The organism is Methylobacterium mesophilicum (assembly GCF_036441335.1).
GTDB classification, from domain to species: domain Bacteria; phylum Pseudomonadota; class Alphaproteobacteria; order Rhizobiales; family Beijerinckiaceae; genus Methylobacterium; species Methylobacterium mesophilicum_B.
The window spans coordinates 1-56,192 of record NZ_MLBW01000027.1; the positions used below are offsets into that span (position 1 = coordinate 1).

At 72.3% G+C, this 56,192-nt stretch carries 51 protein-coding genes and 2 pseudogenes (1 of these 53 running past the window's edge); 25 read left to right on the plus strand and 28 right to left on the minus strand.

Annotation, left to right across the window (positions count from 1 at the left end):
• The coding region (locus MMR14E_RS17470) for a DNA translocase FtsK 4TM domain-containing protein (protein ID WP_331315997.1) at positions 1–2,398 on the minus strand (2,398 nt) is incomplete at its 3' end.
• A 168-nt stretch (positions 2,399–2,566) separates the two neighbouring features.
• Between MMR14E_RS17470 and mtnA the strand changes: the two genes are divergently transcribed.
• Positions 2,567–3,670: an S-methyl-5-thioribose-1-phosphate isomerase gene (gene mtnA, locus MMR14E_RS17475; RefSeq protein ID WP_331315998.1), complete on the plus strand. Its 1,104-nt coding sequence runs from the start codon at positions 2,567–2,569 to the stop codon at positions 3,668–3,670.
• A gap of 21 nt (positions 3,671–3,691) precedes the next feature.
• Here mtnA and MMR14E_RS17480 read toward each other — a convergent pair whose 3' ends face one another.
• From MMR14E_RS17480 to pth, 3 genes are all read right to left on the minus strand, one after another.
• The gene (locus MMR14E_RS17480; RefSeq protein ID WP_331316163.1) at positions 3,692–4,681 is read right to left on the minus strand and encodes a MaoC/PaaZ C-terminal domain-containing protein; all 990 of its coding nucleotides are present in this window, start codon (positions 4,679–4,681) and stop codon (positions 3,692–3,694) included.
• A 177-nt stretch (positions 4,682–4,858) separates the two neighbouring features.
• On the minus strand, positions 4,859–5,956 hold the full coding sequence (gene ychF / locus MMR14E_RS17485; RefSeq protein ID WP_331315999.1) for a redox-regulated ATPase YchF: 1,098 nt from the start codon (positions 5,954–5,956) through the stop codon (positions 4,859–4,861).
• A gap of 230 nt (positions 5,957–6,186) precedes the next feature.
• On the minus strand, positions 6,187–6,795 hold the full coding sequence (gene pth, locus MMR14E_RS17490; protein ID WP_091682753.1) for an aminoacyl-tRNA hydrolase: 609 nt from the start codon (positions 6,793–6,795) through the stop codon (positions 6,187–6,189).
• A gap of 296 nt (positions 6,796–7,091) precedes the next feature.
• Between pth and MMR14E_RS17495 the strand changes: the two genes are divergently transcribed.
• On the plus strand, positions 7,092–7,322 hold the full coding sequence (locus MMR14E_RS17495) for a hypothetical protein (RefSeq protein WP_331316000.1): 231 nt from the start codon (positions 7,092–7,094) through the stop codon (positions 7,320–7,322).
• 54 nt (positions 7,323–7,376) lie between these two features.
• Here the strand turns inward: MMR14E_RS17495 and MMR14E_RS17500 are convergent, their stop codons facing one another.
• The 5 genes from MMR14E_RS17500 to MMR14E_RS17520 form a co-directional block, all read right to left on the minus strand.
• A complete protein-coding gene (locus MMR14E_RS17500; protein WP_331316002.1) occupies positions 7,377–7,697 on the minus strand; it encodes a hypothetical protein in 321 nt (106 codons plus the stop codon).
• Positions 7,658–8,332: an alpha/beta fold hydrolase gene (locus MMR14E_RS17505; protein ID WP_331316003.1), complete on the minus strand. Its 675-nt coding sequence runs from the start codon at positions 8,330–8,332 to the stop codon at positions 7,658–7,660. Before MMR14E_RS17505 ends, MMR14E_RS17500 begins: the two co-directional genes overlap by 40 nt.
• Positions 8,333–8,459: 127 nt before the next feature.
• Positions 8,460–8,669, minus strand: a complete 210-nt coding sequence (locus MMR14E_RS17510; RefSeq protein ID WP_331316005.1) for a hypothetical protein — start codon at positions 8,667–8,669, stop codon at positions 8,460–8,462.
• A gap of 230 nt (positions 8,670–8,899) precedes the next feature.
• Entirely contained in the window at positions 8,900–9,190 is a 291-nt protein-coding gene (locus MMR14E_RS17515; protein ID WP_331316007.1) for a hypothetical protein, read from the minus strand.
• A gap of 244 nt (positions 9,191–9,434) precedes the next feature.
• Positions 9,435–9,581, minus strand: a complete 147-nt coding sequence (locus MMR14E_RS17520; protein WP_331316008.1) for a hypothetical protein — start codon at positions 9,579–9,581, stop codon at positions 9,435–9,437.
• Between the two features lie 496 nt (positions 9,582–10,077).
• On the opposite strand from MMR14E_RS17520, the gene MMR14E_RS17525 reads away from it, so the two are divergent.
• Positions 10,078–10,245, plus strand: a complete 168-nt coding sequence (locus MMR14E_RS17525) for a hypothetical protein (RefSeq protein ID WP_331316009.1) — start codon at positions 10,078–10,080, stop codon at positions 10,243–10,245.
• Between the two features lie 603 nt (positions 10,246–10,848).
• The gene (locus tag MMR14E_RS17530) at positions 10,849–11,082 is read left to right on the plus strand and encodes a hypothetical protein (protein ID WP_331316011.1); all 234 of its coding nucleotides are present in this window, start codon (positions 10,849–10,851) and stop codon (positions 11,080–11,082) included.
• 675 nt (positions 11,083–11,757) lie between these two features.
• Here the strand turns inward: MMR14E_RS17530 and MMR14E_RS17535 are convergent.
• Complete coding sequence (locus MMR14E_RS17535) at positions 11,758–13,236, minus strand: PAS domain-containing methyl-accepting chemotaxis protein (RefSeq protein WP_331316013.1); 1,479 nt, start codon at positions 13,234–13,236, stop codon at positions 11,758–11,760.
• Between the two features lie 276 nt (positions 13,237–13,512).
• On the opposite strand from MMR14E_RS17535, the gene MMR14E_RS17540 reads away from it, so the two are divergent.
• Positions 13,513–14,520 carry a helix-turn-helix transcriptional regulator gene (locus tag MMR14E_RS17540; RefSeq protein WP_331316014.1) on the plus strand — a complete coding sequence of 336 codons (1,008 nt, stop codon included), beginning with the start codon at positions 13,513–13,515 and terminating at the stop codon, positions 14,518–14,520.
• A 67-nt stretch (positions 14,521–14,587) separates the two neighbouring features.
• Positions 14,588–15,007, plus strand: a pseudogene (locus MMR14E_RS17545) (outer membrane protein); the annotation flags it as partial.
• A gap of 511 nt (positions 15,008–15,518) precedes the next feature.
• Here the strand turns inward: MMR14E_RS17545 and MMR14E_RS17550 are convergent.
• Positions 15,519–17,630 carry a putative bifunctional diguanylate cyclase/phosphodiesterase gene (locus MMR14E_RS17550; RefSeq protein WP_331316016.1) on the minus strand — a complete coding sequence of 704 codons (2,112 nt, stop codon included), beginning with the start codon at positions 17,628–17,630 and terminating at the stop codon, positions 15,519–15,521.
• A gap of 246 nt (positions 17,631–17,876) precedes the next feature.
• Between MMR14E_RS17550 and MMR14E_RS17555 the strand changes: the two genes are divergently transcribed.
• A complete protein-coding gene (locus MMR14E_RS17555) occupies positions 17,877–18,233 on the plus strand; it encodes a VOC family protein (protein ID WP_331316018.1) in 357 nt (118 codons plus the stop codon).
• A gap of 27 nt (positions 18,234–18,260) precedes the next feature.
• Here MMR14E_RS17555 and MMR14E_RS17560 read toward each other — a convergent pair whose 3' ends face one another.
• Positions 18,261–18,557, minus strand: a complete 297-nt coding sequence (locus MMR14E_RS17560; protein WP_331316020.1) for a hypothetical protein — start codon at positions 18,555–18,557, stop codon at positions 18,261–18,263.
• A gap of 95 nt (positions 18,558–18,652) precedes the next feature.
• On the opposite strand from MMR14E_RS17560, the gene MMR14E_RS17565 reads away from it, so the two are divergent.
• Entirely contained in the window at positions 18,653–19,057 is a 405-nt protein-coding gene (locus tag MMR14E_RS17565; RefSeq protein ID WP_331316022.1) for a hypothetical protein, read from the plus strand.
• 26 nt (positions 19,058–19,083) lie between these two features.
• Here the strand turns inward: MMR14E_RS17565 and MMR14E_RS17570 are convergent, their stop codons facing one another.
• The 8 genes from MMR14E_RS17570 to MMR14E_RS17605 form a co-directional block, all read right to left on the minus strand.
• Complete coding sequence (locus MMR14E_RS17570; protein WP_331316023.1) at positions 19,084–19,776, minus strand: response regulator transcription factor; 693 nt, start codon at positions 19,774–19,776, stop codon at positions 19,084–19,086.
• Positions 19,773–20,294, minus strand: coding sequence for an MxaH protein (locus tag MMR14E_RS17575; protein ID WP_331316025.1), 522 nt, complete (start codon positions 20,292–20,294; stop codon positions 19,773–19,775). The genes MMR14E_RS17570 and MMR14E_RS17575 overlap by 4 nt, the downstream gene beginning before the upstream one ends.
• Positions 20,291–21,025 (minus strand): YncE family protein, encoded by a 735-nt coding sequence (locus MMR14E_RS17580; protein ID WP_331316165.1) that lies wholly within the window; start codon positions 21,023–21,025, stop codon positions 20,291–20,293. Before MMR14E_RS17580 ends, MMR14E_RS17575 begins: the two co-directional genes overlap by 4 nt.
• Positions 21,026–21,045: 20 nt before the next feature.
• The gene (locus tag MMR14E_RS17585; RefSeq protein WP_331316027.1) at positions 21,046–22,077 is read right to left on the minus strand and encodes a MoxR family ATPase; all 1,032 of its coding nucleotides are present in this window, start codon (positions 22,075–22,077) and stop codon (positions 21,046–21,048) included.
• A gap of 102 nt (positions 22,078–22,179) precedes the next feature.
• Positions 22,180–22,470 (minus strand): methanol dehydrogenase [cytochrome c] subunit, encoded by a 291-nt coding sequence (locus MMR14E_RS17590; RefSeq protein ID WP_012321128.1) that lies wholly within the window; start codon positions 22,468–22,470, stop codon positions 22,180–22,182.
• Between the two features lie 86 nt (positions 22,471–22,556).
• A complete protein-coding gene (gene moxG, locus MMR14E_RS17595) occupies positions 22,557–23,144 on the minus strand; it encodes a cytochrome c(L), periplasmic (protein WP_331316029.1) in 588 nt (195 codons plus the stop codon).
• Positions 23,145–23,212: 68 nt separating this feature from the next.
• Positions 23,213–24,121: a methanol oxidation system protein MoxJ gene (gene moxJ, locus MMR14E_RS17600; protein ID WP_331316031.1), complete on the minus strand. Its 909-nt coding sequence runs from the start codon at positions 24,119–24,121 to the stop codon at positions 23,213–23,215.
• Between the two features lie 188 nt (positions 24,122–24,309).
• The gene (locus MMR14E_RS17605) at positions 24,310–26,193 is read right to left on the minus strand and encodes a methanol/ethanol family PQQ-dependent dehydrogenase (protein WP_331316033.1); all 1,884 of its coding nucleotides are present in this window, start codon (positions 26,191–26,193) and stop codon (positions 24,310–24,312) included.
• Between the two features lie 367 nt (positions 26,194–26,560).
• On the opposite strand from MMR14E_RS17605, the gene MMR14E_RS17610 reads away from it, so the two are divergent.
• The 5 genes from MMR14E_RS17610 to MMR14E_RS17630 all read left to right on the plus strand — a co-directional run bounded on the left by MMR14E_RS17610 (position 26,561) and on the right by MMR14E_RS17630 (position 32,815).
• The gene (locus MMR14E_RS17610; RefSeq protein ID WP_419539365.1) at positions 26,561–27,415 is read left to right on the plus strand and encodes a trypsin-like serine peptidase; all 855 of its coding nucleotides are present in this window, start codon (positions 26,561–26,563) and stop codon (positions 27,413–27,415) included.
• Between the two features lie 169 nt (positions 27,416–27,584).
• On the plus strand, positions 27,585–29,006 hold the full coding sequence (locus tag MMR14E_RS17615) for a cytochrome P450 (RefSeq protein WP_331316035.1): 1,422 nt from the start codon (positions 27,585–27,587) through the stop codon (positions 29,004–29,006).
• Position 29,007: 1 nt separating this feature from the next.
• Complete coding sequence (locus MMR14E_RS17620; protein WP_331316036.1) at positions 29,008–31,533, plus strand: putative bifunctional diguanylate cyclase/phosphodiesterase; 2,526 nt, start codon at positions 29,008–29,010, stop codon at positions 31,531–31,533.
• A gap of 87 nt (positions 31,534–31,620) precedes the next feature.
• Complete coding sequence (locus MMR14E_RS17625; RefSeq protein WP_331316037.1) at positions 31,621–32,562, plus strand: NAD(P)-dependent oxidoreductase; 942 nt, start codon at positions 31,621–31,623, stop codon at positions 32,560–32,562.
• A 4-nt stretch (positions 32,563–32,566) separates the two neighbouring features.
• Positions 32,567–32,815, plus strand: coding sequence for a hypothetical protein (locus tag MMR14E_RS17630; protein WP_419539368.1), 249 nt, complete (start codon positions 32,567–32,569; stop codon positions 32,813–32,815).
• Here MMR14E_RS17630 and MMR14E_RS17635 read toward each other — a convergent pair.
• Positions 32,759–32,879, minus strand: a pseudogene (locus MMR14E_RS17635) (succinate--CoA ligase subunit alpha); the annotation flags it as partial. The gene MMR14E_RS17630 and the pseudogene MMR14E_RS17635 sit on opposite strands and share 57 nt — an antisense overlap.
• A 239-nt stretch (positions 32,880–33,118) precedes the next feature.
• Between MMR14E_RS17635 and MMR14E_RS17640 the strand changes: the two are divergent.
• The 5 genes from MMR14E_RS17640 to MMR14E_RS17660 all read left to right on the plus strand — a co-directional run bounded on the left by MMR14E_RS17640 (position 33,119) and on the right by MMR14E_RS17660 (position 39,262).
• On the plus strand, positions 33,119–33,886 hold the full coding sequence (locus MMR14E_RS17640; protein WP_331316039.1) for a GntR family transcriptional regulator: 768 nt from the start codon (positions 33,119–33,121) through the stop codon (positions 33,884–33,886).
• A 91-nt stretch (positions 33,887–33,977) separates the two neighbouring features.
• Positions 33,978–35,183, plus strand: coding sequence for a molybdopterin-dependent oxidoreductase (locus MMR14E_RS17645; RefSeq protein ID WP_331316041.1), 1,206 nt, complete (start codon positions 33,978–33,980; stop codon positions 35,181–35,183).
• A gap of 13 nt (positions 35,184–35,196) precedes the next feature.
• Positions 35,197–35,529 (plus strand): cytochrome c, encoded by a 333-nt coding sequence (locus tag MMR14E_RS17650; RefSeq protein WP_331316043.1) that lies wholly within the window; start codon positions 35,197–35,199, stop codon positions 35,527–35,529.
• 28 nt (positions 35,530–35,557) lie between these two features.
• Positions 35,558–36,661, plus strand: coding sequence for a YeiH family protein (locus tag MMR14E_RS17655; protein WP_331316044.1), 1,104 nt, complete (start codon positions 35,558–35,560; stop codon positions 36,659–36,661).
• Positions 36,662–36,991: 330 nt separating this feature from the next.
• Positions 36,992–39,262 carry a putative bifunctional diguanylate cyclase/phosphodiesterase gene (locus MMR14E_RS17660; RefSeq protein WP_331316045.1) on the plus strand — a complete coding sequence of 757 codons (2,271 nt, stop codon included), beginning with the start codon at positions 36,992–36,994 and terminating at the stop codon, positions 39,260–39,262.
• Here MMR14E_RS17660 and MMR14E_RS17665 read toward each other — a convergent pair.
• Complete coding sequence (locus tag MMR14E_RS17665) at positions 39,251–40,264, minus strand: crotonase/enoyl-CoA hydratase family protein (RefSeq protein ID WP_331316046.1); 1,014 nt, start codon at positions 40,262–40,264, stop codon at positions 39,251–39,253. The two genes, MMR14E_RS17660 and MMR14E_RS17665, sit on opposite strands and share 12 nt — an antisense overlap.
• 292 nt (positions 40,265–40,556) lie before the next feature.
• The gene (locus MMR14E_RS17670) at positions 40,557–41,258 is read right to left on the minus strand and encodes a FadR/GntR family transcriptional regulator (protein ID WP_331316048.1); all 702 of its coding nucleotides are present in this window, start codon (positions 41,256–41,258) and stop codon (positions 40,557–40,559) included.
• Positions 41,259–41,922: 664 nt separating this feature from the next.
• Here MMR14E_RS17670 and MMR14E_RS17675 point away from each other — a divergent pair.
• The gene (locus MMR14E_RS17675; protein WP_331316050.1) at positions 41,923–43,356 is read left to right on the plus strand and encodes a sensor domain-containing diguanylate cyclase; all 1,434 of its coding nucleotides are present in this window, start codon (positions 41,923–41,925) and stop codon (positions 43,354–43,356) included.
• On the opposite strand, the gene MMR14E_RS17680 is transcribed toward MMR14E_RS17675, so the two are convergent.
• From MMR14E_RS17680 to MMR14E_RS17700, 5 genes are all read right to left on the minus strand, one after another.
• A complete protein-coding gene (locus tag MMR14E_RS17680) occupies positions 43,287–44,753 on the minus strand; it encodes an adenylate/guanylate cyclase domain-containing protein (protein WP_331316051.1) in 1,467 nt (488 codons plus the stop codon). The two genes, MMR14E_RS17675 and MMR14E_RS17680, sit on opposite strands and share 70 nt — an antisense overlap.
• Position 44,754: 1 nt before the next feature.
• A complete protein-coding gene (locus MMR14E_RS17685) occupies positions 44,755–46,152 on the minus strand; it encodes a TAXI family TRAP transporter solute-binding subunit (RefSeq protein WP_331316053.1) in 1,398 nt (465 codons plus the stop codon).
• A 13-nt stretch (positions 46,153–46,165) separates the two neighbouring features.
• Positions 46,166–47,101, minus strand: coding sequence for a DMT family transporter (locus MMR14E_RS17690; protein ID WP_331316055.1), 936 nt, complete (start codon positions 47,099–47,101; stop codon positions 46,166–46,168).
• A gap of 30 nt (positions 47,102–47,131) precedes the next feature.
• Positions 47,132–48,400: an arsenic transporter gene (locus MMR14E_RS17695; RefSeq protein WP_331316056.1), complete on the minus strand. Its 1,269-nt coding sequence runs from the start codon at positions 48,398–48,400 to the stop codon at positions 47,132–47,134.
• A 67-nt stretch (positions 48,401–48,467) separates the two neighbouring features.
• Entirely contained in the window at positions 48,468–49,691 is a 1,224-nt protein-coding gene (locus MMR14E_RS17700) for a metallophosphoesterase family protein (RefSeq protein ID WP_331316058.1), read from the minus strand.
• Positions 49,692–50,480: 789 nt separating this feature from the next.
• On the opposite strand from MMR14E_RS17700, the gene MMR14E_RS17705 reads away from it, so the two are divergent.
• The 6 genes from MMR14E_RS17705 to MMR14E_RS17730 form a co-directional block, all read left to right on the plus strand.
• On the plus strand, positions 50,481–51,281 hold the full coding sequence (locus MMR14E_RS17705) for a MetQ/NlpA family ABC transporter substrate-binding protein (RefSeq protein WP_331316059.1): 801 nt from the start codon (positions 50,481–50,483) through the stop codon (positions 51,279–51,281).
• Positions 51,281–51,613: an NIL domain-containing protein gene (locus MMR14E_RS17710; RefSeq protein WP_331316060.1), complete on the plus strand. Its 333-nt coding sequence runs from the start codon at positions 51,281–51,283 to the stop codon at positions 51,611–51,613. Before MMR14E_RS17705 ends, MMR14E_RS17710 begins: the two co-directional genes overlap by 1 nt.
• Before the next feature lie 78 nt (positions 51,614–51,691).
• On the plus strand, positions 51,692–52,345 hold the full coding sequence (locus MMR14E_RS17715) for a methionine ABC transporter permease (RefSeq protein WP_331316061.1): 654 nt from the start codon (positions 51,692–51,694) through the stop codon (positions 52,343–52,345).
• A 369-nt stretch (positions 52,346–52,714) separates the two neighbouring features.
• Positions 52,715–53,776 carry an SfnB family sulfur acquisition oxidoreductase gene (locus MMR14E_RS17720; protein WP_331316168.1) on the plus strand — a complete coding sequence of 354 codons (1,062 nt, stop codon included), beginning with the start codon at positions 52,715–52,717 and terminating at the stop codon, positions 53,774–53,776.
• Positions 53,777–53,786: 10 nt separating this feature from the next.
• Entirely contained in the window at positions 53,787–55,025 is a 1,239-nt protein-coding gene (locus tag MMR14E_RS17725) for an SfnB family sulfur acquisition oxidoreductase (protein ID WP_331316062.1), read from the plus strand.
• A protein-coding gene (locus MMR14E_RS17730; protein WP_331316064.1) for an LLM class flavin-dependent oxidoreductase crosses the window boundary here: on the plus strand, positions 55,025–56,192 show its 5' portion. It continues 206 nt past the right edge of the window; 1,168 of the gene's 1,374 nt are visible here — the first part of the coding sequence; its start codon is at positions 55,025–55,027; its stop codon lies beyond the right edge, outside the window. Before MMR14E_RS17725 ends, MMR14E_RS17730 begins: the two co-directional genes overlap by 1 nt.

The window sequence follows — 56,192 nt, forward strand, 5'->3', positions numbered from 1 at the left end:
TCGCGGCCTCGCGGCCCTCGCCGGGCGGCGCGCGGAGCACCGCCTCGGCGAGGCCGGCCTGGGCCTTCAGCGCCCGGCGCAGCTCCTGCCGGACCTGATCGGGCTCCCAGATCGGCCAGAGCACGAGGCAGCTCGCCACCGCGATCACGCCGCCCAGCACCGTGAAGCCGCCCCGCATGGCGACGATCTCCCAGGAGCTGTGGCCGGGCTCCAGCAACTCGACGAGCAGCACCACGAGGGGCGTCAGGCAGGTGACGAAGAACCCGTACGAGATCTGGCGCGCCGCGAAGCCGACGATGCTGAGCACGAGGATGAGCCCGGCCTCCGCCAGCGGGCTCGTGGCATAGTAGGCGAGCACGGCGCCGACGAGGCCGCCCAGCACCGTGCCGCCGATCCGCTCCAGGGCCCGCTGCCACGTGGCCGCGTAGAAGGGCTGCATGGTGAGCACCACGGTCATCACCAGCCAGTGCGTGAAGGCGCCCGCGTAGGTCAGGGTCGCGGCGAGCGCCGGCGCCGCGACCGCGCTCGCCCGCAGGGCGTGCCGCAGGTTGGGCGAGGCCAGGGTGAAGTTCTGCGCCAGGGGCCCGACGTAGCGGATCCAGCGGTCGAGGCTGCCGCCCTCCGTGATCGTGCCGCCGGGCCGGTAGCCCTCCGGCGTCGACAGCTTGGCGCCGAGCCGCACGCGCCCGGCGATCCGGTCGGCGAGGCGGGCCAGGGTCGGGTCCTCCGACAGGCCCTCGGCCACCCGGGCGATGGAGTGCTCCAGGCGGGCGAGGTCGAGGTTGACGTCGTCGCGGATCGCCCGGGCGATGGTCACCAGCAGGGGGCGCAGGCGCCGCAGGAAGACCTTGGCGAGCGCCCGGCGGCGCGCGTCGGGTCGGCTGTCGATCAGCTCGCCCACGGCGATCAGCGCGGCGAAGATCTGCTCGGCGCTCTCCAGGCGCAGCAGGGCCTGGGCGGTGCGGTCCGAGACGCGCTCGCGGGAGCGGGCGAGGTCGAGGATCATGGTCCGGGCGGTCTCGATGCTCGCCCGCACGCCGCGGCGGTGACCCCGCGCGTGGCCGTCGAAGGCGGCCGTGTCGGGCTCCGGCAGGGCGACGAGCCGCTCGAGGTCGCCGCAGAGCCGGGCGAGATTGTGCCAGACCTCCGCCACCGCCCGGTGGGCCGGGCGGTACGGGTGCAGCCGCCAGATCACCAGGGCCAGGAAGGTCGCCCAGAGGCCGCCGGCCGCGAACATCGCCGCGGTGACGGCGGCCTGCGCGCCGTCGAGCGGCCGGTCGAGGGCGATGCACAGCACCACGACGAGCACGTTGCCGGCCGACTGGGCCTGCACGCTCCAGACCCGCGCGTACGAGCAGGCGAAGATCAGCGCGCAGGCGACGGGGACGACCACCGGCAGGCCGAGGGGCTGGATCAGGCCGAGGCCGGCCCAGAGCAGGCCGCCGAGGACCGAGAAGGCGGTGAGGACGCGCAGGCGCGCGCGCATCGGGCCGCCGTTGTCGCAGAAGCAGGCGAGGTTGGCGGCGAGCGCCATGGTCAGCAGCGGCGACCACTGGATCCAGAGGTTGAGGAGGATGACGACGCCGAACGCGAAGGCGGCGCGCACGCCCTCTACGAGCCGCACGTTCCGGAGATCGAGGCCCGTGGGCAGGCGCCGCAGGTCGCCGCCCGGCCGGCTCAGGCTGCCCCNGCCCTGCGCCAGGGCGCCGACGCCCACGAGGCCGAGGCTCGGCTCGTCGGCATCCTCGCGCTCGTCGCGGCCCGAATCCCGCCCCCGGTCCGGCGCGCGCCGGATCGGGTAGGGGTCGTCGTGCAGGGAATCCTCCTCGACGGCGCCGAACCGGCAGGCGCCGGTCAGGCTGAGGATCGCCACCGCGGCGTAGCCGAAGCCCACGAGATGGGCCGCCGCCGACGAGACCGCGCCGACGATCACCCGCGCCATCGACAGCAGGCCGTCGCCGGCCACGCCGCCGAGGCCCGTGGGCAGCGGCCAGCGGGTCGTCGGCGGGAGCGCGCTCGCCACCGCGCTCGCGGCGCAGAAGCCGATGATCCAGAGGGCGATGCGCAGCCCGCCCTCGGGCAGGTCGCGCTCCCGCATCAGCCGGATGCCCCAGAGCACCGGCGGCAGCACGAAGGCCAGGGAGCCCAGGCCCAGGATCTGCATGGCGAGGTCGGCCACGACGGCGCCCGGCTGGCCGAGGACGTTGTGGGCGGCGTGGTCTGTGGCGTGATTGAGGCTCGGGTCGTCGATCGACCACGTGGCCAGCGCCACGGTCAGGGCGACCGCGCCGGTGAACAGCACGAAGCCGCCGAGCTCCGTCAGGCGCTTGCCCAGGAACGGGCGAACGCTGTCGACGAAAGTCTCGTAGGGCGATGCGGGACGGCGAAGCGAGCGCATGCGGGACCGGACGCGAAACGGGAACTTACCCCCGAGGCTAGGCACGAGCGCCTTAACGACCCGCTAAGGTTGAGGAAGGCTGACCGGCCGCCGGCCGGGCATCCCCAGGCCGTCGCGGCGGCACCCGGGAGGATGCAAAAGCCGCCCCGCTGTGGCACAGGAGCGGCCATGAACATCGACGGCCAGCCCTACCGCACGATCTTCCCGGACCCGGACGGCGTCAGCGTCCAGGTGATCGACCAGACCCGCCTGCCCTTCGCGTTCGAGCTGAAGCGCTTGGCCACGCTGGAGGACGCCGCGGTGGCGATCCGCACGATGATCGTGCGGGGCGCGCCGCTGATCGGCGTCACGGCCGCCTACGGACTGGCGCTCGCCATGCGGGCCGACGCCTCGCACGAGGGGATCGACCGGGCGGTGGCGACCCTCGCGGCGACGCGGCCGACGGCGATCAACCTGCGCTGGGCGCTGGACCGGGTGTCCGCCAACCTGCGCCAGGTCGCGCCGGACGAGCGCTTCGCCCGCGCCTTCGCGGAGGCCGGCCGCATCGCCGAGGAGGACGTGGCGAGCTGCCGCTCGATCGGCGCCCATGGCGGCCAGGTCATCGCTGACCTGCACGCCGCCCGGGGCGGCGACCGGCCGGTCACCGTGCTGACGCACTGCAACGCCGGCTGGCTGGCCACGGTGGACTGGGGCACGGCGCTGGCGCCGATCTACGCCGCCCACGAGCGGGGCGTGCCGGTCCACGTCCTGGTCGACGAGACCCGGCCGCGCGGCCAGGGCGCCGCGCTCACGGCCTTCGAGCTGAACGGCCACGGCGTGCCGCACACGGTCATCGCCGACAATGCCGGCGGCCACCTCATGCAGCACGGCGGCGTCGATCTCTGCATCGTCGGCTCGGACCGGACCACGGCGAGCGGCGATGTCTGCAACAAGATCGGCACCTACCTGAAGGCGCTGGCGGCCCACGACAACGGCGTGCCGTTCTACGCCGCCCTGCCGTTCTCGACCATCGACTGGACGCTCGAGGACGGGGTCAGGGAGATCCCGATCGAGGAGCGCGACGGGCGCGAGGTCACCCACATGACCGGCCGGCTGCCCGACGGCGGCTTCGCCACGATCGAGGTCGTCTCCCCCGGCAGCCCGGTGGCCAATCCCGCCTTCGACGTGACCCCGTCGCGCCTCGTGACCGGGATCATCACCGAGCGCGGCATCTGCGCGGCGAGCCGCGAGGGCCTGTACGGGCTCTACCCGGAGCGCCGCCGGGCGGCGTGAGACCCGCCCGGCCCGGTCGGCTCAGGGCTCCCACTGGTGGAAGACCGCGCTGTCGAAGCTGAAGACCGCCTCGCCGCGCTGGTTGACCCCGGTGTTGCGCGCGAAGGCCAGCCCCCAGCCGGGCCGCGACGCCGAGGCGCGCTTGTCGGTGAGCTTGGCGCTGAAGCGGACCGTGTCGCCCGCGTAGACCGGCTTCAGCCAGCGCAGGTTCTTGAACCCGGGTGAGGGCCCCGCCTCCGGGACCGGCCCGCGGGTGGCCGTGTAGGCGGCGTCCCGGGCGCGGGTCGTGAGCATCCGGTTCATGTAGGCGGCCGCCGTGTGCCAGCCGGAGGCGCAGAGGCCGCCGAAATGGCTGCGCTTGGCCGCGGCGTGGTCGAGGTGGAAGGCCTGCGGGTCGTAGGCCCGCGCGAAGGCCACGATCGCCTCGGCGCTGAACGGGTAAGCGCCCAGCTCCCGCACGGCGCCGATCTCGGCGTCCCGCAGGAACGGCAGGATCTCGGCATCGTCCGGCTCGGTGACCGGTGCCGGCACGCCGATCTCCACGGGCCGCGGGGGCAGGGGATCGGTGCCGCGGCGGGCCAGCATGAAGGTGAAGCGCTGGGTCAGCACGGTCTCGGCCCGCTGGTTGGCGAGGGCGACCTCGGCGGTCAGGAAGCCGAGGCCCGGCTTCGAGGCCGAGTCGCGCAGGCCCGCGACCCGGAAGGTCAGGGTCAGGGCGTCCCCCGGCAGGACCGGCGCGAGCCAGCGCAGCTCGTCGATGCCGGGCGCGCCCAGCGACGAGCCGCCCCGGAACGGCCCCTGCTGGAGCAGCCGCATGCCCAGGGCCGCCGTGTGCCAGCCCGAGCCGATCAGCCGGCCCGCGAAGGTCGTCTCCGCCGCCGCCTCGTCGAGGTGGAAGGGCTGGAAGTCGAACGCCCGCGCGAAGCCCACGATGGCGTCGCGGGTCACCGTCAGCGGCGCCCCGACGATCACGTCGCCGACGGAGAAGTCTTCCAGGGCGGGATCGGGCAGGACGGGATCGGGCATGGCGGGCTCGTCACGGTGATCGGTGGGGTGGGCGATCGGGATCGCCGTCTCTGCGAGCGGAGCGAAGCTATCCAGGCGGCGCAGCGCTCACCGGAGTCGCGCCGCCCTGGGTCGCGTCGCCCTGGGTCGCGTCGCTGCGCGCGCGATGACGGGTGCCGGGCCTCAGTTGGCGAAGCGGAAGTGCAGCACGTCGCCGTCCTGCACCACGTAATCCTTGCCCTCCAGCCGGAGCTTGCCGGCGTCCCGGGCGCCGGCCTCGCCGTTGAGCGCCGTGTAGTCCTTGAACGCGATGGTCTCGGCGCGGATGAAGCCCTTCTCGAAATCCGAGTGGATCACCCCGGCCGCCCCGGGGGCGCGGGTGCCCTTGGTGATCGTCCAGGCGCGGGCCTCCTTGGGACCGACCGTGAAGTAGGTGACGAGGCCGAGGAGGTCGTAGCCGGCGCGGATCACCCGGTTCAGGCCCGGCTCGGCGAGGCCCACCGCCTCCAGGAACTCGGCCTGGTCGGCCTCCGGCATCACGGCGATCTCGCTCTCGATCTTGGCCGAGACCACCACCGCCACGGCGCCCTCCGCCTTGGCGCGGGCGAAGACCGCGTCCGAGTAGGCGTTGCCCTTGTCGGCGTCGCCCTCGTCGACGTTGCAGACGTAGAGGACGGGCTTGGCGGTCATCAGGCCGAGCGACTGGAACAGCCTCTCCTCGTCGGGCTTGCGCTCCACGAGGCGGGCGGGCTTGCCGTCGCGCAGGAGCGGGAGCGCCCGGTTGACGAGGTCGAGGGTCTCCTTGGCCTCCTTGTCGGCGCCCTTGGCCTTCTTCTCCAGCGCCTGGGCGCGGCGCTCCAGGCTGTCGAGGTCGGCGAGCATCAGCTCGGTCTCGATGGTCTCGATGTCGGCGGCCGGATCGACCTTGCCCTCCACGTGGGTGACGTCGCCGTCCGTGAAGCAGCGGACCACGTGGGCGATGGCGTCGACCTCGCGGATATTGGCGAGGAACTGGTTGCCCAGGCCCTCGCCCTTGGAGGCGCCGCGCACGAGGCCGGCGATGTCCACGAAGGTCAGCCGCGTCGGGATGATCTCCTTCGAGGCGGCGATCCGGGCGAGGTCACTCAGCCGCGGATCCGGCACCGCCACCTCGCCGACATTCGGCTCGATGGTGCAGAACGGGTAGTTCGCCGCCTGGGCGGCCGCCGTCTGCGTCAGCGCGTTGAAGAGGGTCGACTTGCCGACGTTCGGCAGGCCGACGATGCCGCATTTGAAGCCCATGGGTCAGTTCCGTCGCAGCGCGTCGTCGGGCGACGCGCGGAATGGGTTGATGAGAATCGGGCCCGCGAACACGACGCCGCGCGCCCTGTCCTCGGTCGAGCGCGCGCGGCACCGACGCGCCGGGCCGCGGCCGCCGGGAGGCAATCGAACCGCCGACAGCCGGGCGCGACGCGCACCGCCTTCATCGGACCCTCTCGCCCGCCCCGATATCCCGTCCCCGTGTGGGCGTGTCAATTTCTGGCGCCCAGCGTCTTCACGTCGTCCCAGCCGCGGCCGGCCATGGCGAGGTGGACCTTGTTCTGGAAGCTCGCGTCCTCGCCGGCGGCGAGCAGGGCGGCGTGGTCGGCCACCGCCCGGCAGAGATCCTCGACCCAGGGCAGCTCGGCCTTGCCGAAATCGTTGAGCACGTAGGCGTGGACCAGCGCCTTGTCGCCGGGATGGCCGATGCCGAGCCGGACCCGGCGGTAGTCGTTGCCGCACTGCGCGGTGATCGAGCGCAGGCCGTTATGGCCGGCATTGCCGCCGCCGAGCTTCACCCGGAGCTTGGCGGGGGCGAGGTCGAGCTCGTCGTGCAGGACGATCACGTCGGCCAGCGGGATCTTGTAGAAGCGCTGCGCCTCCGAGACCGCGCGGCCGGACTCGTTCATGAAGGTCGAGGGCTTCAGCAGGATCGCCCGCTCCGTGCCCAGCACCACCTCGGCGGCCTCGCCCTGGAAGCGGTGGCGGAACGGGCTCGCCCGGTGCTGGCGGGCGATCGCGTCGACGGCGAGGAAGCCGATATTGTGGCGGTTGCCCGCGTAGCGCGCGCCCGGGTTTCCGAGGCCGACGATCAGCCGCATGGTCTGCATCCCTTTCAGGCCGCGGTCTGTGCCACGCTTCGGCGCGGGACGCATCCCCGGCCGTGCCCGGACCCCGTCGCGCGCCGTCGGGCCCGCGCCGCGTCTCCCCGTGCGCCAGCGCACGGCAGCGGTCGAACCCGGGGCAGAGTATCCCCGTTGAGAGGTCACATTCGGCCAAGCAAAGCCGGAGCGATCAAGACCGCCGCCCAGCGCATCGCGACGACGATCTTCCTCACTCGACACGGTTGACCGGATGACTTCCCGCTGAAGTCATACGAGAACATCAGGAGATCATCATGACCGTTCGCATGCTCGCCGCCGCCGCCCTGGTCGCCGCGGTCGCCACGCCCGCCCTCGCGCAGGGCCTGGACTCGAAGCACGCGCCCTACCCGGCCTCGGCCTATTCGGGCTGGGTCGGGAACGCCCCCGTCCTGTACCGGGACGCCGCCGGCCCGGCGCGGCCGGCCGCCTACCGCTACAGCGGCCCGCATGCCGGCGGCCCGGCCAACGCCCTGCCGCGGTTCTGACGGGCGGCCGGTCCCGCGGGACGGCCGCCGGCCCGGTGATCGGGATGCCGTCCGTCAGGACGGCAGGACGGGCTGACCGGCCCGCGCCTCGGTCCCGTCGCTCGAAGCCGAGGCTCCGCCATCCGCAACCGTCGCGGCCCGGATCTCCCCGGGCCGCAGGGTTCCGACCAGAAGGTCGACCTGACTGACGAGGCGCACGAGCGACTGTCCGCGATCCAGCGCCGGCCGCTCGGGCACGGGCCTGTCGGCGCCCAGGGCCGCCAGGGTCGCGGTGATCCAGGCCCGCCACGGCTCCGCCTCCGGGGCGGCCGCCTCCGGGGCGTGCCGCAGGACGATCAGCCGGGCGCTGATCCGGCGAAGGGTCGCGTCGGCCACCAGGGCGGATTCCACCTCCGGGTGGCTGCCGGCCCGGGGCTGCTGCAGGGCGCGGGAGAGCGCCGCTTCCAGATCGTTGAGGGCGAGGCCGGCCTCGCGGCTCTGCGCCGCGATCGCGGCCTCGCGGCCCTCGCCCGGAGGCCGCGGGCCAGGGCGCCGAGCGGCGGCGCGCCCGCGAAGGGCGCGCTCATGAGGGCGACCATGCCGAAGAGATCGGGCCGCGCCAGGGCGCAGTAGCCGCAGACCCAGGCCCCGTAATCGTGGCCGACGAGCGCCGCGATCCTGTCGCGCTTCAGGGCGCTCAGCAGGCACAGCAGGTCGAGGAGGTGGTTGTGCAGGCGGTAGGGCGCGAGGTCGTCCGCGAAGGCGACGGGCGCGACCGCGGTGCGGCCGTAGCCCCGGAGGTCGGGGGCGACGACGTGGTAGCCCGCCGCGGCCAGGGCCGGCATGACCCTTCGCCAGGAATAGGCGATCTCGGGGAAGCCGTGCACCAGCAGGACGAGGGGGCGGTCGGGGCCCGCGTCGCCCGCCTCCAGCACATGCATGCGCAGGCCGTTCACGCCCTCGACGAAGCGGGCGCGCAGGCCGGCCGGGAGCGCGGCCCGACCGAGCGGGGGCAGGACGTCCGTGACCATCGCCGCGCGCTCCCGTGTCGATCGTTCGACGGCCCCTGACCGTACACGGTCCCGGTTCCGACCGCGACATCCGGCCCTGCGCCCCGTCCGCGCCCCGTCCGCGCCCGGTCGGCGCGCGGCCGAACCGTCAGGCCGTCAGGGCGGCGCGGGCGTCCCGGTGCCCGGCCTCGGCACGCCACGCCGCGCGCTCGGCCTCCAGACCCTGGATCCGGGCATGGAGCTGCCCGGCATCGATGGCCGTCTCCATCAGCATGTCCTGCGCGCTGGCGAGCTGCTCGCGCAGCTCGGAATTCTCGGTCACGAGGGTCAACAGGATCGCCGCCACGTCGTCGCCCATTCGTCCACCTGCCTCACCGTCCGGGGACGCGGCTGGTAGGACCGGCATGGTTACCGCCCCGGAAAGGATGGCGGCCGGGCGGCCGGGCCGGAGCCCCTGTCCACAGCAGGATTGCGCCGACCGCAGGAACGATCGTCCGCGCGAACGGAGCTGCGCCGCTTCTGCAGCCTGGTGTCGGGCGTCTTCGCCGAGGCGCTCGGTCCCAGGGCCGCGGGGCACGCCGGACCGGGTCAGTACCAGTCGTCGTCGTCGGCCGGCGAGCCCGGCGGCAGGGGGCCGTCACCCATCACGCCGGGATCCCCGTAGTTGAACGGAGGTCCGTCGAAGCCGACGACGCCGTCCGGATTGTCCGGCGTCACGTTGGGATCGACCTTCAGCTCGGTATCCTCGCGCCCGAGCCGTTGATCGAGACGATCCATGCGCTTCAGATCCCGCTGGATCGGGATATCCTGCTGGGCCTGCGCGACGAGCGCGGGACTCGCCAGGGCGAATACCAGAACGGCGACGGTCAAGCGTGTCATGGCAATCGGCCTCTCGCGTCCAGGCGCGCTCACGGCGTCGATCCATACCGTATACGTGCCACCGATCATAGCATTGCCGGTCGTCAACACTAATCGTGCGTGCATGTCGGCCGGGGAAGCCCGCGGCGAGATCGCGTCGACGCCCGGCATGATCGGGGCGAGGTCGGCCGGCGCGCCGTGAAGTGCCCTCCCCTCCCGCCGAACCCGGTCCGCGATACCGGTCGGGCCGCGAGGGCCCGGCCGGTCAGCGGGTCAGGCGGCCGGCCGTGCCGGCCGCGTGCGGGCCGGCGGACCGGTCGGCCGGAGCGGGCCGATAATAGGTCACGGAGAGCTCGGGCAGCATCACGTCGGTGATGTCGGCCAGGCCGTGTTCCGCGGCGGGTCCCTGCACGGATCCTTCTGCGGGTCCCTGCGCGGATCCCTGCGCTGAGGCGGGCGTCGCGAGGGCCGCGGCGAGAGCGGCGGCAGCGAACATGCGGAGGATCATGACAGACCTCGTACGACTTCGTCACGAAGTCATCCGGTCAACTGTCGCGAGTGAGGACGATCGTCGGTCCGGCGGTCACGATCGTCTCGGCTCGTTCGGGCCGAATGTCGGCGTTCGACAGGGAAACTAGACCGATGTTTGCCGCGAATGCGTGCGAGCGCGCACAATCGTCAGTATCGGATCGGATCTGACGTCTATTCGAGGCGGCGGCCCTGTACACGGAGGCCGCGCCCCACGCGACGGCGGCCAGGGCCCCGGCGCCGGCGTCACGGGTGGGCCGGGCTGTCTCCGCCGGGACCCGGCGGCCGGGCGTTCGCTTTCCGTACTCATGTGGCATCGGGGTGGCAGTCGGCGCGCGGCGGCTCCGCTACGGTGGGGACGTCTCCGCGAGGCGCCCCTGATGCTCATCCCCGCCCTGACCATCCGCCGCTTCCTCATGCTGGGCCTCGTGGTCGTCGCCCTGGTCGCGCTCGCGGACGGCGTGGCCCGTCATGAGCTGCGCACGGCCGCCCACGCGATGACCCTCGCCGACGCCGCCCCGCAGGCGGATCGCGCGTCCGGTGAGTAGGCGGACGCCCGCCGCGGCGCTGGCAGCGGAGACGGCCGGCCTGCCGGGCCTGGAGCGCGCCTGACAGGGCTGCGTCCGCGCGGCTTTCGACCCGCAGTCGGCGCACCGGAGCAGGCCCGGCCGGGAGCGGGTCGCCCAGGACACGGGCAAACCGCGGGAGGACGCCTACGTGGCCGCCCGGATGGCCGCTCGGCCGATCGACGCGAACCGCCCTGCCCTGCCCTGCCCTGGCCTGGGCCAGGACCTGGATGGCCGCCCCGGTGGATCCCCCGAGGGACTGGGTCGCCGCGCTGCATCGCTGAGCCCCCGCCCCGGCGATCGGGCCGGATCGGCGCCCTTCACCGCGCGCGCGGCCGGCCATATCCAGGTTTTCCACATCTCTATTGGAAGTTCGATCCGAGCATTCACGCCATGAAGGTGCATCCCTTTCCGCTGTTCGCGCGTTCCAGTCTCGAACCGACCGATATTTCGGTACGATTTTCGACATAGAGGAGGTGCGAATGCTGCGCGGTGGTTTGCTGTGGCTGCTGGGGATCCCGCTGCCGATCATTCTGTTGCTGTATTTCCTCGGCGTGTTCCACTAGTCATCGGCAGGCGGACGTCGTGCCCTACACGGTCGAGATCACAACGCCGCCGGTGCAGAGCGACGGCGCCGAGCAGGCGTCGCGGATGTACCAGTTGCCGGATCCGTTCAGCACGCTGGCCGAAGCCAGGGAGGCGGCGACCGCGCATATCGCGGGACTCGGCCTCGATCCGGCCGGCGTCCTCTACACCGTCTTCGACCGTGAGGGATTCACGGTCGCGTCCAACGCGGAACAGGACGCCGAGGCCGGATGAATCGGCTCCCGGGACGGCACGCCGTCCCGCGTCGCGACATCCCCTGTGCCCGCAGGTGGACCGATGAGGTCCGGTCGACATGCGGCCCGGGATCCTCGCGGGAACCGATGCTCCGCAGGTGCTCTCGGACACGCCCGGGCCGGGAGCCCGGGCGTAGATGGGGCCACACCGCGAACAGGGTCGTGGCCCGGTCGCGATCCTGATGGAGACGACGATGACCTGGACCAACCGCATCACCCTGGCCGCGACCCTGATCGCCGGCGCCGTCGCCCTCGCGACCTACGCGCAGGCCCTCAGCCTGCCGGCGCATTTCGCCTGAGCGGGACCGGCCCGGCGACTGGCGCGCCCGCCGGGGCCGCCTGAACCGGCGCCGAACGGTTCCGCGGCGCAGCGTGACTCTTCGCACCGCACGCGCCCGGCCGATCCGGCATCATCGCTGCAGTTGGTGATCCCGGGTCTCCGAGACCCGCTGCTCGATGAGAGGCGTGCACGACATGGTCCTGAAGGGTTTCTCCTACGCGATGATCGGCGCCTTCCTGGGCGGCCTCGCCATGACGGTCGCCGGCTCGGCTGGCGTGCTCATGGGCCTCTGAGGCGGGAGCCCCTCCCCCGCCGGCGGCCCCGCCTTCGCGGTCCCGCCCGTCGGGAGCCCGACACCGGCGCGGCACCTTCGGCTCAGCGCACGGCGCGCGCGGCCTCGCGGACCTGACGCGTCGCCGCGTCGACGCGGTCGCTCGACCGGGCGATGGCGTCCATGCCGCCCGCGATCGTCGCCACTCCCTGGGCCGCCGCCTGCATGCTGCCCGACATCTCGCGGGTGACGGCGGATTGCTGCTCCACCGCGGCGGCGATCGCTCCGGACACTTGGTCGAGCGCCCGGATCGTCGCCTGGATCGAGCCGATCGCGTCGACGGCGTCGCGGGTGGCCGCCTGCGTGGCCACGATCTGCCCCCGGATCTGATCGGTCGCCCTGGCGGTCTGCTCGGCGAGGGCTTTGACCTCGGAGGCGACCACGGCGAAACCCTTGCCGGCCGTGCCGGCGCGCGCGGCCTCGATCGTGGCGTTGAGGGCCAGCAGGTTGGTCTGCGCGGCGATCCCCTGGATCATCGTGACGACCTCGCCGATCTGCGCGGCCTGCCCGCTCAGCCCCGCGACGATCGCGCCGGTCTGCCTCGCCTGCTCGACCGCCTCGCCGGCCCTGCGCGCGGCGCGACCGACCTGCTGGCTGATCTCGCCGACCGAGGCCGACAATTCCTCCGCACCCGAGGCGACCGACTGGATGTCGCCGGACACGCGTCCGGCCGTCTCGACCGCCGCGACCGTCTGCCGGGCCATGTCCTCGATCGCGGAGCCGATCGCGTCGAGGTCTCCGCCGATCACCCGCTGCGCCTCCACCCGCCGCTGGCGGTCGCGAACCTGCGCGGTGATGTCCGCCGCGAACTTGACGACCTTGACCACGCGTCCGTCGGCATCGAGGATCGGGTTGTAGGTCGCCTGGATCCAGACGTCCCGACCGTCCCGGGCCACGCGCCTGAACTCGCCCGCGGCGAACTCGCCCTGTCCCAGCTTGTCCCAGAAGGCCCGGTACGCGGGCCCTGCCCGCTCGTCCGCATCCACGAACAGGCTGTGATGCTGTCCGACGATCTCGTCCAGCCGGTAGCCCAGCGCGTCGAGAAAATTGGCGTTGGCGTTGAGGATCACGCCCGTCGGATCGAAGGCGATCACCGCCTGGGACCGGTGCAGCGCGGCGATCTGGCCGTTCAGATCCAGGGTCTGTGCCTTCAGGACGGTGATGTCGATCGCGAAGGTCACGATCTTCTCGATCCGGCCGTCGGGCCCGGCCACGGGGACGTAGCTGGACTGGAGCCAGATCTCGCGCCCGTCCTTGGTGACGCGCTGGAACTCGTCGCCCGAGACGGTGCCGGCGCGCAGGTGGTCCCACAGCGCGCGCTCGGCGGCGCCGCCCTGGTGACGGACCGGCACGAACAGGCTGTGATGACGGCCCTGAATCTCCGGGAGGCTGTAGCCCGTCAGGTCCAGGAACGCGGCGTTGGCCGTGCGGACGACCCCGTCGATTCCGAACTCGACGACGGCCAGGGCGCGCCCCAGCGCCGTCAGCCACGCCCGCTCGCGGGAAGAACACAAGTGCAGCATCGAGGCGACCCGCGATAAGTGCGAAGGGATCGGCGAGACCGGGATCCGTTCGGGGACGTTCGCCCCTCCATGTAGATGTCGCCGCTGAACAAGTTCTTAAATCTCAGTATTCGCGATAATTCCATCCGTTCGCGATCTTGATAATTCCGATACCTGCGACTTGATCGACAAAAGGGTCGGGATACGCTTGCCCTGCAGCGCGTACGCGGCCAAATAGTTCGGCGGTCCGCGACTATCGAGATCGCCCGGATCGGCCGCGCTCCCCAGACGATCGACATGAAGGCAGCAGATCAGACGCGCCGCGATCCGAGCCTGTGGCGACCGCAGGCCCGGTTCTCGGCCACCATCGCCTCCCTGAACCAGCTCCGGTCGTTCAACGACACCGGCGGCATCGCGGTCTATCTGGACGTCGCGCGCGCCGCGGCGCCGGCGATCGAGATCTCCGGAAGTCAGACCGAGATGCTGAGCTTCTGGGAGACACGGTCGCCGAGCGGCTTCGTCACCACCCCGAAATTCTCCGCGGGCCTCCTGACGGTCCGCTTCGTCACGCGGGGCCAGATCGTCTACGCCCATCGCCGGGGCGACATCCTGGCATCGCCGGCGATCGCCGCCCTGACCGGTTTCGACGACCTGCGCGAGGTGCGCGCCTCGAGCGCGGTCGGGGCCGTGAGCGCGACGATCGCCGTCGACGCGCTCGCCGCTGCCAACGACGCCCTCACGGGGCGCGATCGCGCCGCCCTCCCGGCCCTGGCGCCGATCGCCGACATGACGATGCCCGGCCTGTGGGCCCTGTTCTGCACGATCCGGCTGATCCGGCGCCGCCTCCAGGACCTGGACCGGGAGGCGGACCTGATGCTGCCTCTGCTTCAGGAGGTCATGAGCTATCAGTTGCTCTCCGCCTGGCCGAAGCGGGCCGCCGTGCCCGCCGCGCCCACCGGCGACGTCGCCGCGTCGCATCTCCGGCGGGCGATCGAGTACATCGAGGCGAACCTGCCGACCGCCATGACCCTGGCCGATATCGCGGCCGCGGTGGGGACCGGTGTCCGATCGCTGCAGAACGCGTTCCGGAAGGAGCTGGGCCGGACGCCGGTTCAGTTCATCATCGAGCGCCGTCTGACGCGGGCCCACGAGGACCTGACCGCGATCGCGGCGCCGCGCCGGTCGATCGCCGCGATCGCCCGGGCTTGGGGATTCGCCCACATGGGCGATTTCGGGCAACGCTACCGCCGCCGCTACGGCTGCACACCGTCCGAGACGCGCCGCCAGCACGACCGCGCCCGATGAGGTCCCCGGCGCCTGTCGGCGGCCGGTGGGCGACGGGGCAGACCGGCGCGCCGCAGCCCGGTCGCGNACCGACCCGCGCGGCCTCTCCAGCCTCGACTTCTTCGGCACCGTCCGCGGCCGCCTCGGCTACGCCTTCGACCGCACCCTCGTGTACGGCACCGGCGGCTTCGCCTACGGCTCGGGCAGCGCCGACCGCTCCTTCGGCGGCTACGCCGGCAACGACAGCTTCCGCACCGGCTGGGCCGTCGGCGGCGGCATCGAGTACGCCCTGCCCACCGACTCGTTCCTGAACTTCTTCCGCTCCTCGGCCGTGACGCTCAAGGTCGAAGGCCTGTACGTCAACCTCGACCGCAACACCCGCAACCAGGGCGCGTTCGTCATCAACGCCGCCAACAACTTCCCGGTCGTCTACAGCGGCATCGGACGCCGCTCCGACGAGTTCGCCGTCGTCCGCGCCGGCCTGAACTACAAGTTCGGCTCCTACTGAGACCACACCGCGACGGTCGCATCCGACCGTCGCGCCGGACCGAACACGCCAGGGGCCGCGTCCGAGAGGACGCGGCCCCTGCGCCGTTCAGGCGGCCGGAGCGCGGCCTGGAAGCTCGACGGCCCGCGGCCGGCCGTCGATCCTGCCGGCCCGGGCGCGGGCCTCAGCCGAGCGCCCAGAAGAGCGGCAGGGCGCCCGCCAGGAACAGCGCCGAGGAGACGAGCACGGCGACGCGCTCGCGATGGCGGAGGATGAGGGCGTGGGGCTGGGCGAACATGGGATGGCGGAGCTGGGGGAGCCGGTTCGGAGGTGCGCGGCCACGCTGGCATCCGAACCTTGACGGATCGGGGGCAGGGCGCGTCATCCACAGGCGGTCGTCGGCCGGTGTCGCGGCCGTGCCACAGGGGCCGGCGGCAGGCCGTCCGCCCGGCGGCCCGCACCGCCACCGCGACCATCGTGCGGGCGTTCGAACCGCCGTCGGGCCGTGGTCGGGTCCCCGGAGCGGCGTGCCTCAGGCGACGGCCGCGTCGGGGCTGCCGGGCGGCAGGAAGCCTTCGGGCGCGTCGAGCTGCGCGGCGAACCGCTCGATCGGCTGCGGCTTGCTGATCAGGTAGCCCTGGGCCTCGTCGCAGGCCTCCGCAGCCAGGAAGCGCATCTGCGCGTCGGTCTCGACGCCCTCCGCCACGACGCTCATCCCGAGGCTGCGGCCGAGCCCCAGAACCGCCCGCACGATCACCGCCGCCTGCGGGCTGACCTCGACATGGCCCACGAAGGACCGGTCGATCTTGATCTTGTCGAAGGGGAAGGCCTGCAGCGTCGCGAGGGACGAGTAGCCGGTGCCGAAATCGTCCATCGCGATGGACACGCCGAAGGCCTTCAGCCGGCGCAGGATGCCGAGCGCCCGCGCCATGTCGTTGATGATCAGGGTCTCGGTGATCTCGAGTTCGAGCCGCGTCGGCGCGAGGCCCGTCTCGGTGAGGATGGCCAGGACGCGCTCGGGCAGGTCCGCCTGCTGGAACTGGCGCGGCGACAGATTCACCGCGACCTTCAGCGGGTGCGCCCAGCGGGCCGCCTCCCGGCAGGCGGCCCGGAGCACCCACTCGCCCAGCGGCAGGATCAGCCCGCTCTCCTCCGCCAGGGGGATGAAGGCGTTCGGCGGCACCAGACCACGGGTCGGATGCTCCCAGCGCACGAGCGCCTCGAACCCGAGCAGCCGGCCGGTGCCGGTGCTCACCTGCGGCTGATAATGCAGGATGAGCTCGTCGCCCTCGATCGCTTGGCGCAGGTCGCGCTCCAGGTCGCGCCGGGCCGCCTCGGCCGCGTCCATGGCGGGCTCGAACACCCGGTGGGTGTTCCGGCCCTCGGTCTTCGCCCGGTAGAGGGCGAGATCGGCGCGGCGGAACAGGGTCTCGCTGTCGAAGCCGTGGCAGGGCGCCCGCGCGATGCCGACGCTCAGGCCCACCTTCAGCCGCCGCTTGCCGAAGGCTATCGGCGCCTGGACGGCCGCGATCAGGCGCGCCGCCAGGGTCTCCGCGCGGGCGGGGTCGTCGGCATCGGCCACCAGCACGGCGAACTCGTCGCCGCTGAGGCGCGCCACCATGTCGTCGGCCCGCAGCACCGCCCGGATGCGGTGGGCCACCGCCCGGAGCAGGAAGTCCCCGGCCGCGTGGCCGAGGCTGTCGTTGACGGCCTTGAAGCGGTCGAGATCGAGGCACAGCACCGCGCAGGTGCCGCCGTTCAGGTGCATGTCGGCGAGCCGGATCTCCAGCCGCTCGTAGAAGAGGGCGCGGTTCGGCAGGTCGGTGAGGCCGTCGTGGCGCGCCATGTGGGCGACCTGCCCCTCGGCCGCCTTGCGGGCGGTGATGTCGATCTGGGTGCCGATGAAGCGCAGCGCGCGTCCGTCGGCGGCGCGGGCCACCACCTTGCCGCGCGTCATCATCCAGGCCCAGGAGCCGTCCTTGCGGCGCATGCGATGCTCGGACATGTAGGTCGGCGCCCGCCCGCTCAGGTGCTCGATCAGGGCCCGCTCGGCCGCGCCCGCATCCTCCGGGTGGAGCAGGGCCCGCCACGTGCGGGCGTGGCTCGCCAGCTCGCCGGGCTCGTAGCCCAGCACACCCCACCAGCGGTCGGAGGACCACGCCTCCCCCGTCGTGAGGTCGCAGTCCCAGAGCCCGTCGCTGCCCGCGTCCTGCGCCAGGGCGAGGCGCGTCTCGCTGACCTGCAGCGTCTCCTCGGCCCGCTTGCGCGCGGTGATGTCCGTGAAGGTCCTGACCGCACCGCCGTCGGGCAGCGGCACGGTGCGGATCTCCAGCACGGTGCCGTTGGGGCGCTCGCGCTCGTAGGTGTGGGCGCGGCGCTCCAGGCCGCCCGCGGCCACCCAGCGCTGCAGGGTCTCGCTCGCCGTCCCGAACTCGCCCTGCGCGATCTGGTATTGCCGGACCGCCTCGAAAGTCGGGCGGGACCGCATCAGCGCCGGCGGCAGGTCGAGCAGCGCGAGGGCCCGGGCATTACAGACTTGAACGACGCCGGCGGCGTCGATCATCATGAGCCCTTGATCCATCGTGTCGAGAACGGTGTCGAGGAGCTTCGCCTTGTCCCGCAGCGCGACCGTCCCACTGTTCATACCCGGGGATCCCAATCGTCCGCCTGGGCGAACATTCTGCTGGACGGTGCGCGCTCCCACCGGCGGCGACGGTACCATCGGGGAGCTTTCCGGATTCTTTCCGGAGGCGCTGTATTCAATCGCTGCGTGCACTCCGGTCGGCGGACCGCGACGAGGTCGGGGCGCGGATCCCTGCGGCGGCGTACCGGGCCTTGCCGGGCAGCCCGCGGAGCCCTCTGATAGGCGGCGCGCAGCGGGGACCGGGCCATGGCCGTGAGGCGGATCGTCACCGACATCCGGGCGATGCAGGTCGAGGCGGCGCGGGCCTTCTACGGGGACGTGCTCGGCCTGGAGGTGGTCATGGATCACGGCTGGATCCTGACCTTCGCGGCGCCCGGGATCTCGGCGACGCCGCAGATCAGCGTGGCCAGCACGGGCGGCTCGGGCACGCCGGTTCCCGACATCTCGGTCGAGGTCGACGATCTGGCGGACGTCCGCGCCCGCGTGAGGCGGGCCGGCCTGCCCGTGCTGTGCGGCCCGGCCCGGGAACCCTGGGGCGTGGAGCGGTTCTACGTCCGCGACCCGTTCGACCGGCTGGTCAACATCGTCGCCCATCGTGCGTGAGGCCGCGCGTGGGGCGCGGCCGGCCGCTCACTCGGCCTCGTCCCGGACGAGGGAGATGCAGGTCCGCACCATCTCCTCGAGCCGCAGGTCCTTGGTGTCTCCGATATTGGCGGTCTCCTCCAGGCAGCGCATGAAGTACGCCGCGTCCAGCCTGGGCGACAACGTGTGGAAGGCCCGGCCCATCCGGGTGGAGAAATCGATCTTGTCGGTCGCGCTCGCCCGCGGCCACAGCGAGGCCCTGTCGTCGACGGTCAGGCGCGCGGCATGCGCCGGCAGAGGCGCGCATCCGAGAGCCAATAAGACGATTATAAGCTTGGTCTGCATTGTAAATCTCCGTTCCTGCGGCATAACCCTGCGTGCCTCTGCGCAGCGGTGACGGCCGACGGACGCGCTGCTCGTGCGACAGGATGGGAGAAGCGATGCGCGCGGTCCGTCTTTCCGGCCCGGTCTCGGCCGGCCTGCTGGCTCTTCTGACGGCGCAGGCGCAGGCGCAGCCTCCGACACAGCCCCAGACCCAGCCCCCGATGCAGGCGCAGGACCCGGCAGCCGCCGATCCGCGGCGCAACCAGGCGGCGAAGCTCGCGGGGCTCGCCGGGTTCGTGAACCTCGAATGCCCCGGCCTGCGCAGCGATCCCGCGCGCCTCAAGCAGACCGTCGAGGCCCTGGGCGTCGATCCCGCGAGCCTGGAGACCGGCGACCTGCACCTGACCGCGACCCGCTACATCGCGGCCTACCAGAAGGACGTCGCGGCCAATTGCCGGAAGGCCGAGGCGACGTTCGGCCCGCAGGGATCGATCATTCCCGGCCTGATCGTGCCGCGGTAGCCCCGCCCCGCTGACGGCGGCCGTCCTCACACCGGGCGCCCGTGCCGCGACAGGGCGATGTGCAGCAGGTCGGCGAGGCTGCCGGCGCCGAGCTTCTGCTTCATGCCCGAGAGGGCGGCCGACACGCTCCGGTGGCTCATCGACAGGCTGTCGGCGATCGCCTCGCTGGACTTGCCCGCGCCCAGCAGCGACAGGACCTGAACCTCCCGCGCGGTCAGGCGCGCGAGGGGCGATTCCAGGAGCCCGGCATTCAGCATCGCGACCTTGGTCGCGACCTCGTGCGGCAGGTAGCTGTGCCCGGCCGACACGGCCGCCAGCGCCTCGTGGAAGCGCGTCACCGCCGTGTCCTTCAGGACGAAGCCGTGCGCCCCGCCCTCGATGGCGCGGGCGACGATCACCGGATCGTCGTGCATGCTGAAGGCGAGGATCCGGGTCGCCGGCTCCAGGGCCCGCACCCGGCGGATCAGCGACAGGCCCGACAGCCCCTGGTCGCGGAAGCCCAGGTCGGTCACCACCAGCCCAGGCCGGTGGCGGTGGAAGCTGCGGTAGCCCGACACCACGTCCGCGGCCTCGTGGACCGCCCGGACGCCGGCATCCTCGGCGAGATGGCGGAAGCCGCGCCGCACGACCGGGTGGTCGTCGACGATCAGCACCGCGTCGAGAACCCGCGGGCCGTCCCGCCCCGCCGGGCGGTCGGCCGAGGCCCGGGCGGCACTCACGGCGTCGCCTCGCGGTCCGGGTGCGGGGCTGCGAGGCGCGCCAGCGCGGCCGCGTGGTCGGCCCCCTGCATCCGGGCGTTGTAGTAGTGCTGGCACATCTCGCCGTAGAGGCTCTTGCGGCGGCCGCGCCCCGCCGCGATACCGCCGAGCCCGCCGAGGATCGCGCCGTAGCCCTCGCCGATGCCGGCCTCGGCCAGCATCTGGCCGAGCTGGACGGTGCGGTTGGCGATCATGCGCGGGTCCTCGATGAAGCCGTCGCGGGCCCCGGCCAGCGCGGTCGCCATCGCGCGCACGCGGGGATCGTCGGCCGGCAGGGCCGTCCCGGCCTCGCGGCCCGCGAGCCAGCGGGCCGGGTCGGTCCCGTCGGTCGGCGCGAGCCAGGCCGGCAGGGTGCCCTCGGCGGTGGTGGCGACGACCGCGCCGGCCTCGTCCGCCCGCTCGTCCGACCCGCGGTCGCAGGCGCCGAGGGCCAGCAGGACCAGGCCGGACGCGATCCGGACGCGGCCGGCGCGGCTCATCGCGCGGGCTCCCCGGCCAGGACCGTGCGCGGCCCCTCCGCCACCTTGATGCGCGCCGTCTCGCGCCACATGGCGAGATCGATCACCGAGACGTCGTCCGAGAACCAGTTCGCCACGTAGGCACGCGGACCGGCCACCGCGATGCCCTCGGGATAGGGCCCGACCGCCACGGTGGCGACGATCTCGAGCCGGGCCGCGTCGATCACCGTCACGGCGGCGGCGTGCTGGTTGGTGACCAGGATGCGGCGGCCGTCGCCGGTGACCGCGACCCCGTAGGGCATCCGGCCGGCCGGAACCGTGGCCAGGGCCCGCAGCGTCGCCGTGTCGATCACCGTGAGATCGCCGCTGCGCACGTTGGCGACGTAGAGGCTCGCCTCGTCCGGCGCGAGCGCCAGGGCGAAGGGCGCCTCGCCGGTCGGGACGACCGCCACCCGGACCATCGTCTCGGTGTCGATCACGCTGACCTGACGGCTCTCGCGGTCGGCGACGTAGAGCCGCCCGCGCCGGTCGAGGACGAGATGGGCCGGGTCGCGGCCCACCGCGGCGGCGCCCTCGACGGCGCCGGTCGCCGCGGCGACCTTCAGGACGCGGTCGCCCGACCAGTCGCCGACGAACAGGTGCGCGCCGTCCGGGCTCGCCGCGAGGCCGAAGGCCTGGCCGGGGACGGGCAGGCGGCGGGNGTGGAGGCCGGCCCGGCTGCCGCGCGGCCGCCAGCGCGGCAGATAGACGATGTCGGCCGTGCGCGGGTCGCTCACGGCGCCGGCACCGTCTCGAACGCGGCCCGGCACAGGGCGGGCACGATCGCGCCGCGCTGCAGCTCGTGGACGGGCTCGAGGAAGACGCGGTGGGCCATCACGGCGGTGAAGACCGCCCGCACGTCCTCGGGCACCAGCCACTCGCGGCCCTCCAGCCACGCCCGCACCCGGGCGGCGCGCACCAGGAAGGCGACGCCGCGCGGGGAGGCGCCCCCCTGCACCAGGGTGGCGGTGTCGAGGCCCGGGAGCCGGATCCCGGCCTCCGCGGGGCGGACCAGCGCGTCCCAGAGGGCCACCACGTAGGCCTCGATCGACGGCTCCGCCCGGACGGCGTGCTGGATCGCGGCCGCGATGCCGCCGATCCGGGCGTGGTCGAGCACGCCCGCCGCGACCGCGCCGACGAGGGCGTCGGTGTCGTGGAAGCGCGGGTCGAAGACCAGGCTCCGGCGCACCGCCGCGTCCCGGGGCGCCTCCAGCCCGATCTCCATCAGGAAGCGGTCGCGGGCCGCGGCCGGGAGCTCGAAGGTCTCCTCGCGCTCGACGCGGTTGCGGTCGGCGAAGACCTGGAGGTTCGGGAACGCGTAGGTGCGGCCGAAGGCCTGGACGCTGCGCTCGGCCATCAGCCGGAGCAGCAGGGCGTGGACCTGCGGCCGCGCCCGGTTGATCTCGTTGAAGAAGAACACCGAGAGATCCTCGGCCCGGGCCAGGACCGGGCCGGGATCGACCCGCGGCCGGCCGTCGGGGCCGAGATAGGTGTGGTAGATCAGGTCGGTCGGCATCATGTCGACCGTGCCCTCGACGCGCTCGTAGGCCCCGCCCAGCGCCCGGGCCACCGCCCGCAGCAGGGTGGTCTTGCCGACGCCGACATCGCCCTCGAGCATCACGTGGCCGCGGGCGAAGATCGCGATCGTCACGAGGCGGATCGCCCGCTCCTGCCCGACCACCGCCTTGGCGACCTCCGCCTCGAAGCGGGCCGCCGCCGCCCGCCAGTCGGTGAGCATCGTGTCTCCGGGACGGAGGGTGTTCATGAGACGGTGCCTGCGCGTGTCGATGCGGCGTGCGCTGCCGAGCGTCGCTGCGGGCCGGCGCCGCAAGGCGGGCCGGCCCCAGGACGGTCGGATCGGTCGCAATCAGTTCGAAGAGATCTTGGCGACGTCGTACTCGAACTTGCCGGTCTTCTTGGCGTTCTCGATCCGCTTCCGGTTGCGCTCCTCCATCTGCTTGATGGATTCGGCCTGCTTGCTGACCTCCTTCGGGTCGTGCTTGGGGTCGTACTTGGTCCCGGCGACCTTCTCGGGGAAGCCGGGCTTCGGCTGCCAGCAATTGCCCGGCGCCTTGCAGGTCTGCCCGTCATAGGCCAGCGCCGGTACCGCGAAGGCCGCCCCCGCGATCAGCATCGCCGCCGTGATCACTGTGCGCATCGTTGATTCCTCCGTCTCTTCCTGGGGCGGCCGGTCGGGCCGCCGGTTCGCCCCGTCTCCCGCGGGGCGCGACTTGCCGAGAACGGCTAGTCCAGCGGCTTGCACTGGCCGGGCGCGTCCTTGGCAAAGGTCTCGCCCTCCTTGAAGGGCGTGTAGGTCTTCTTCTGCGCGTCGGTGAGCCACTCGGCATCCTTCACCGGGCCCGTGTAGAGATGGCGGATCCAGGCGATGACCTGCAGCATCTCGTCGGGATTGAGATCCTCGTTGTGCGGGCCCATCATGCCGTTGGCGCCGCCCCAGAGCGTCGCGAACAGGCCGACATCGGTCGTGTTCGCCGGGTAGGTCCAGTAATCGTCGTTGAGGCCGGGCCCGACCTTGCCCTCGCCGAGATGGCCGTGGCAGCCGGAGCACGAGGTCAGGAACAGGCTCTCGCCGTTCCGCAGGCAGGACTTGTCGTCGATGTAGAGGTTCTTGCCGGTCTGGAAGAACGTCTTGACCGCCTGCGTGTCCCGCCCGCCCGGCTTGCCCTCGGCCGTGTCCATCGCCTCGCCGGTGATGGTGTTGCGGAAGACGATGCCGGTCTGCGGGCCGGACTGGGGCTGGGCGCGGGCCGCGACGGGCATCGCCGCGGCGAGGGTGAGAAGGGCGACGCGGGCCGAACGTACGATGAGCATCTGTTGAGCGGGTCCTGATGTCCTGATCGATGGCCCGGGCGCGCCGGGCCGGTCTCGGTGGGGCGGCCTCAGTTCGAGGCGACGACCGGCACCCCGTCCTGCTTGAGGATAGCGGCGATCGCCGGCCGGGCCTTCTCGATCCCGGCGTCGAGGGCCTTGCGGAGGGCCTCGTCGTCCTTGCGCACGCCCATCGACTGGTCGAAGACCTGCGGGACCTTGCGGCCGTCGCTGCCGGTCGTGTCGGCCGGGACCAGCGTCATGCGCAGGGGCGTCGGGGACTCCTTGACGTACCGGGCCACGTCCGGCCCGAAGGCGACGCCGACATCGGCCTTGTCGTTGGCGACCTCGCTGACGATGCGGGCCGGGTCGATCTGGGTGTACTGGTTGCGCGGCGACCGGAAGTTCACCAGCGAGTAGAGGTAGGCCATGTCCTCCTCGTAGCGGCCGATCTCCTTGAGCATCGCCTCGCCGGGGGAGCCGAACGGCACAACCATGTGGTCGAGGGTCTTGAGCCGCGGGTCGGACCACGACTTCACGTCGAGATCCTTGTCGGCGCGCGTGATGAAGACGTAGCCGCTCCGGTAGTACGGCCGGGTGGTCAGCACCCGCGGGTCGTCGCTGTCGAGGCCGACGACCACGTCGCAGGTCCGCTTCTCCAGGCCGTCGCGGACGAGGTAGATCGCGGGCTTCGGGAGCCAGACGAAGACGGGCTTCTTCCCCATCGCCTCGGCGACGGCGGCGGCGACGCGGTTCTCGAGCCCCGAGCCGTCCTTCATCGAGAGCGGCGGCTGCTTCTCGGAGGCGCAGATCCGAAGAGTCGCGGGGTCGGCCGGCGGGGCGGCCGGGGCCTTGCCGGGATCCGACTGGATGGAATGGGCCTCGGATTCCTGGGCCGCCGCCGGCCCGGCGGCCAGGGTGGCGAGCGTCAGGACGGCGGCGAAGCGGGCCGCCAGGATGCGGGCGCGCGGGCGCGGCATGGACGTTGATCCCTGTTGTCGGAGCGTTTCTTGTGGCGGGGCCGGACTGGCGGGGCCGGACTGGCGGGGCTTGGCGGCGCCCCGCCCGCTCGGATCCGTCCCGCGATCCCGCCGGCCGTCGGGCCGGCGGGAGTCGTCGGGTGGGAGGTCGTCGGGCGGGCCTCACGCGGAGGCCTGCCGCGCGGCCCTTACTTGGCGGCGTGCTGCGCGTACTCGCCGACGTTCGGGTCGTCGTACGGGCCCTTGCCGTCCAGCGAGAACACCATCACGCCGCCGCCCATCTGGGTGTAGTTGGCGAGCTTCTTGAACGCGCCCACCGCGCCGAGGCCGGCGGTCGGGTCGGCGAGGTCGAACACCAGGCCCACGCCCGGCCAGCCGCCGACGCCGTAGTAGATGGCGACGTACTGCGTGCCCTTGTGGGTGTAGGTGATCGGGTAGCCGATGGCGCCCGACGGCAGCTTGAACTTCCAGAGGAGGTCGCCGTTGTCGGAGTCGCGCGCCTTGATGAAGCCGTCGAGCGTCCCGTAGAGGACGAGGTCGCCGGCGGTGGCGGTGGTGCCGCCCCAGACCGCGAAGCGCTCCATCTTCTCCCAGTTGAACTTGCCGGTGATGGCGTTGTAGCTCTTGATCTGGCCGAGGCCCTCGTAGTTCTGCCGGTCACCCTTCGGGCCCGGATACATGTTCAGCGTCGCACCGACGAAGAACTGACCCGCCCGGTAGGGCAGCATGAAGGGCTCCCAATCCATGCAGATGTGGTTGATGCCCATGTAGAAGGCTTGCCGCTTCGGGTCGTAGGAATCGTGACCCTGGTTGTGGTAGCCCATCGCCGAGGGACAGATGTCCTTGGCGAGATGGTCCATCCGGGTGCCGTATTCCGGATCGCGCACCGGCGTGCCGGTCTTCAGGTCCACCGACTTGAACACGTTGACGGTATCGTCGATCTTGTTGGCCGAGACCAGCGTGCCGTCCGTCCGGTCGAGGGTGTAGACGATGCCGTTGCGGTCCGGGTGGGTGAGGAGCTTCCTCATCTTCCCGTCCTTGTCCTTCTGGTCGGACAGCATCATCACGTTGACGCCGGCGTAGTCCCACTCGTCGTGGGGCGTCTTCTGGTAGCCGAACTTCGCCTCGCCGGTGTCGGCGTCGCGGCCGAAGATCGTCATCGTCCACTTGTTGTCGCCGGGACGCATGGTCTCGTTCCACGGCGCCGGGTTGCCGGTGCCGAAGTAAATCAGGTTGGTGCCCGGATCGTAGGCGTACCAGCCCCAGTTGGTGCCGCCGCCGATCTTCCAGGCGTCGCCCTCCCAGGTCGAGGTGCCGAGGCCCTTCTGGCCGTAATGGGCGTTGTGGATGTTGAAGTCCTTGGCGAGCAGCAGGTCCTCGTCCGGCCCGGTGGCGTAGGCGCGCCAGACCTGCGCGCCGGTCTTGACGTCGTAGGCGGTCAGGTAGCCGCGCACGCCGAGCTCGGCGCCCGAGGAGCCGATGATCACCTTGTCCTTCACCACGTAGGGGGCGATCGTGAGGGTCGAGCCGACCTTGATGTCGGAGTTCTCGACCTTCCACACCGTCTCGCCGGTCTGGGCGTTGAGGGCGGCGACGTTGCCGTCGAGCTGGGTCTTGAGGATCAGCGCCGGGGTCTTGCCGTCGCCGGGCCAGTAGGCGAGGCCGCGGTTCACGAGGTCGCAGCAGGCCACCGAGCGGGCGGCCGGGTTCTGCTTGGGCTTGTCCTGCCAGAGGATCTTGCCCGGATCGTCGAGGCCGAGGGCGAAGGTGTTGTTGGGGAACGAGGTGTGGATGTACATGACGCCGTCGACGACGAGCGGCGCGCCCTCGTGGCCGTTGAGCAGGCCGGTGGAGAACGTCCAGGCCGGCTTGAGCTGCTTGACGTTGCTCTTGTTGATCTGGGTCAGGTCGCTGTAGTTGTTCGAGTCGTAGTTCTTACCGGGCATCACCCAGTTCTCGTCGCTCTTCGATTTCTCGACGAGCTTGTCGTTGGCCTGCGCCACGCCCGCCATGGCGACCGGCGCGAGCGCCATGATCGCCAATGCCGAGACGGAATTCCGGAGCCTCATCATCCTGCGTCTCCTCGCCGGACTGCCACGCCGTTTGGCCTCACAGTCATCGTGGTGTTCATTCGATGGCGACACGACTTTCAACGACAGATCCGCCTCCAGCGTCGCGATATCCGGCTTATTTCCAGTATTCGCTGAGCTTATGAAAGACTTATTATCGTTGCGCGCCACTCGATTATTCGCACGGCTTGTAATGCGTGTCTTTGCAAAACGAAACATTTCTTTTCGGGATGATCCGGCAATACGACACCGGTGATCTGGTAAGATCACGGAGGTCTTGACCGGGCGCCGACCGCCATCCCAGACAGGCGGGAACATTGGGCTCGCGCGCGGGGCTGACGCCGTCCGCGACCCGCTCCGGGAGGACGCCATGGGTCATGTCACGGGCTGCGCGGCCCGCTCTCCGGTGCTGGCAGCCTGGATTGCAGCCTGGATGGCAGCCTGGATGGCAGCCTGGACGCCGCCGGCCGTGGCGGCCGGGAGCGGCAGGGAGCAGCGCCACCTCGCGGCGCTCTATCAGCAGGACGGGCGGCGCGAGCTGACGGGGGCCGACCTGGACCGCTTTCCCGGCGCGGGCGTCCTGTGGTGTCGGCGCCCGGACGGGGTCCCCCAGAAGGCCGCCGCCGCGTGGCTGATCGGGAGCCGGTCCCTCGTGCTGATGAACGCGCACAATTTCCGCAACCGGCAGCTGGAGGTCACCCGAACCGTCGCCGATTGCTACTTCCAGATCGCCGGCCGGAACTACGCCTTCGTGCCCGAGATCCTGGACCTCGGCATCGAGCCCGAGGCGCGGCGCCTGCACATCACCGACGACTGGGCTCTGCTGCGCCTCGCCGAGCCGGCCGAGGCGCGACCGCAGCCGATCCCGGACCCGCCCGGCCTTCCGACCGGCGACCTCGCGCTCCCGGTGACGATGGTCTCGCCGGCCGGGCACGAGAACTACCGGGGGCAGAGCAGCCGGGAATCCTGCGCCGTCCGGCGGATCGATCCGCCGAGCGAGGGCGCGATCCGCCGCGCCCGCCACGATTGCAACGACGGCTACGGCGGATCGGGCTCGGGCCTGTTCGACGCGGAGGGCCACCTCGTCGCGATGCAGAGCGCGTCGCTGGCGATGAACCAGCGCCACGCCTTCGACATCGAGTTCCACTACGGCTCGGCCCTGCTGATCGAGGGCCGGCTCCTCGAGGCTCTCGAGGCTCGGGCCCTCCAGACCCGCGACCGCTAGGGCGGGCCGCCGCCGGGCGTTCGCCCCGTTGCCGCGGGAATCCCGGTAAGCCCCCGGTAAGCAACGCGGCGATTTCCGCCCCGGGGCCGGGGGAAGTTCTCGACGGCGATGCGGCGGGACGCCAAAACTTAACGTTGAGCCACGAATCTGGTCCCGCGAGGGAGCCGGTATGCCCGCTGTCGGAACGTTCAGGGTCTGCGCGCCGGGACGGCCGCCGTTCGCGGAGGCCGTGGCAGAGGGCGTGGCCGAGGCGGTCGCGCTGCCATCCGTGCTCGTCACGATGCTGGGCAGCCTGATCGAGGCCTGGCCCCGCCAGATCTACACACAACCCCTGGTGACCACCCGCTTCCTCGGCCAGCGGACCACCTACGTCTGCGATCCCGGGCACATCCGCAGCCTGATGGTCGACCAGGCCGAGGCGCTGGAGCGGGAGCCGTTCATGCTCCGGGCGCTGGCCCCGGCCCTCGGCGCGGGGGTCCTCACCGCCGACGGGGCCCACTGGCGACGGCAGCGCAGGACCGCGACCCCGATGTTCCGGCCGGACCGGGTCCGGAGCTTCGTGCCGGCCATGGCCCGGGCCGCCGCGGCGACGCGGGCGCGCTGGCGCGACGCCGGTCCGGCCGGGACCGAGCGGGACATCCTGCGCGAGATGATGCGCACGACCTTCGACGTCATCGTCGCCACGATGGTGTCGGGCGATCCCCACCTGGAGGTCGGGCCCTTCGGGGCCGCGATGGACGCCTATCTCGGCCAGACCAGCTGGAAGATCGCCCTGGAGATGCTGCGGGCCCCGGCCTGGGTCCCGCATCCGGGGTCCCGGGCCGGGGCGGAGGCGGTGCGCTACCTGCGCGGCGAGGTCGCCCGCACGATCGCGCGCCGCCGGGCCCGCGGCGAGCCCGGCTCCGACCTCCTCGGCCTCCTGCTGCAGGCGCGGGACCCGGAAACCGGCGCGCCGCTCCCCGAGGCGAGCCTCGTCGACAACCTGCTCACCTTCGTGTCCGCCGGCCACGAGACCACCGCCCTGGCGCTGGCCTGGACCTTCCGGGTCCTGGCCGAGCACCCGGAGGTGGAGCGGCGCGTCGTCGCCGAGATGGCCCGCCTTGGCGGCGATCCGGCCGACGATCCGGAGGCCGCGGAGCGGCTGCCCTACACCCGCCAGGTGCTCCTCGAGGTGATGCGCCTCTATCCGCCGGCGCCGCTGATCGTCCGGCGGACGCGGGCCCCGGTCCGCCTCGGGGACGCGGTCGTGCCGGCCGGGCAGTCGGTCCACGTGCCGGTCTACGCCCTGCACCGGCACGCACTGCTCTGGGACCGGCCGGAGGCGTTCGACCCGGGCCGCTTCGCGCCGGAGCGGGTCGCCGCGCGGGACCGCTACGCCTACCTGCCGTTCGGCGCCGGCCCGCGGGTCTGCATCGGCATGAGCCTCGCCCTGACCGAGTGCCTCGTGATCCTGGCGACGCTGCTGCCCGCCTTCCGCCTCAGGCCGGTGACGGCGGAGATGCCGGCGGCGCAGTTCCGCGTGACGCTGCGGCCCAAGGGCGGCCTGACGATGAGGGTCGCGTCCCGCGATGGGGACCGCGATGGGGCCTGAGATGGCGACCGGGATGGCGACCGGGATGGCGACCGGGATCTCCGCGGGCGCGTCCGGCCCGCCCGGCGCGAACGGGCCGGGTGCGCGGCTCGGATTCTGGCCGGGCCGCCGGGCGCGATCGCTGCTCGGCCGCCTCTTCGGTCCCGACGCCGACGACGCGCTGCCCAGCCGCTACCGCCTGCAGGTGCGCGCGGGGCTCCTCGACGAGACGCTGAAGCTCGCCACCTACTCGGCGGTGACGCACCTGATCATCGCGCTGGCCGTCGCGTACTTCTTCTGGAGCACGGCCTCGCACACCTACCTCCTCGGCCTGCTCGCCGTGGTCGCGGTGCTGATCACGGCGGCGACCTACGCGACCTGGCTCTACTGGCGCACCCACGGCGACACCGCCTCGGCGCACACCGTCCGGTGGGGTTGCCGGATCTCCGCCGGCCTCGCCTTCGCCCTGGGCCTCGCCTGGGCGACCCTGCCGGTCGCGCTGTTCGCGCCCTCCGACGGCGACGCGCGGCTGCTCGTCGTCGCCATCGTGGCCGGCCTGATCTCGGACGCCTACGTGGTCGGCCCGCTCCTGTCGGTCTCGTACCTGTTCGCGGGCCCGGTCATCGTCGGCAGCTTCGTCGGTCTGGCCAGGTCCGGGGAGCCGGTCGCGCTCAGCATCGGCTTCCTGCTCGTCGTCTACGCGGTCTTCGTGGTGACGAGCGTGAGCCGCATGAGCCGCCTGTCGCGCCAGCGCATCCTCGACCGCGTGCGGGTCGAGGACCAGAGCGAGACGATCGGGCTGCTGCTCAACGCCTTCGAGGCGAATGCCAGCGACTGGCTGTGGGAGACGGACGAGACCGGGCGCTTCCAGCACGTCTCCACCCGGATGGCGGACGTCCTGGCCTGCCCGGTGCAGACGCTCCAGCACGCCTCGTTCCCGGCGCTTCTGGCCGGCCGGGCGGAGGCGCCCCCCGAGGCCGATCAGAGCGCCGACCTGCTGGACCGCCTCCGGCGGGGCAGCGCGTTCCACCAGCACCTGATCGCCGTCGACACGCCGGCCGGCCGGCGCTGGCTCCGGCTGAGCGGCAAGCCGTTCCTCGACCAGAAGGGGCGCTTCGCGGGTTTCCGGGGCGTCGGCTCCGACGTGACCGAGGCCCGCCGGGCGGAGGCGCACATCGCCTATCTGGCCACCCGGGACCCGATGACCGGCCTGTCGAACCGGGTCATGTTCCACGACGTCGCGTCCGAGGCCTGCGCGGCCGCCGCCCAGATCGTGCCCCAGGCCGCGCCGGAGAGCGCGCTGCAGGACGCGCCGCAGGCCCCGGACGCGGCGGTCAGCCTGCTCTACCTCGACCTCGACGGCTTCAAGASCGTSAACGACAGCKTCGGCCACGGCGCCGGCGACGCAATGCTGGGGCAGGTCGCCGACCGCCTGCGCGCCCTGCTCCCGGCCGACGCGCAGGCGTTCCGTCTCGGAGGCGACGAGTTCGCGATCCTGCAGCGCGGCCGGGACGGCGCGGCCGCGCAGGCCCTGGCCGAGGCCGCGATCGCGGCCCTGCGCGAGCCCTACCTCATCGACGGCGTCCGGGCGGAGATCGGCGTCAGCATCGGGATCGCCTGCGCCCCGGCGGACGCGACCGAGCCCGAGGACCTGCTCCGGAAGGCCGACCTCGCGCTCTACAGCGCCAAGCAGGGCGGCAAGGGGCGCTGGCGGGGCTTTGACCGCGACCTGGACGTGCGCGTCCAGCGCCGGCACGAACTCGACGAGGCGATGCGCCAAGCCCTCGCCGACGGCGAGATGGTGCTGCACTATCAGCCGCTGGTCAGCCTGCAGGACGGCGCGGTGGTCGGCTGCGAGGCGCTGCTGCGCTGGACCCGGCCCGGTCTCGGCCCCGTCTCGCCCGCCGAGCTGATCCCGATCGCCGAGGGAACAGGCTTCATAATCACGATCGGGCGCTGGGCCCTGCGGCGCGCCTGCGCGGAGGCGCTGACCTGGCCGGCGCGCCTGCGCGTCGCCGTGAATATCTCGTCGGTCCATTTCCGCCGGCCCGACTTCTTCGCCGACGTCGCGGCGGTGCTGAGCGAGACCGGCCTCGCGGCGGACCGCCTGGAGATCGAGATCACCGAGTCGATCTTCCTGGCCAATACCCCGCACGTGCTGGACAATCTCCGCTCCCTGCGGGCGCTCGGCGTGCGGATCGCCCTCGACGATTTCGGGACGGGCTACTCCTCGCTGAGCTACCTGACGCAGTTCCCGGTCGACAAGATCAAGATCGACCGCGCCTTCGTGCGCGACCTGAGCAGCCGCCCCGAATGCCTGACGGTGATCGAGGCGATCATGGTCATCGCCCGCGACCTGCGCATCGACGTCACGGTGGAGGGCGTCGAGACCGAGCAGCAGGCCGAGCTCCTCCGGCTGCGGCGCTGCAACAGCGCGCAGGGCTTCCTGTACAGCCCGGCCCGGCCGCCCGCGGAGATCCCCGGCCTGATCGAGCGCCTGCCCCGGGCGGCGCTCCCGACAGAGCAAGCCGTCCGCGCGGTCGCCTGAGGGCGACGGCGCCGGGCTCCGGGTTGCCACGCGGCCGGAAACGGCTCTAGCGGGGACGACGACGCGGAACCGGGACACAGGCGCGCCATGCCCAAGGTCATCATCAGCGAGTTCATGGACGAGGCCGCGATCGCGGCCGAGCTCGCCGGCCTCGACGTGGTGTACGATCCGGGCCTCGTCGACCGGCCCGCGGACCTCGCCGCCGCCGTGGCCCAAGCCGACGCCCTGATCGTGCGCAACCGGACCCAGGTCCGCGGCGCCCTGCTCGACGCCGCCCGCGACCTCAAGGTGGTCGGCCGCCTCGGCGTCGGCCTCGACAACATCGACGTCCCGGCCTGCCGGACGCGCGGCATCGCCGTCTACCCGGCCACCGGCGCCAACGACGGCGCGGTCGCCGAGTACGTGGTCGCCACCGCGCTGCTGCTCCTGCGCGGCGCCTACGGGGCGAGCGCCGCCGTCGCCGCCGGCGCGTGGCCGCGCAACGCCCTGATGGGCCGCGAGATCGCCGGCCAGCGCCTCGGCCTCGTCGGCTTCGGCTCGATCGCCCGCGAGACCGCCCGGCGGGCGGCGGCCCTCGGCATGCGTGTCGCCGCCCACGACCCCTTCGTGGCCGCGGACGACCCGGCCTGGAACCCGGCCTCCGGCCRCGTGCAGAGCCGGGCGCTCGACGCGCTGATCGCGGGGAGCGACGTGCTCTCGCTGCACGTGCCGCTGACCGATCGGACCCGCGGCCTGATCGACGCGGCGGCGCTGGCGCGGATGCCGAAGGGCGCGYTCCTGATCAACGCGGCGAGGGGCGGGGTGGTGGACGAGGCCGCGTTGGCCGCGGCCCTGCGCTCCGGCCATCTCGGCGGCGCGGCGCTCGACGTGTTCGASCGSGAGCCCCTCGACGCGGCGGCGGGCGCCGTCTTCGCSGACGTGCCGAACCTGATCCTCACSCCGCACATCGCCGGGGTCACCCAGGAATCGAACGTGCGCGTCTCCGCCGTCACGGCCCGGGCCGTGCGCCGCCACCTCACGGAGCGCTGAGCCGATGCCGAACCTCACCCTGTCGGAGGCCGAGGCCCTCGCCGCCGACGCCCTCGTCCGCTGCGGCACGGCCGAGGCCGCGGCCCGGAGCGTCTACGATTCCGATCCTGCCTCCGAGCAGCAGGAATGCGTCAACAAGGCCAAGGCGCTGTTCCGGGCCGCCGAGGAGGCGGTGCGCTTCGCCGCGCAGGCCAAGCGCGGTACAGGTAGCGCTTCACCCGCATCATGTCCTGGGCGGGGATGCCGTCGGTGATCGAGCAGACCAGCCGCAGCCCGGCATCGGCCGCCTCCATGATGGCGTCCGCCGCGAAGGGAGGACGGCGCCCGGCTCCCGGGCAGCCGCCGGCTCGGGCTCCGCCGCCGGGCCAGCGAGGCGGGCCTCGACCTGCCCGAAGCCCTCGTGGCCGAGATCCGGGCGCTGTGAGGCGTAACGCCTGTGCGGAGGGAGAACCCGTGATTGCTCCCGTCGGCAGGGCGACGTAAGCGAGAGGAGGGAGAGGTGCTGGACACAACCTTCGACGCTCTACCCACGGATGGGGCTCTGCGTCGTCACGCGATGGAACGGTCAGGCGAAGGGCAGGCAGGTTCGGGGCGCGCAGACTCGGGACGCGCCGGCGCGGTCGGCTTCCGCCCGCTCTACCGGCAGGTCTACGACACGCTGCTGAAGCGCCTGGCCGACGCGGTCTGGCAGCCCGGCCAGGTCCTGCCGAGCGAGGGGCAGCTCGCCGCCGAGCTGGGCGTCAGCCAGGGGACGGTGCGCAAGGCCCTCGACGCGCTCACCGCCGACAGCCTGCTGGTGCGCCGCCAGGGCCGCGGGACCTTCGTGGCCGATCACGACGACAAGCAGAGCGTCTTCCGCTTCCTGAAGCTGCGGCCGGACGGCGACGGTACCGGCATGCCGACGAGCCGGGTCACGGGGATCGCGGAGGCGACCGCCAGCGCCGACGAGCGCGGGCGGCTCGACCTCGTGCGCTCCGCCCGCGTGGTCCGGATCGAGCGCGTGCGCGCCGTCGACGCCACGCTGTGCGTGGTCGAGACGATCAGCGTGCCAGCCGGCCTGTTCCCGGGCATCGCCCAGATCGAGCTGCCCAACACCCTCTACAGCCTCTACGCCACCCGCTACGGCATCACGATCGCCACCGCGAACGAGCGCCTCAAGGCCGTGGCGATCGGGCCCCGCGAGGCCGAGCTGCTCCAGGTACCCGCCGGAACCCCGGCCCTCGAGATCGACCGCGTCGCCATCGACCTCGAGGAGCGGCCGGTCGAGTGGCGCCTCTCGACCTGCCTGACGCAGGACATCCACTATCTCTCGGTCCTTCGCTGACCGGGATCCCTCCCGACGCGCCGCCCCGCAGTCGAAGGCGGGGCGCGCCGAACCGGACCTCCGCTGCCACAGCCTGAACGGGGAGCACGCGATGACCGATCGCGGAAGACGGGACTTCATGCGACTGAGCGCCTTCGGCGCCCTCGCCGCGCTCGGAGGCGTGCCGCGCGCACGGGCGGGCGACACCGCGACGCTGCCCTTCGGCAACGGCGAGCGGCCGCTCGTCGCCTATCCGGGCAAGCGGCCGCTCCTGCAGATGACCGCGCGGCCGCCGCAGCTGGAGACGCCGTTCGCGGTCTTCGATGGGGGCGCGATCACGCCGAACGACGCGTTCTTCGTCCGCTACCACCTCGCCGACATCCCGACCGAGATCGACCCGCAGGCCTTCCGCGTCGCCGTGACCGGGCAGGTCGAGCGCCCGCTCTCCCTGTCGCTCGCCGACCTCAAGGCGATGCCCCAGACCGAGATCGTCGCGGTCAACCAGTGCTCGGGCAATTCCCGCGGCTTCTTCGCGCCGCGCATCGCCGGCGGCCAGCTCGCCAACGGCGCCATGGGCTGCGCCCGCTGGACCGGCGTGCCGCTCAAGACGGTGCTCGACCGGGCCGGCGTGAAGGCCGGCGCCGTGCAGGTCGCCTTCAACGGCCTCGACGGGCCGGTCCTGCCCGAGACGCCGGACTTCGCCAAGGCGCTGACCCTCGACCACGCCCGGGACGGCGCGGTGATGCTCGCCTGGGGCATGAACGGGCAGGACCTGCCCTGGCTCAACGGCTTCCCGCTCCGCCTCGTGGTGCCGGGCTACTACGGCACCTACTGGGTCAAGCACCTCGACAGCATCGCCGTCCTCGATCAGCCCTTCGAGGGCTTCTGGATGAAGACGGCCTACCGCATCCCCGACAACGCCTGCGCCTGCACCGAGCCCGGCCAGGCGCCGGACAGGACCGTGCCGATCGGCCGCCTCAACGTCCGCTCCTTCCTGACGAACCTGACCGACGGCGCGCCGGTGAAGGCCGGTCCGGTCGGCCTGCGCGGCATCGCGTTCGACGGCGGCTCGGGCATCCGGGAGGTCGCGGTCTCGGCCGACGACGGCGCCACCTGGACTCGGGCCGCGCTCGGCCAGGATCTCGGCCCCTACGCCTTCCGCACCTGGACCGCGGAGGTCGATCTCGCGCCGGGCGCCCACGCCCTGCGCGTGCGGGCCACGGGCAACGACGGCGCGACCCAGCCGATGGAGCCGCGCTGGAACCCCGCCGGCTACATGCGCAACGTCGTCGAGACGACCCGCGTGCGCGCGGCCTAGAGGGAGGATCGGCATGTTCAGCACCCGCCCACTCCGCGCGCCGGTCGTCGCGATCGCCGCCGCGCTGGCCGCGACACCCGCGCTGGCCGCGCCCGAGACCTACGCGCTGCCGGAACCGACGGCGCAGTTCCGGCCGGCCCCGGATGCCGCGCACGCGGCCGGCTTCCAGGCCGCGCAGGAGAACTGCCTGACCTGCCACTCGGCCGACTACGTCGCCATGCAGCCACCGAAGAAGGGGCAGGCCTTCTGGGACGCCGAGGTCGCCAAGATGATCAAGGTCTACCGGGCGCCGATCACGGAGGAGCAGGCCCGGGCCATCGCCGGCTATCTCGGCGCGGCCTACTGAGCGCCGAGACCGGGCAGGAGGCCGCGCGATGACCGTCAGAACCGCCGTGCCGGACCGGTCCGGGGCCGCGCCGACCGGCTTGCGGCGGGCCTCCGCCTGGGCCGGAGCGGCCGGCACGCTGATCCCGGGCCTGCTCCTGTGCCTGGGCATCACCGCGGTGGCGCAGGCGCTGCAGGCCGGCGAGGAACACCTGACCGGCCATCCCTACGTCGAGGCGCTGGTGCTGGCCATCCTGCTGGGGACGGCCGTCCGGACCGCCTGGGTGCCGGGCGCGCGCTACAAGGCCGGGATCGCCTTCTCGGCCAAGCAGGTGCTGGAAGTGGCCGTCACGCTGCTCGGCGCCGCGGTGAGCCTCGGGGCCATCGTCGCCTCCGGCCCGGCGCTGCTGGCCGGCATCGTCGGGGCGGTGGCGCTGACCATCCTGGCGAGCTGCGCCCTCTGCCGCGCCCTCGGACTGCCGGTGCGCATGGCGCTGCTGATCGCCTGCGGCAACGCCATCTGCGGCAACTCGGCGATCGCGGCCGTGGCCCCGGTGATCGGGGCGGACAGCCGGGACGTGGCGGCGGCCATCGCCTTCACGGCCGTGCTGGGCGTGCTGATGGTCCTGGGCCTGCCGCTGTTCGTGCCGCTCGTCGGCTTCAACGAGCACCAGTACGGGGTTCTGGCGGGCCTGACCGTCTACGCGGTGCCGCAGGTGCTGGCGGCGACCGTGCCGCTGGGCCCGCTCGCCACGCAGGTTGGCACGCTTGTCAAGCTGGTCCGGGTGCTGATGCTCGGGCCGGTGGTGCTGGCCCTCTCGCTCCTCGCCCCGTGCCTGCCGGCGGCGGGGGGAAGCGCCCCGGGGGGCGCCCGGCGCCGGCCCGGCTTCTTCAAGCTGGTGCCGTGGTTCATCCTCGGCTTCCTGGCCCTGGCGAGCCTGCGCTCCCTCGGGCTGATCCCGGACGGCTGGGTCGGGCCGATCTCCCGGCTCGCCGGCTTCCTCACGATCGTGTCGATGGCCGCGCTCGGCCTCGGGGTGGACGTGCGCGTGCTGGCCCAGGTCGGCGGCCGGGTCACGATGGCGGTCACCGCCTCGCTCCTCGTGCTGCTGGTCATCGCCGTCCTGCTGATCCGCGGGCTCGGGCTCGGCTGAGCCGGTCGCCGGCGACGGCGCCCGACGGGACTCTTACATGCGCCGGACTGGCCGGCACGGCATCGATAGTCCGCTCCGCTGCCGGCCGCGATCACGAAATCTTCGCAGAAACAATATAAATATTCGCTACAGAGACATGCTCAAGCCGCACCGTTAACCATGACCCTCAATATCTTCGAAATTCGAGCCCGCTAATCTCCAGAGATAGTCCTGGATTGAACCCTCCGAATGATGACCGCCGCGACGAAAGCGAAGTAGCGAGACGCCGCGTTGGGATTGTACTCCAAACTGCGGGCCGCACTCACTGAGGATGCCCTTCTCGCGCGCGACGTGAAGCGTTCGCTCGTCGACGGGCTGTATCAACCCTTCGCGTCTCTCGCGGTGGGCGCGGCGTCCGGCACCATCGTCGCCACGGCCGCGGCGTTCTGGTCCGACGACCGGGCGATCACCTTGACCGCCGTCGCGGTCGGCTTGATCGGGCTCACCCGCATCGTGCTCGCTCGAATCTACCTGAGCAAGGGGCCGAGCAAGCACGACCGTTACCGGACCTGGGAGACATATTTCTCCCTCGGCGCGTTCGCCTACGCCGCCTCGCTCGGCATCCTGTCGTTCCTCATCACGACCCGGTCGTCCAACCTCGCGCTCCAGGTCATCACGCCCACGTTCACGATCGGTTACGCCGCGGGCATCTCGGGCCGCAATGCGGGCCGCCCGCTGCTGGCCATCGCCCAGGTCCTCCTGTCGGCGATGCCGCTGTCGGCGGGTCTGCTGATGTCCGGCGACGGCGAGCGGGCCTCACTCGGCATCCTCTCGCTCCTGTTCGCCTACGGCATGATCGACATCACGCTCAGCACGCGCGAGATCATCGTGTCGGCCCTGGTCACGACCCGGGACAAGGAGGCGCTCGCCGAGAAATTCCAGGCCCAGGCCAATCTGTTCGACATCGCGCTCCGCAACATGTCGCACGGGCTGTGCATGTTCGACGCCCGCGGCCGCCTTCAGGTCTGGAACGACCAGTTCCTCTCGATATCGGGCATCCCCGCGAACCGGATCCATACCAATTCCACGGCCAGAGCCCTGTACGAGCTGAGCCGTGCCGTCATCGATGAGAGACGTGCGGGGCGCGGCTCGACACGCTCGACGTTCTCGGCGGCGTCGAACGCGCTGCGGTCGGGGAACCTGATCCTGCTCCTCCCCGACGATCGCGTGGTCTCCCTGATGCAGCGGCGAACCGCCGAGAAGGGCTACGTCATCATCTTCGAGGACATCACCGAGCGGCGTCGCAACGAGGCCCGCATCCAGCAGATGGCGAGTTACGACGATCTCACCGGCCTGCTGAATCGCAGCAGCTTCAAGGCCAAGGTCTCCCAGGCGCTGAAGGCCAGCGCCAGCGGCCAGGGGGATTTCGCGGTCCATCTGCTCGATCTCGACCATTTCAAGGTCATCAACGACACGTTGGGGCACCCGGCCGGGGACAGGTTGCTGCAGATGGTCGCCGACCGGCTGCGCGGGATCGGGGCGCTGTCCGGATCGGTCGCCCGCCTCGGCGGCGACGAGTTCGTCATCGTCCAGCAATCCGTCACGTCGCCGGCCGTCGCGGAGGATCTGGCGCAGCGCGTCCTCCGGGAACTGGAGCGGCCTTTCGACATCGACGGCAATCAGGTCACGGTCGGCGCCTCCATCGGCATCGCGATCGCCCCGGTCCACGCCAACGACGAAGACAGACTCCTGAAATGCGCCGACATAGCCCTCTACGCCATCAAGGGGGCCGGCCGGAGCGGGTTCAAGATCTTCCAGCACGAGATGGAAGCGGCCACGCGCGCGCGGCACGCCCTCGAGTCGGATCTCCGGGCCGCCCTGACCAACGGGGAACTGGAGCTTCACTATCAGCCGATCGTCGACGCGAGCAGCGGGGCGATCGTGAGCTGCGAGGCGCTGCTCCGGTGGCACCACCCCGTATCCGGCTACATCCCGCCCTCGGACTTCATCCCGGTGGCCGAGGATTCGGGGCTGATCGTCCAGCTGGGCAACTGGGTCTTGAACGAAGCGTGTCGCGAGGCTCGGAAGTGGCCGTCGACCGTGAGCGTCGCGGTCAACATGTCGCCGCGCCAGTTCGGCGATCCGCAGCTGGCCTTCCACGTCATCGGCGCGCTGAGCCGCTCCGGCCTGCCGGCGCATCGCCTGGAACTCGAGATCACGGAGAGCGTGACGCTGGGCGCGACGCACAAGATCGTCGAGACCATCAACAGGCTCCGCCAGCTCGGGATCCGCCTGTCGATCGACGACTTCGGAACCGGCTACTCGTCCCTGAGCTCCCTGAGGAACTTCGCCTTCGACAAGTTGAAGATCGACCGGTCGTTCGTGTGGGATCTGGACAGGAAGTCCGAATCGACCGCGATCATCCGGGCGATCGTCGGCATGGGACGGAGCATCGGGATGGCCATCGTCGTCGAGGGCGTCGAGACCGGGACGCAACTCGCCATCCTCCGGGCAGAGGGCTGCGATCTGATCCAGGGCTACGTGTTCAGTCGTCCGGTCCCCGCCCCCCAGATCCGGACCATGCTGGCGGCCGCGGAGCCCCTGGCGAAGCTAGCGAGCTGACGGTGACAGGTCTTGTGCGGGGAGCGCGCGGGACTGGGCGGCCTGGGCTCTTCCCCTGAGCTTGTCCTGAGCCAGAACGAGCCGCTCCATGATGTTCAGATCCCGGTCCGTGAGGTTCATCGCGGCGGCCGCCCAGACCGCGACGATCCTTCTCAATTCCTCCAACGATATGCGATTGACCTCGCGGGCGGCCTGATAGATCGCCTGCTGACCGTTGCGGCGGCGATGGTTGCCGGCGATGTAGGCGCGCACGGCCGCCTCGCCCTGGCCACGCTCGGCGAGGATGTGAACGATCCCCAGGGCGTGCATCTCTTCCGCGGTGTAGGTTCGCCCCTCGAGGATCATCTCCTGAGCCTTGATGGTGCCCAGCCGCCGGGCGAGGAAGCTGTACGCTCCCATACCGGGGAAGAGCCCGAACAGGATCTCCGGAAAACCGAACTTGGTGCCCTTCTCGGCGATGATCACGTCGAACGAGAGCAGCCCCTCGAAGCCGCCGCCCAGCGCGTCGCCCTGTACCAGGCCGATCGTGATGATCGGCAGGTTCAGCGCGTTCATGTTGCGGTGAAGGACGTCGACGCACGCGTTGCCGTAACCGACCAGCGCGGCCTCGTCACCCGCGCGGATCCTGGTCGCGAACAGGTTCAGGTCACCGCCGAGACTGAACACGCCGGGAAAGCGTGACCCGAAGACGAAATAGTTCAGGTCAGGGCCGCCGTTGCCGAAGCCCCGCTCGATGTCATCCTGCAGCCGGCTGAAGTCGGCCAGCATCTCGGGATTCTGGCATGGGCGTCCGTGCGGGCGCATGAAGGCCCACAGCGTATTGATGCCGGCCTCGAAATTGACTTCGATCTGAGCGAGTTCGGAGAGGGTGGGCGCTACGGGTGATACCGCCTGAGCGATCCGCGTCCCGCTCGGTCGCCGCGTGGCCGGCGGCCGCCGGCGCAGCGGCACGGGGCCGGGATATGGCACCAAATCCTTGGCGAGACCTGTAATAGACGCCATATCATTTGGACCCGTTAAGTGGTCCTTAACCGTATCGCAGCCGGCACGGCGGGGCCAGCGCGCCGGCGCGGCCCTCCTCAGATAATTAAACTTTGGTTAATTCCGGGCTCATTAGCCGTTTTTGCTTGCAAGCCGAGGCTATTGGCCGGGGACGACCCGTCGATGCCGACGCGATGGAGCGGCTCGGCCCGTGCCGAGGCGCCCCGGGGCAGATCCTGGCAGGTCCTGGCAGGTCCTGGCAGGTCCGGAGCCGCCCCGGTTCCGCGGCGCCGACCGACCGGAGGCGCCGGCGCTACAGCGACAGGTCGAGCAGCCGCCCTTCGAACAGGCGGTCCCGCGAGCCCCGTATATGCGCGGCCATCGTGCCGCGCGCGGCCTCCGCCTCGCCATCCCGGAGCGCGCGGAAGATGGCCTCGTGCTCGTCGAACACCCCACGCAGGCCGGAATTCGGCCCGAGCAGAGAGAGGCCGTGGATCTTCATGCCGACGGCGATGTGCGAGCGCAGCGCCTGGAGCGAGGCGGCGTAATAGTGGTTGTTGGACGCCTCCGCGATCGCGTGATGGAACGCGAAGTCGGCATCCTCCCGGTGCTGCTCCTGGCGCGTCGCCGTCGCGAGCAGGTCGAGGGCGCTCTCGATGGCCCGGAGCGCCGGGCCGTCCCGCCGCAGGGCGGCGTGGAAGGCCGCGTCGGGCTCGATGGTCAGGCGGAACTCGTAGCAGCGCTGGATGTCGGCGATGCTCTCGACGGGGGCGAAGCCGAGCTTCTGCTTCGCCTCGGCCGCCCGGACGAAGCTTCCCGCGCCGCGACGGGACAGGATCGTGCCCTCGCGTCTCAGACGCTCGAGGGCGGAGCGGACGACGGGGCGCGAGACCCCGAACTGTCCCGCCAGGTCGTGCTCGCTCGGCAGGCGGTCGTTCGGCCGGTACGTGCCGTCCGCGATCCCGCCGACGATCGACCGGTAGACCGCGTCCACCAGGCTCGTCGGCCGAGGCATCGGCGCCTCCGGCGCCGGGGCTAAGGGTGCTGTCACTGTCTGACCGTTCCGGCGCGGCCACGGGGCCGGCTGTCGTTTCGAGGGAGCGGCAGCCTGCCACATCGCGGCGCCGCAGTCACCCGACTTGTAAGAACATGTAGGACCAGCCTCGATCCCAGCGCCCGTCGGTAACCGCCGTTCTCCATCGCAGCGGCGCGGCCCGGACCAGCGCCCGGGAGCTGTCGCAGATCTGGCAGCCGCTTCCCCTTGGCCATCCCGGAACGGCCACGTATCGGCTTTTCAACTTTACAACAAGTTGGTCGCCGGAGCCGCGCTCCGCGCCAGGGGAGGTCGCCCCGCGTGATGCTCTGGGCGTCGTCGATCGCCTGGTTGCCGTCGTCGGCGCGTGCGGGACTGGATCCACCGCGGGGACGTGCGCGCTCCGACGCGACGGGGACGGGTCGGCGAGACAGCCTCCGGCACCCAGCCGTCGGCAGACGCTTCAGCGGCGACCCGATGCAGGTCCGGTATCCGGCCGATCGCGCGGGACAAGTGCCCGCCAAGCTCATCGGCAAGACCGACGGTCTATCGTCTCCGTCTCCGGTGGTTGCGCTATAGAATTTCGATTGACCGTCAGTTGTACATGATTAGCCGTTCGTTATAAATTTTCGTGTTTAGCGGGGGCATGAGCCGAGCGCGCGCCGACGACGAGAGCGACGGACGTCCGACCCTGTCTCTGTGGGTGACGGCCGCGTCCCTCTATTTCTGTACGGCGGCTTCGACACTGTGCCTGGTCAGCAGCGGGCGCGACATCGCGGCCATCTGGCCGGCGAATGCCATCCTGGTCGCTCTGCTGCTCTGCAACGACAGATCGCGATCGGCCACGGTGCTGAGTGCCGGACTGGCCGCGAACGTCGCGGCCAATGTCCTGGCGCGCGGGACGTTGGTCGGCCCCCTCCTGTACAGTGTCGCGAACCTCGCCGAGGTGACGTTGGCGGTCCATCTCCTGCGGAAAACCTACGCGCGGGACGCCCTGCTGCAATCCACCGGATCCGCCCTGCGGTTCCTGGCCATCGCGGGGTTGCTGGCACCGGCCGCGAGCGGGGTCTTGGGAAGCGCGACGGCGTATCTCGTCTTCGGCGAGCCCCCGCTGAAGGCTTTCGGCACCTGGGTCGCGAGCGATGGCCTGGGCCTCATCGTCTTCACGCCCTTCCTGCTGTCGCTGTTCCGGGGCGATTACGCGACCGCGCTCGCGAAGAAGCGCTGGCGGGAACGGCTCGAAGCGGTCGCCTTGCTCGCCCTCGCAGGGTCGGTCGCGTACGCGACCTTCTTCTGCACGAGCCGCCCCCTACTGTTCCTGATCTACCCTCCCCTCATCCTGATCGCCTTCCGGCTGGGTCGCCTCGGCGTCACCGCGGCCGTGATGGTCGTGGCCGTCATCGGCGGCCTCGCCACGATCTACGGCCGCGGGCCGATGGTCCTGATCGCGGCCGACGCCGTCACGCAGGCGCAGGCGTTCCAGGTGTTCCTGGCCTTCATCCTGCTGACCTGCCTGCCCGTCGCCGCGGAGGTCTCCGCGCGGGCGCGGCTCACGGCCGCGCTGGCCGCGCACGATCGAGAGATGACGAGGAGCGCCTTCACGGACTCCCTGACAGGGCTGCTCAACCGGGCGGGTTTCGAGCACGAGATCGCGACCATCCTGCCCGTCCGGGCCCTGCCGCCGGCCAGCCTGATCGCGATCGACGTGGATCACTTCAAGCAGATCAACGATCACTGGGGGCATCAGGCGGGCGATCGCGCGCTCAGGACCCTCGGATCGCTGCTCGCGTCCCAGATCCGCCCGGGGGACCTGGTCGCGCGTCTCGGCGGCGACGAGTTCGTGATCCTTCTCCGCGGGAGTGATCTGGAGCGCGCGCGGGCGGTGTGCGAGCGGATCCGCGCCAGCGCCCGCGGCTTGCCGGACTCGACCGGTGCCGGATCCGAAGCGCCGCTCAGCGTGAGCATGGGCCTGGCCGTCGCGCGCGTCGGTGAGGGCTACGAGCAGCTGGCTCAGCGGGCCGATCGAGCGCTGTACGAGGCGAAGGACGCCGGTCGCAACGCCCTGAGATGGGCAGCCTGACCTCGAGACCGACCCGGCGAGCTGCCGCGGGGCAGCACCGGCTGAGCGCGCGTCGGACCGCCCGGCGACGCCGCTCCGGCCGGACCGGCACAGGCGNCCCGCAGGGGCTCGCGGCTGACCTCGCGCCACGCATCGGCCGGCGCCCCGGCGGCGCGCCGCGCGGCCTCGGAGACCAGGATCGGGACGCCGTGGAGCTTGGTCGCCTGCTCGAGGCGGGCGGCGACGTTGACGGCGTCGCCCAGCACGGTGAACTCGTAGCGCGCCTCCTCGCCGATGATCCCGCAGAACACCTCGCCGTAATGGACGCCGACGCCGATGCGCACGGTCTGCGCGGGCCCGGTCCTGTCGGTCCAGCGGGCGATCACCGCGACGACGTCCTGCGCGAAGGCGAGGGCGCGGGCGGCGTCGTCGGGCCGGGGCTCGGGCAGGCCGAACACCAGCAGGGCGCCGTCGCCGATGAACTTGTCGACCACCCCGCCCCGCAGGCGGGCGAGGCGCGTCACCCGCCGCCGGAAGGCGGACAGGAACTCCGAGAGCCGGTGCGGATCCAGGCTCTCGGCCAGCGTGGTCGAGCCGCGCATGTCGACGAACACGATGGCGGCCTGCTGGCGGCGGCCGGCCTTCAGGCTGCCGTCGCCGTCGGCGAGCCGCAGGACCAGCTCCTGCGGCAGGAACCGCGACAGCCGGTTGCGCCGGGTCGCCTCCCGCAGGGCCGAGACGGCGAACAGCAGGAACACCACCGCGAGAATCCCGACCATGCCCCAGATGGCCAGGGCGATCCGCGACACGATCGCCTGCCGCCGCTCCATCCGCTGCGCCTCGTGCGCCTCCATGCGGCGCACGCGCTCGCGGATCGCGTCCATCACCTGCTTGCCGCGCCCGTCCGCCACGGAGGCGCGGGCCGCCGCGCCGTCGCCGGCGCGCATGAGGGCGACGCTGGCGCCGAGCTCGTCGAGCTTCCGGCGGATCAGCCCGGCCAGGGTGTCGAGCTCGCCCCGCTGGTCGGGATCGTCCTGGACGAGGTCGCGCAGCCAGTCGAGCTGGCGGTCGACGTTCAGCCGCCCCTCGGTGAAGGGCAGCAGGAAGGCCTCATCGCCGGTGAGCAGGTAGCCGCGCTGACCGGTCTCGGCGTCCTGCACCGCCGACAGCACCCGGGCGAGGCGCCCGTCCACCGCCACGGTGTGGCGCACGGCGTCGACGCCGCGCTGCTGGTACACGAAGGCGCCCAGCGCGATGGCGGTCATCGCCAGGATCGTGGCGAACCCCACGGTCATCCACGCCACGGTGCGGGAGCGCAGGGACCGCTGCACCCGCGCCGCGACGCGCGCCCGGACGGAGGCGACGTCCGGCGCGGGATCGGCCCGGTCCGGTGCGGGCACGTTGGCTGGAACGGACATGTCAGGCCCCGCCCGCGCCGTGCAGCCGGACGGGCCGCCCGGTCCGACCTCCCTCGTCGGCCGCCCGCGCCCGGCAATCCGCGATGGTCGCCCGCGCCGTGTCGATGGCGACGGACGCCGCCGACATGGTCCGGGTGTCCGGCTCCCGCTCGCGGGCGTAGCGCACCACGTCCATGGCCAGCGCGTCGACCTCGGCCGTGAGCGCCTCGATCGCCGCCGGGTCGCGCAGCGCCCGGGCCTGCCCGGCGATCTCGAGGAGCCGGTCCAGGAGCTCGTCGATGCGCTCGCGGCGCAGGCTAGCGAGGCGCTGCCGGATCCAGGCCAGCACCGAGACGAGGCCGCCCGCCAGCGCGCCGAGGAGGTAGAGCGTGTCGCCGTAGCGCTCGATGAAGCCGTGCTGGTCGCGCTCGTAATAGTCGATCGCCCCCGGATGGATCGGGATGCGGGCGCTCGTGGCCGCCACGGTCGTGTCGTAGGCCGGGGCCTGGACGTACTCGGCGGCGTCCGTCGCCAGGGCGGCGGCGCTGCGCTTCTCGAAGAGCTGCTGGGTCACGTCGGCCGCCACGACCCGGCTCAGGGAGGCCCGGGCCATCAGCCGGTACGAGGCGCCCACCGTCTTCACGTCGTCGGCCGGCAGCTTCGGGCGGCCGCCGAACAGGCCGCCCGGGACGGTGACCGCCTGGAGCCGCGGGAAGCGCTCGATCACCGCGCCGTCATCCTCCACGGCGACGAACGCCACCTTGCCGCCGCGGGCGACGCCCTGCACGGCCGAGACCAGGGCCAGCGCCTTCGGCGCCGAGGGCGCGATGATGCTGACGAAGGCGTCGATCCGCTTCTCGCGGAAGGCGCCGGCCACCGCCTCCTGATCGACCGGGACCAGCAGGACCGTCGAGTCCCGGGCCGGGCCGGCGGCCTCCTCCAGGGTGAGCCCGTAATAGCCCAGGAGATTCCGGAGCAGCCAGAGATCGGCATCCCGGTGCGCCGCGATGCCGAGCCGCTTGCCGGCGAGCTTCGGGAAGCTCGTGATCCCGGCCTGCTCGGGCGAGGCGATGACCATCGCCTGGTCGCGCAGGATCGCCAGGGTCAGGCCGTTGGTCGGGAGCAGCACGTCGGGGCGGACCACCGCGAGGTCGGCGCGCCCGTCCTGCAGGGCGGCCGCGCTCTCGCGCACGTCGTCGAAGGACAGGATCCTCAGGCGGACATTCTCGCGGGCGGCCTCGAGCGCGTCCGCGTAGGCCTTGATCAGGCCGGGCTCGGTCCCGTCCCGGGGCGCGACCGCGATGGTCAGAACCGTCGCCTGGAGCAGGACCCAGGCCGCGACACCGCCCGCGCCCAGGAGGGCGGCCCCGGCCAGGAGCAGGGTCTCCCGGCGCAGCATCCAGGCGGGCAGGGTCGCCATCGGCCCGGGGCGCTCAGAACAGCGAGATCAGCACGATGCCGCCGACCATCAGGGCGGCGCCGATCAGGCGCGGCGGGCCGGCCTCGACCCGCTTCATGCCGAACCAGCCGAAATGATCGAGCGCCACCGAGGTCAGGAGGTTCGCGGTGATCAGCAGGCCGTTGAAGGCGCCGGCCCCGACCTTGTCGACGAAGAGCAGCCCGGCGAAGACCGCGACCGCCCCGGTGAGGCCGGCGAGGGGCATCCACCAGCGGACGCCCGCGATGTCGTCCCGGGTCGGCAGCGGCGATGGCCGCAGCAGGAACATCAGCGCGAACACGAACACGACCGGCACGAACGACACCGTCGCGGCGAGCCAGGGATTCTCCAGGGCGCCGCGCAGCTGCGCGTTCCAGACCACGCCGATCGCCATCAGGGCGCCGGCCACGAGGATGAACGGGTAGAGCAGCTTGCCCGACATGCCGTGCCCCTCGCCGTGCCCCTCGCCGCCCGCGCTCTTGCCCCCTGAGCGCGCGATGAAGGTCACGCCCACCGCCATCAGCAGGCCGCCGAGCCAGGGCATCGGCTTGAAGCCCGCCGCCTGCAGGCCGAACAGGCCGAGCGCGTCCATCGCCAGGGAGGTGAGGATGTTGGCGGTGAGCGTCAGGCCGTTGAACGGCCCGGCGCCGACCTTGTCGATGAAGGCGAGCCCGCCGAACACCGCCACCGCGCCGGCCAGGCCCCCCAGCGGCGCGTACCAGGGCATCTTGCCCAGGGAATCGAGGCTCGGCAGCGGCGTCGGCATCGTGAGGAACAGGGTCGTGAACACGAAGACGATCGGCAGGAACGACACCGTCGCGGCGAGCCACGGATTGACCATGCGGCCGCGCAGCTGCGCGTTCATGGCGTTGCCGATCGCCTGCAGCGCGCCCGCCACCAGGATGAAGGGATAGAGGAGGGCAGCCGTCACGCGCGGACCTTCGGGTTGGCGGGGGGAGGATCAGACGAGGAGCAGGCCGGCGAGCGCCAGCGCGAGGGCCGGCGGCATCACCAGCAGGCCGAGCTTGAGGAAGGTCCAGGCGCCGACATCCTGGCCCTCGCGGCGGATGGCGGTGAGCCAGAGGATCGTCGCGAGCGAGCCCGTCACCGACAGGTTCGGACCGAGGTCGACGCCGATCAGGATCGCGCCCGCCACCTTCTCGGGCACGTGGGCGGTCTGCACGGCGGCGCCCGCGATCAGCCCGGCCGGCAGGTTGTTGACGAGGTTGCACAGCACTGCGACCAGGCCGCCCGCCCCCCAGGCGGTGGCCTCCGGGGCGGCGTGGGCGTAGCCCTTCAGGAGGTCCGCCAGCATCGCCAGCACGCCGGTCTTCTCCAGAGCCTCGACGAGGACGAACAGCCCGGCCACCAGCGGCAGCACGCTCCACGACACGTCCTTGGCGACCTCGACGAGGCCGCCGCGCTTGAGCACCAGCACGACGATCGTGGTGGCGAGGCCGGCCACGAAGGTCGGAAGGCCGAGGTCGAGGCCCAGCGCCGAGGCCCCGATCAGCACGCCGCCGGTCGCCACGATGCCGATCCCCGCCACGAGGCCGGTGCGGGACAGCGACACCGCCTCGACGTCGGTGGCGACCTGCTGCCCGCGCAGGGCCTTGGCCTGGGTCAGCCGCAGCACCGCGTAGGTCGTCGCGATGGCCAGGACGGACGGCAGGGCGAACAGGCCGAGCCAGCGCACCAGCGGCGGCATGTGCTCGGCGAAGACCACGAGGTTGGCCGGGTTCGAGATCGGCAGCACGAAGCTCGCCGCGTTGGCGATGAAGGCGCAGATGAACAGGTAGGGGAGGGGGTTCTCGACCTTGGCGGCCTTGGTGGCCGCGTAGACGGCGGGCGTCAGCACCACCGCGCAGGCGTCGTTCGACAGGAACACCGTCACGACGGTGCCGACGAGGTACACGAGGGTGAACAGCCGCGTCGCCGAGCCCTTGGCGGCGCGCACCGCGATCGAGGCGAGCCAGTCGAACAGGCCCTCCTTCCGGGCCACCTCCGACATCAGCATCATGCCGACGAGGAACAGGTAGACGTCGGTCCCCTTCAGCACGCCGTCCCAGGCGGTGGCGGGGGCGAGCAGGCCGAGGGCCACGAGGGCGCCGGCGCCGAGCACGGCCCAGATCGCCTCCGGCCACGCGAACGGCCGCAGGATGACGCCGAGGGTCGCGAGGGCGGCGATCGTCCAGGTCGCGATGTTGGGGGTCAGCGTCAGCGCGCCCATCGGTTGCGGTGGTCCTCTGGTGGGGTGGATCGTGCGGTGCGGTGTGCGGCGATTCGGGTGGGTCCGGCTACCAGTCCCGGCCGTTGCGGTTCGGCCCGAGCTGGTCGCCCCGGAGCCCCTTCTCGGGCCAGGCGGGCAGGCGGAACGCGTCGCTGCCGGGGCGCTCGTGCGCGGGCGGCGGCACGAAGCCCCGGTCCACCGGCTCGATCACCTCGGTATCGGCGTGGCCGGCGCCGTCCGTCACCGTGACGGCGAGGCGGCGCGCGCCGTCCCGCCAGGGGATGCGGGCGTGGACCGTCCGGAGGCCGTCCGGCACCATCGGGTGGGCCGGGCCGCCGTCGACGCGCAGGTGACAGCGCCACGCGGCCTGCGGCCGGTCCGACAGCACGAGGGCGCGCACCGAGATCGTGCCGTCGGCGGCGTCGAGGGGCGCCGTGGCGAGGCGCCGGTCGGCCGGGCTCGTGATCATCACGAAGGGCAGCGCCCGGTCGAGGGGCTTGAACCGCCAGCTCGTGACCGGCCCGTCGATGGCCGCGACCGCGTAGCCGACCGAGCCGTCCTCGTTCTGGCCGACCGAGCGGGCCGCGGCGTAGAGGGTGCGCCCGTCCGGGGCGAGCTCGTTGTAGTGGGTGTGGCCCATCTCGACGAGGCGCACGCCGTGATGGCGGATCAGGCCGGCGAGCGCCGCCCGCTCGTCGGGCACGCAGAGATCGTCCGGGTAGGTGTGGGCGAAGACCGCGCAGGGCTGCCCCTCCCGCTCGGCCCGGGCCAGCTCCTCGCCGAGCCACGCGAGCTGGTGGGGCCCGAGGCGGAAGTCGAGGCCGAAGCCTTTCTGGCCGTAGCCGGGGCTGACCATGTCGAGGAACAGGCAGCGCACGCCCGCCCAGGTCTCGGCGAAGTAGTAGTGCGTCACCGAGACCGGGTCGCGCGGGCGCGGCAGGTCGTGGCACCGCGCCGCGTGACCGCCGCCGCGCGGGCTGCCCGCGACCGCGGCGAACAGAGCGTCGAAATCCGCCATCGTGCCGTGCTGCCGGTCGTGGTCGCCGGCGATCAGGCGCACCGGCAGGGCCGGGTGCCGGTCCAGGGCCTCGCGCAGGACCGCGTACTGCTCCGCCCGCCCGTCCTCGGCGAGGTCGCCGGGCAGGTAGGCGAAGTCGAGGAGACCGCTTTCGTGCAGCCCCGCGACCTCCGCGAGCATCGCCCGCAGGTCGGCGGCGTGGCGGTCCTCGGCGCGCTCGAGATGGAGGTCGCCGATATGCGCGAAGGCGAACACGCCGTGGCTCGCCGTCATGGCGCGCCCGCTGGCGCGCCCGCGCGCGGTCTGTGATTCCCCTGAGCCATCGTGCCCCCCGGACAGGCCCGACCACCCCGGCCGGGAATCGGCCGCGGTGCTCGCGACCGGCCCGACGTTTCGGAGACAGCGGGGTTCCGGCCCCGGGGGAGGGCGCGCGCCGTCGGGACCCTACATTTTCGTGAGCGCCGGCCCGATCGGCGGCCGGTCGATCGGAAGTGTCGTGAAAGCAGACACTCGCTGTCGTCTCACCCGACAGTTTCCGACATGGTCGGCCGCCGAACCCGCGGCCGGCGGGCGCATCGGCGCGGCTCGGTGCACGCGCCGGATCAGGCCGCGGGAACCGGGCGACGGCGCATCTCCCCGGCCCGGGGAGGCTCATCCCGGGGATCGCTTCCGTCGCAGAAGGTTTCGTTCACGGCGTGCTCGCGAAGTGCTCGCGGACGCGCATGATCCTCACCAAGCCGTTGCGATAACTGGATAATCTCAGGTTCAATCCGGTCCGACAAGGCTCGTTTCGGCCCAGCGCCCCGCTGGGCGCACAGGATGCGCATCTCCGGTCCGGGAGATCGGGAGATCGTTCGTGTCGTCGAACGAAGATCTTTGGAATTTCGGGGCGGGCCGGGCTGATCTAAATCTGACGCGAGACAATCCTCCCCGTGTGACGGCGCATGTCGACCTGATGGATAGTTCCCAGATGCTTCCGGATCTCGCCTTCGGATGCGGAGCGGTCCGCCGCGACCGGGCCGCCGGACTTGCCCCCGCCCATCCCAGCCAGAGTCCCGCCCGATGAAGCTCCTGCATCTCCTCGCCGTCGCGGCGCTCAGCCTCGGAGCCCTGCCGGCCGGGGCGGAGTCCCTCCGGGTCGGCGTCGTGCCCGGCGCCTACGGCGACGCCGTCACGGTCGCGGCCCGGGAGGCCGAGGCCGAGGGCCTCGACGTCAAGGTGGTCGAGTTCAGCGACTGGACGACGCCCAACGTCGCCCTCGACGCCGGCGACATCGACGTGAACTTCTTCCAGCACCGCCCCTTCATGGAGAACGCCGCCAAGCAGAAGGGCTACGCGTTCGACATCGTCGGGCTCGGGATCCTGTCCAATATCGGCCTGTACTCCCTGAAGCATAAGAGCTTCGACCAGATCCCGGCAGGCGGCACGGTGGCGATCGCCAACGACCCGGTGAACCAGGGCCGCGGACTGCTGCTCCTCCAGAAGGCCGGGCTGATCACGCTGAAGGACGGCGTCGGCTTCCTCGGCACCCTCGACGACATCGTCGAGAACCCGAAGACACTGCGGTTCACCGAGGTCGAGGGGCCGCAGCTCGCGCGGATCACCGGCGACGTCGACCTCGCCCTGGGCTACCCGCACTTCATCGTGGCGGCCGGCAGTTTCGACCCGACCAGCGGATTGATCTATTCCGGTATCGAGGACCGGCGCTTCGCCGTGAGCTTCGTCACCAAGGCCGCCCGCAAGGAGGACCCCGTGATCCGGAAATTCGTGACGCTCTTCCAGACCTCGGAGGCCGTGAAACAGCAGATCCGCAAGTCCTTCGCCAACAGCGACAAGCTCTACCTGCTGGCGTGGCAGAACTGATGGTCGGCCTGATCTTCGACAGCCTGCGCGATCCGGGTACGCCGGTCGCGGCCGGGCGGGCGAGCCCGGGCGCCGCGGCCGCCCGGGCGCCGGCCCTCATCCTGCGGATCACCTGCTCGGGCCGGGCCGCGCCGGATCTCGCGGGCCTCGCGGGGGCCGGGGCGCCGGTGCGGCTGCTCCAGGCGGGCATCGAGCGGATCCAGGGCCACGCGGTCGGCCGGATGCTGGTGGCCGTCCCGGCCGAGGATCCGGGCGCGGAGGCGCGGCTGCGGACGCTCGGCGGCGACGTGGAGCGGGTCGGCTACGTCCCCGCCGACGCGGCGGTGGGGTGAGACGATGCGGGACCGCTCCTCCCCCGATACCCCGACCGATGCACCGCCGCCCCACCACCCCGACCCCGGAGGCCCGCCATGTCGCCGCAGATGATCGAACGCCTCTGGCAGGCCTTCCTCGACACCGCGCTCATGGTCGGGGTCTCGGCCGGGATCGCCGTGGTCGCCGGCATTCCCCTGGCGCTGTTCCTCGTCACCTCCGGCCCCGGCGGCATCTTCGCGGCGCCGACGGCCAACCGGGTGGTCGGAACCGTGGTCAACGGCTTCCGGGCCGTGCCCTTCATCGTGCTGCTGGTGGCGCTGATCCCGTTCACCCGGCTGGTGGCCGGCACCACGATCGGCGTCTGGGCGGCGATCGTGCCGCTCTCGGTGAGCGCGACCCCGTTCTTCGCCCGGATCGCCGAGGTGTCGCTGCGGGAGGTGGATCCGGGCCTGATCGAGGCCGCCCAGTCCATCGGCTGCCGGCGCCGGCACATCCTCGCCCACGTGCTCCTGCCCGAGGCGCTGCCGGGCATCGTGGCCGGCTTCACCATCACGGTGGTGGCGATGATCGGCGCCTCCGCGATGGCCGGCGCGGTGGGCGCGGGCGGTCTCGGGGACGTCGCCATCCGGTACGGCTACCAGCGCTTCGACACCACCGTGATGGTGGTGGTGATCGCGATCCTGATCGCCCTCGTGTGCGCGGTCCAGTTCGCGGGCGACACCGCGGTGCGGCGGCTCCGGGCCCGCTGAGCGACCCCGTCAGATGTCGGCGATCCGACCGGGAGTCCGCACCCACGGGCGTCCCCGGTCGATGACCTCGACAGCGCCGTCCGCGCGAGCGGAGCGAAGCCATCCAGGCAGACCTGCGTCTTCCAACCGCGCGTTGTCCCGGGTCGCTTCGCAGCGCCCGCGATGACGGTGGGACGTCTCAACCGAAGCGGTCAACCGGAAACCGTATGAGCCTGCACCTGGACGATCCCGTTACCGACCCGGCCGAGCCGATGCCCCCGCCGCCGTCGCCCCCGCACCGGATCCGCTCGGACGCCGAGGCGCTCGCGGCCGCGCGGGCCGTGGCCCGGATCTTCGCGGCGGGCGCGGNGGCGCCTGCCCTGGGCGGAGATCGCGGCCTTCACGGAGAGCGGGCTCGGCGGCATCACGGTGCCGCGCGAACACGGCGGCGCCGGGGTCTCGCACGCGACGCTCGCGGAGGTCTTCGCGATCCTGGCCGCCGCCGACGGCTCGGCGGCGCAGATCCCCCAGAACCAGTTCGGCGTCCTGGCGCTGGTCGCGGCCGCCGCCAGCCCCGCCCAGCAGGCGCGGATCTACCGCGACGTGCTCGCCGGCCACCGGATCGGCAATGCCGGCCCCGCGCGCGACGGCAAGGCCATCACCGGCGTGGACACGCGGCTCTCCGCCGGTCCGGAGCGCCCGCGGCTCAGCGGCACGCGCTTCTACTCCACGGGCGCGCTCTTCGCCCACTGGATCCCGACGCGGGCGGTCGGCCCCGACGGCGGGCCGCTCCTGGTCTTCGTGCGCCGGGACGCCCCCGGCGTGCGGGTGGTCGACGACTGGCAGGGCTTCGGCCAGCGCACCACGGCGAGCGGCAGCGTGATCTTCGCGCAGGCGCCGGTCGAGGCGGAGCTGACGATCGACCTCGCGCCCCTGGCCGGGCGCCCGGGCCTGTTCGGGCCGGTCTCGCAGCTGATCCACGCGGCGATCGACGCCGGGCTCGCCCGGGGCGCGGTCGCCGCCGCCCTCGACTTCCTGCGCACCCGGACCCGGCCCTATCCCTTCACCGCCGAGACCGTCGCGGAGGATCCCCACATCCTCGGCGAGGTCGGGCGGCTCACCGTCGACCTGCACGCCGCCGAGGAGGTCCTGGCCCGGGCCGGAAGGGCGCTCGACCGGATCGCCGCGGCCCCCGTCACCGCCCAGAGCGCGGCCGAGGCCTCGGTGGCGGTGGCGCAGGCCAAGATCCTCACCACCGAGGCGGCCCTGGAGGCCTCCGAGCGGCTGCTCGAGCTCGCCGGCGCCGCGGCGACCCGCGACGGGTACAATCTCAGCCGGTACTGGCGCGACGCCCGGGTCCACACCCTGCACGACCCCGTGCGGTGGAAGTACCACCTCCTCGGGAACCACGCCCTGAACGGCGCGCTGCCCGCCCGGCACCAGTGGAACTGAGGACCGGGCGATGCCGCTCCAGCCCCACGAGACCGCCTTCACGCAGGCGCCCGCGCCGCCGCGCCCGGTGCCGATCCTTCCGGACGCCGCCGCGGCGCTCGCCGTCGCCGACCGGCTGGCGGAGGACTTCGCCGAGACCGCCGCCGAGCGCGACCTGGAGCGCCGCCTGCCGGTCGCCGAGATCGCGCGCTTCACCGAATCCGGCCTCTGGGCGATCACGGTGCCGAGTGAATACGGCGGCCCCGGCCTCGACAGCGCCACGGTCGCCCAGGTGATCGCCCGGATCGCCGCGGCGGACGGCTCCCTCGGCCAGATCCCGCAGAACCACTTCTACGCCCTGGAGGTGCTGCGCAACGGCGGCACCGAGGCCCAGAAGCGCGCCCTCTACGGCCGCGTCCTGGCGGGCGAGCGCTTCGGCAACGCGCTCGCCGAGACCGGCGCGCGCGACCATGCGCGCCGCACCCGGCTCGTGCGCGGCCCGGCCGGCTGGACTGTCGAGGGCCGCAAAGACTACTGCACCGGCTCGCTCTACGCCCACCGCATCCCCACCCTGGCCAACGCCGAGGAGGACGGCCGGGCGGTCGCCTACCTCGTCTTCGTCCCCCGGGACGCGCCGGGCGTGACCCTGGTCGACGACTGGGACGGGTTCGGGCAGCGGCTCACCGGCTCGGGCTCGGTCCTGTTCGAGCGCGTCGCCGTGGAGCCCGACTGGGTGGTGCCGTTCCAGGCCTCGCTGGAGCGGCCCACCGCCATCGGCCCCTTCGCGCAGATCCTGCACGCCGGGATCGATCTCGGCATCGGCGCGGGCGCCTTCGCGGCGACCTTGCCCTTCGTGCGCGACCGCGCCCGGCCGTGGATCGATTCCGGCGTCGCCCGGGCGAGCGAGGATCCCCTGACCCTCCACGCGCTGGGCGACGTCCAGGTGCGCCTCGCGGCGGCCGACGCCCTGCTGGCGCGGGCCGGCCGCTACGTGGACGCCGCGCGGGAAGCCCCCGACGCCGACAGCGTCGCGGCCGCCTCCGTGGCGGTGGCGGAGGCCCGGGCGGCGAGCCACCGGGCCGGCCTGCTCGCGGCCAACAAGCTCCTCGAGCTCGGCGGCACCGCCGCCACCGACCGGGCCGAGGCGCTCGACCGCTACTGGCGCGACGTCCGCACCCACACCCTGCACGATCCGGTGCGCTGGAAGTACCACTGGATCGGCGCCTACCACCTCGACGGCCGGCGGCCGCCCCGGCACGGAGCGCTCTGATGCCAGCTGCGACCAAGCAGATCGTGCTGAACGCCTTCACCATGACCTGCCCGGGCCACATCAACCACGGGCTCTGGACCCACCCGCGCGACCGCTCGGCCGACTACAACACGCTGTCCTACTGGACCGAGCAGGCGAGACTCCTGGAGCGCGGCCTGTTCGACGGCCTGTTCATCGCCGACATCATCGGCGTCTACGACGTCTACGGTGGCGGCATCGACGTGACCGCCCGGGAGGCCGTGCAGCTCCCGGTCAACGACCCGACCGCGATGATCTCCGCCATGGCGGCGGTGACCGAGCATCTCGGCTTCGGGGTGACGATCAACGTCCACCAGGAGGCGCCCTACACCTTCGCCCGGCGCCTCTCGACCCTCGACCACCTGACGGGCGGCCGGATCGGCTGGAACGTCGTCACCGGCTACCTCGACAGCGCCCACCGCGCCCAGAGCGGCGGCACGCTGCCGGCGCACGACCGGCGCTACGACTACGCCGACGAGTACCTGGAGGTGCTCTACCGGCTCTGGGAGGGCAGCTGGGACGACGCGGCGGTGCGCCGCGACCGGGCGGCCCGGGTGTTCAGCGATCCCGCCCATATCCGCAAGGTCGCCCACCGGGGCGCGTTCTTCGCGGTCGAGGGCTACCACCTGTCCGAGCCGTCGCGCCAGCGCACGCCGGTGCTCTACCAGGCGGGCGCCTCGGGCCGCGGCCGCGCCTTCGCGGGGCGCCACGCCGAGTGCGTGTTCATCTCGGCCCGCGACCCGGCCGCCGCCCGCGAATCCGTCCGCGCCATCCGGGCCGAGGCGGTCGCGGCCGGCCGGGAACCCGACGACGTGAAGGTGTTCGTCGGCCTCGCGGTGATCCCCGGCCGGACCCGCGCGGAGGCCGAGGCCAAGCGGGACGAGTACCTGTCCTACGCGAGCCCGGAGGCGGGGCTCGCGCACTTCTCCGCCTCCACGGGGATCGACTTCGCCCGCTACGGCCTCGACGAGCCGATCCCCTACGCGCCGGGCAACGCCATCCAGTCGGCCACCGTGGCGGCGGCCAGGCGCGGGCTGACGAAGCGCGACCTCCTCGGCGAATTGCGGCTCGGCGGCCGCTACGCGGTCCTCACCGGCGACGCCGTGACGATCGCCGATGAACTCCAGGCCTGGATCACGGAGGGCGAGG

Coding starts and splice junctions, on each gene's coding strand:
- mtnA (WP_331315998.1), top strand. CDS start 2,567: ATGAACATCGACGGCCAGCCCTACCGCACGATCTTCCCGGACCCGGAC.
- ychF (WP_331315999.1), bottom strand. CDS start 5,956: ATGGGCTTCAAATGCGGCATCGTCGGCCTGCCGAACGTCGGCAAGTCG.
- pth (WP_091682753.1), bottom strand. CDS start 6,795: ATGCGGCTGATCGTCGGCCTCGGAAACCCGGGCGCGCGCTACGCGGGC.
- MMR14E_RS17495 (WP_331316000.1), top strand. CDS start 7,092: ATGACCGTTCGCATGCTCGCCGCCGCCGCCCTGGTCGCCGCGGTCGCC.
- MMR14E_RS17505 (WP_331316003.1), bottom strand. CDS start 8,332: ATGGTCACGGACGTCCTGCCCCCGCTCGGTCGGGCCGCGCTCCCGGCC.
- MMR14E_RS17510 (WP_331316005.1), bottom strand. CDS start 8,669: ATGGGCGACGACGTGGCGGCGATCCTGTTGACCCTCGTGACCGAGAAT.
- MMR14E_RS17515 (WP_331316007.1), bottom strand. CDS start 9,190: ATGACACGCTTGACCGTCGCCGTTCTGGTATTCGCCCTGGCGAGTCCC.
- MMR14E_RS17525 (WP_331316009.1), top strand. CDS start 10,078: ATGCTCATCCCCGCCCTGACCATCCGCCGCTTCCTCATGCTGGGCCTC.
- MMR14E_RS17535 (WP_331316013.1), bottom strand. CDS start 13,236: ATGCTGCACTTGTGTTCTTCCCGCGAGCGGGCGTGGCTGACGGCGCTG.
- MMR14E_RS17540 (WP_331316014.1), top strand. CDS start 13,513: ATGAAGGCAGCAGATCAGACGCGCCGCGATCCGAGCCTGTGGCGACCG.
- MMR14E_RS17550 (WP_331316016.1), bottom strand. CDS start 17,630: ATGAACAGTGGGACGGTCGCGCTGCGGGACAAGGCGAAGCTCCTCGAC.
- MMR14E_RS17555 (WP_331316018.1), top strand. CDS start 17,877: ATGGCCGTGAGGCGGATCGTCACCGACATCCGGGCGATGCAGGTCGAG.
- MMR14E_RS17560 (WP_331316020.1), bottom strand. CDS start 18,557: ATGCAGACCAAGCTTATAATCGTCTTATTGGCTCTCGGATGCGCGCCT.
- MMR14E_RS17565 (WP_331316022.1), top strand. CDS start 18,653: ATGCGCGCGGTCCGTCTTTCCGGCCCGGTCTCGGCCGGCCTGCTGGCT.
- MMR14E_RS17575 (WP_331316025.1), bottom strand. CDS start 20,294: ATGAGCCGCGCCGGCCGCGTCCGGATCGCGTCCGGCCTGGTCCTGCTG.
- MMR14E_RS17585 (WP_331316027.1), bottom strand. CDS start 22,077: ATGAACACCCTCCGTCCCGGAGACACGATGCTCACCGACTGGCGGGCG.
- MMR14E_RS17590 (WP_012321128.1), bottom strand. CDS start 22,470: ATGCGCACAGTGATCACGGCGGCGATGCTGATCGCGGGGGCGGCCTTC.
- moxG (WP_331316029.1), bottom strand. CDS start 23,144: ATGCTCATCGTACGTTCGGCCCGCGTCGCCCTTCTCACCCTCGCCGCG.
- moxJ (WP_331316031.1), bottom strand. CDS start 24,121: ATGCCGCGCCCGCGCGCCCGCATCCTGGCGGCCCGCTTCGCCGCCGTC.
- MMR14E_RS17605 (WP_331316033.1), bottom strand. CDS start 26,193: ATGATGAGGCTCCGGAATTCCGTCTCGGCATTGGCGATCATGGCGCTC.
- MMR14E_RS17610 (WP_419539365.1), top strand. CDS start 26,561: ATGGGTCATGTCACGGGCTGCGCGGCCCGCTCTCCGGTGCTGGCAGCC.
- MMR14E_RS17615 (WP_331316035.1), top strand. CDS start 27,585: ATGCCCGCTGTCGGAACGTTCAGGGTCTGCGCGCCGGGACGGCCGCCG.
- MMR14E_RS17630 (WP_419539368.1), top strand. CDS start 32,567: ATGCCGAACCTCACCCTGTCGGAGGCCGAGGCCCTCGCCGCCGACGCC.
- MMR14E_RS17640 (WP_331316039.1), top strand. CDS start 33,119: ATGGAACGGTCAGGCGAAGGGCAGGCAGGTTCGGGGCGCGCAGACTCG.
- MMR14E_RS17645 (WP_331316041.1), top strand. CDS start 33,978: ATGACCGATCGCGGAAGACGGGACTTCATGCGACTGAGCGCCTTCGGC.
- MMR14E_RS17650 (WP_331316043.1), top strand. CDS start 35,197: ATGTTCAGCACCCGCCCACTCCGCGCGCCGGTCGTCGCGATCGCCGCC.
- MMR14E_RS17655 (WP_331316044.1), top strand. CDS start 35,558: ATGACCGTCAGAACCGCCGTGCCGGACCGGTCCGGGGCCGCGCCGACC.
- MMR14E_RS17665 (WP_331316046.1), bottom strand. CDS start 40,264: ATGGCGTCTATTACAGGTCTCGCCAAGGATTTGGTGCCATATCCCGGC.
- MMR14E_RS17670 (WP_331316048.1), bottom strand. CDS start 41,258: ATGCCTCGGCCGACGAGCCTGGTGGACGCGGTCTACCGGTCGATCGTC.
- MMR14E_RS17675 (WP_331316050.1), top strand. CDS start 41,923: ATGAGCCGAGCGCGCGCCGACGACGAGAGCGACGGACGTCCGACCCTG.
- MMR14E_RS17685 (WP_331316053.1), bottom strand. CDS start 46,152: ATGGCGACCCTGCCCGCCTGGATGCTGCGCCGGGAGACCCTGCTCCTG.
- MMR14E_RS17695 (WP_331316056.1), bottom strand. CDS start 48,400: ATGGGCGCGCTGACGCTGACCCCCAACATCGCGACCTGGACGATCGCC.
- MMR14E_RS17700 (WP_331316058.1), bottom strand. CDS start 49,691: ATGACGGCGAGCCACGGCGTGTTCGCCTTCGCGCATATCGGCGACCTC.
- MMR14E_RS17705 (WP_331316059.1), top strand. CDS start 50,481: ATGAAGCTCCTGCATCTCCTCGCCGTCGCGGCGCTCAGCCTCGGAGCC.
- MMR14E_RS17710 (WP_331316060.1), top strand. CDS start 51,281: ATGGTCGGCCTGATCTTCGACAGCCTGCGCGATCCGGGTACGCCGGTC.
- MMR14E_RS17715 (WP_331316061.1), top strand. CDS start 51,692: ATGTCGCCGCAGATGATCGAACGCCTCTGGCAGGCCTTCCTCGACACC.
- MMR14E_RS17725 (WP_331316062.1), top strand. CDS start 53,787: ATGCCGCTCCAGCCCCACGAGACCGCCTTCACGCAGGCGCCCGCGCCG.